The following is a 56,088-nucleotide window of genomic DNA, read 5'->3' on the forward strand; positions in this document are numbered from 1 at the left end:
CACGCCCCCTCGGCACGCTGGACATATGAGCGCGGCCGCGGAGGCCGGCCTGCGGCGCATTCTCGCCGTCGTGGACCTCCTGATCGATGCCGTCGACGAGGAAACCCTTGTTCCGGCACTGCTTCCGCTGCTGCTCGGCGCCGTTCCCGGCGACAGCATCATCTGGTCCCCCCGCGCCGGCACCGCCGACCGGCCGCTCACCCTGCCCGCCGGTCTGCTGACCCCGGACGTGCAGGCGGCGTTCGCCCGGGAGGCGGCGGCGGACTCCCTCGTCACCCACACCACCCTCGGCTCCGGCACCCCGATGCGGCGCTCGACGCTGCAGACCCGCGCCGAGTTCCATGCCCTCGCCGCCTACGCCGAGGTCTACCGGCCGTTCGGCGCCGAGCAGCAGCTGGCGATGTCGTTCCCCGCGGGCTACGCCGCCGGCCTGCCGCGGAAGGTTTGTGTGGCGATCAGCCGCAACGGCAGCGATTTCTCCGACGAGGATGTGGCGGCCGCCGCCCTGCTGCGCACCCGGCTCAGCCACGTACTCAACCGGCTCGCCCCGCCCACGCCCCCGCCCTCCCTCGTCACCCGGCGCGAGTCGGCCGTACTCGCCCTGCTCGCCCGGGGCCTGACGAACCAGCAGATCGCCCACCGGCTGGAGATCAGCCCGCGCACCGTCGACAAACACCTGGAGCACGCCTACGCGAAACTGCGGGTCAGCAGCCGGGTCGAGGCGGCCAATGCCTGGCTCACGCGCGGGCGGACGGCGGTGCCGCTCGGGCCGTAGGCGGCGGGCCCGCACCGTCCCGCCCGGCTCGCGCCACTCGCGCCGATGAGTTTCCGTACGCGCCGGGGTCTACCCGTCGGACAGAGATTCCGGGCGCCGCGGCGCCGTCCGACAGGAGGAGCCCTCATGACCACCGACATCGACCGTACGACGGACGAGGCACAGATCCGGGAGCTGCTGGCGGACCGGGCGGCCGCGACGAAGGAGCGGGACGCCCGGCGGTTCCTGGCGTCCAGCGCGCCGGACCTCGTGGATTTCAGTCTCGCTCCCCCGTTGCAGTACAAGGGGCCCGAGGCACGGGACCAGCGGGCCGTCGAGGCCTGGTACGCGACCTGGGACGGACCGATCGAGGTGACCGTGACCCAGCTGGAGATCACGGTCGGCGACGATGTGGCGTTCGGCCACAGCATCAACCGGATGCACGGGACGAAGACCGACGGCTTCGAGGTGGAGCTGTGGAGCCGGGCGACCGTCGGCCTGCGCAAGATCGACGGCACCTGGAAGATCACCCATACCCATGACTCGGTGCCGTTCCTGATGGACGGGTCGGGGCTGGCCGCCCTGGATCTCAAGCCGTAGGGGCCGGGGCCTCCCCCGTCAGCGGGGCAGGGTGTGGCGCCGGTAGGTGACCAGGTTGTGGCGGACGCCGGTGACCTCGACGGTCAGATGGCGGTCCGGGCCGATGGGGAAGTGTGCCGTACAGCGCACCTCGTCGTACCGCACCGGCCGCAGGTCGCCGGAGCAGTGCACCGCGTCGGGTCCGTTGCGGAAGGGCAGGGTGAGCTGGCCGCTGATCGTCCGGGCGATCTCGGTGCGCGGCACGGTGTGGGTGCCGCCGTCGACCTCACTGGTGGCGTCGCGGGTGCGGAACCGGGCGGCGGTCAGCGCGAGTACACCCGCGACGGCGAGGGCCGTGAGGAGACCGAGGAGGAGGACGCGCCGGGGCGGATGTGCGCTCACCGGCGTCAGCTCCGGTCGCCGCGGGCGCGCCGGCGGCGGACCAGGGCGCCCCCGCCGGCCGCGGCCAGCAGCACCACTCCGCTGAGCGCCGTGGCCGCCCGGCCGGATCCTGCCGTGCCGCCGAGGCCGGTGTCCGCGCCGCCCTGCGGGACGGCCTCCGTGGCGTCACCGGAGACGACCATGGTGCCGGTGAGAGTCCGGCGGCCGTCGCCGGATCCCTTTCCGCGCTCTCCGCCTTCGGTGTCGCCGTGCTCCGTGCCGTATGCCTCGCCGTACTTCCCGGTGCCGGCCCGGTCCGCTTCCGTGGCGCTCTGCCGGGCTCCGGACGCCCCGCCGCAGGTGATGGTGACCTGGTACGAGCCGGGCGCGGTGCCCTCCGGCATGATCGCGCTGCCGCCCATCCGGTCGTTCCGGGAGGTCAGCTGGATCGCGGGGATGTCCGCGCCGTCGAAGGTGGCCTCCGCGCTGTCGCCGGAGCAGGTGCCGCCGTCGTGGACGGAGAAGGCGCCGCCCGGTGCCACCGGGTCGGGCTCGACGACCACCGCCTGCGAGGTGTCCACGGCGGGGCCGGCCTCGCTGACGGTGTCGGTCACCGCCCCGGGGGCGGCCTCGGTGGCGGCGTCCGCACCGTCGCCGTCCCCGAAGAGCAGGACGGACGCCGCCAGCGCGCCGGCCGCCAAGGCATACAGAGGAATGTGGCGTATATGCATAGACCGAGCGAAGCGCCAGCCCCGGCGGAGCGCACCTCGATGGTGTCCGCCGCCCGGGGCCAACTGCCCCCGAAGTCGCCCGCCTTCCTGGTCTTTGCGCAGGTCAGACGGGTGTGTACGCCCCGGACGGCGGAACCCGGCGGCTGGGCTTTCCGGGTGGTGCGGCCCGGCGGCCCGGACACGCCCCGGGCGGACGGCGGCGGGTGACCGGGCGTCGGCTCACGCCTCCAGCAGGAGGTCCCACTTGCCGGACCGGCCGGTAAGGGTGGTCACCGAGAGCGGCTGGACGTCGATCCGCCAGTACGCATGCGGCGGCGCCTGGAGCACATAGACCAGGGCGGCGCGGACGACGGCGGGTTCGGCGACCGCGAGCAGCCCGGCGGCGTCCTCGGCCGGCCGGGTGTCCAGCCAGCCGCCGATCCGGGTGATGAACTCCAGCAGCGACTCCCCGCCGTGCGGTGCGGAGCGCGGATCGGCCAGCCAGGCCTCCACCCCACGAGGGTCGGCGGCGGTCACCTCGCCCAGTGTGCGGCCGCGCCAGCGCCCCATGTCACAGTCGCGCAGCGCCGGCTGGGCGAGCGGCCGGAGCCCGAGGGCCTCACCGGTCTGCCGGCAGCGGGCGGACGGCGAGCAGTAACGGAGTTCGGCGGCGGCGAGCCGGCACAGGACGGGGGCCGCCCGCTCCGCCTCGTGCCATCCCGCGGCGTCCAGCGGGCGGTCGTCGCCGAACCGTGTCTCCAGCAGGGTGGAGTTTCGGGCCGCGGCGAGCAGCTTGAGTCGAACGCTCATCCGCCGATGGTAAGAGCAGCACCGCCCGCGCGGCCCGGGTTGATCAGATATCGACAGGACCCGGGTCGATCAGCCCGAGGGTCATCCACTGCTCCGGGGACACCAGAGTGCGGAAGCCGACCTTCTCGTACACCCCGTGGGCGTCCTTGGTGGCGAGCGTCAGCCGGCTCAGCCCGCAGGGCGTCAGATGGTCGGCGATGGCCTCGATCAGCGCGGTGCCCAGGCCCTTGCCGCGGTCGTCGCGGCAGATGTAGACGTCGCAGAGCCAGGCGAAGGTGGCGTGGTCGGTGACCACCCGGGCATACCCGGCCTGGCGGCCGGAACCGGACGCGTACAGACCGAAGTTGAGCGAGCCCGCGACGGCACGGTCATGCAGCTCCCGGGGGCGGTCCACGGCCCAGTAGGCGTCGGTGGCGAGCCAGTAGTGGACCAGGTCGGCGTCCAGGCGGGCCGGGTCGGTGGAGATCTCGTAGCCGTCGAGGGCGTGATCATTCATGCCGGGAGGTTGGCAGAAGGGCGGGTCCGGCGTCGAACCGGTATGCGAAGGGCGAGGTCGGGGGCCGGCGACGGCCCCGCCGGCCCGCCCCGGCCGTCAGCGCACCGGCACTCCCAGCTCCTCGCACGCCGTCCGGAGCCGGCGCACGCCCTCGGTGATCTCGCCGGTGCCGGACGCCGACGCGAAGCTCAGCCGCAGATGCGCGGCGGGCGGCTCGGCGGCGAAGTACGGGCGGCCGGCCGCGACCGCGACGCCCGCCCGCAGTGCCGCGCCGGTCAGGGCCGCCTCGTCGGTACCGTCCGGCAGTCGCAGCCAGAGGTGGTAGCCGCCCGGCGGGACGTACAGACCGCCGGGCACCGGGTCGTGGCCGTACGCCGGCCCGGGCCCCGCTTCCGGCCCGGCGAGCGCGGGCAGCTCGTGGTGCAGCGCGGCGGTGAGGGCGTTCCGGCGGGCGGTCAACTCCCCCGCGATCAGCCGCAGATGGCGGCCCCAGGCGGGCGAGCCGACGAGCTCCAGGGCGGCTTCCTGAAGCGGCCGGGGCACGAAGAAGCTGTCCACGACCTGGATGGCGCGCAGCCGGTCGAGCACCGGTCCGCGGGCCGCCAGGGCGCCCACCCGCAGATTGGCCGAGGTGGCCTTGGTCAGCGAGCGGACATGGACGACCGTGCCGTCCCGGTCGTCCGCGATCAGGGTCGGCGGCGGCGTGGGCGAGTCACCGTGGACCAGCAGCCGCGCGAAGTCGTCCTCGATCACGAAGGCGCCCGCCGCGCGCGCCACCCGCAGCACCTCGCGCCGCCGCTCCGCGGCCAGCACCGCACCGGTCGGGTTCTGGAACAGCGGCTGGCAGACGAAGAGCCGTGCGCCGCTGGCGCGGAAGGCGTCGGCGAGCAGATCCGTACGGACCCCGTCCGCGTCGATCGGTACGGGCACCGGGCGCAGCCCCGAGGCGCGGGCCACGGCCAGCATGCCCGGGTAGGTCGGGGACTCGACCAGTACCGGGGCACCGGGTGCGGCGAGGGCCCGCAGCGCGGCGGTCAGCGCGCTCTGGCCGCCCGCGGTGACCAGGACATCGCTGGCGGCGAGCGGGCCGCCGGACCCGGCGATCTCCCGCGCGAACCAGGCCCGCAGCTCCGGCACCCCTTCGACCGGCGGCCGCCCCCAGGCGCCCGGCCGGCGTCCGGCCCGGGCCAGCGCGGCACCCAGGGCGCGTTCGGGCTGGAGATCGGCGTGCAGATAGCCGCCGTTGAGCTCGATGACGCCGGGGCCGGGGACACCGAGGGTGGCCACCACGCCCGAGGCGTCGACGCTGCGCGGCACCTGGTCGCCGGCCGGCTCCGCGCTCAGCGCGATCTCCTGCCAGGAGGTGTCCACCGGCCGGGGCGCCTCGCTGCGCGGCTCGGCACGGAAGGCGCCGGCGCCCGGCCGGGTGGTGACCAGTCCCTCCGCGGCCAGCTCGGCGAGCGCACGGGAGACGGTCACCGGGCTCACCCGGTGCCGCTCCACCAGCGCACGGCTGGAGGGCAGCTTCTCACCGGGAGAGTAGCGATTCAGCTCCGTACGCAGGATAGCGGCCAGTTCGGCACCACTGCTACGCTCTTGCATGAGAGACAACGATAGCGCTACCGCCACCGCCACGATAGCGGTCAGCACCCCGGACCCCGCCGGGCAGGGCACCCGGGCCACCGCCGGGCAGGAGCCCCCGACGACCACCGCCAGCCCCGCCCGTGGCGCCCTCGTCAGCCGTGGGGCCCTGCTGGCCGTCCTGGGCGTGGCCGCCTTCTCGCTCACCTTCCCCGGGACCGCCTGGGCGCTGGAGGGCATGGGCCCCTGGACGGTGGTGATGCTGCGCAGCGTGCTGGCCGCCGTAGTGGCCGGTGGCGCGCTCGCCGTCTTCCGGGTGCGCCTGCCGGAGCGCCGCCACTGGGCGGGTATCGCGGTGGTCGCGGGCGGTGTCGTCCTCGGCTTTCCGCTGCTGACCACCCTCGCCCTGGAGACCTCCACCACCTCGCACGCGGCCGTCGTGGTCGGCCTGCTGCCGCTGACCACGGCCGCCTGCTCGGCCGTACGGACCGGGGTCCGGCCCTCCCGTACCTTCTGGATCGCCTCGCTGGTCGGCGCCGCCGTCGTCATCGGCTTCGCGGTGCAGCAGAGCGGCGGGGCGCCGGGCCGCGGCGATCTGCTGCTGTTCGCGGCGCTGCTGGTGTGCGCGGCCGGCTACACCGAGGGCGGCCGGCTCGCCCGCCATATGCCGGGCTGGCAGGTGATCGGCTGGGCGCTGGTCCTGGTGCTGCCGGTGACCGTGGCGGGCGCGGCGGTGGCGCTGTCCACCGAGCCGTTGCGGCTCACCGTGCACTCGGTCGGCGGACTGCTGTGGCTGGCGTTCGGCTCGCAGTTCCTCGGGCTGGTCGTCTGGTACCGCGGAATGGCCGCGATCGGCATCCACAAGGCGAGCCAGCTCCAGCTCGCCCAGCCGCTGCTGACCCTGGTCTGGTCCGTACTTCTGCTGGGCGAGCGGCTGCCGCCGGCCGCTCCGGCGGCGGCGCTGGCGGTCCTGGCGTGCATCGCGGTCACCCAGCGGACCCGCGGCTGACCGGCACCGGACGCCGGGCGGAACGGGATGGCTCAGGACTTACCGGGTGCAGCCGTCCCCTACGGACGTAAACTTGCCGCGAAGGCAGATACCGCCGTCCGGGCTGCTCCAGGCCCGTAAACCGTTGAAACCGTTGGCCGTTCAACCGTTGGCCGGCACGCCGTCGGCCGAACCGGTCGCGCGGCCGCCCCGAAGCGGGGAGGACCCTCATGCACGCAAGCAGGGGCGACCGGCTGGTGGTGCACGGCAGGACCGTCGGGCATCACGACCGGGTTGTCGAGATCATCGAGGTACTGGGCACGAACGGCGACCCGCCCTACCGTGTCCGCGCCGAGGACGGGCATGAGGCGATCATGTCGCCCGGCCCCGACTCCGTCGTCCGGCACGGCAAGACCAACGACGTGGACACCGGCCGGTAGCCGGACCCCGTACACGCAAGGCCGCCGCGGCCGCGCGGACGGTGCCACCGCCCGCGCGGGCCGCCACCGGGGCCGGTCCGTCGCGCCCTGGGGTGCAGACACGGTCTAGGTCCGCGCCGCGCTGCCGTAGTGGTCGCGCACGACCCGTGCCATGGCACCGGCCCGGTCCCTGGCCACCTCCTTCGCCGAGAAGTAGACATGGCCGCCGACCTGCGGGTAGCGGCGGGCGAAGGTGAGGTGGCGGGAGAGTTCGGCCGGGTCCTTCCAGGCGGCGGGCTGGGTGTCACCGGCCTTGTAGAGGGCCTCGCCGATGTAGAGGTCCACATCGGTGCCGTCGACGGTCCGCGCCCACCAGGGCACGAGTTCGGCGTAGTCGGCGGGCGCGGAGCCGAGGGGCCAGTAGACCTGCGGCACGATGTAGTCCAGCCAGCCCTCGCGCACCCAGCGCCGGGTGTCGGCGTACAGATCGTCGTAGGTCTGCACCCCGGCCTTGGTACGGGACCCCTGCGGATCGGTGCCCTGATTGCGCCAGACCGCGAACGGGCTGACCCCGAACCGCACCGTGCGCCCGGACCGCTCGTTCCCGTCCCGCAGCTTCTGCGCCATCTCGTACACCAGCCGGTCGATGTTGTCCCGCCGCCAGGCTGCCCGGCTCGCGAAGCCGCTGCCGTACTCCTCGAACTCCGCATCGTCGTCGAAGCGCTGCCCGGCGACCGGATACGGATAGAAGTAGTCGTCGAAGTGCACCCCGTCGACGGGGTAGCGCCGCACCGCGTCGAGCATCGCGTCCTGGACGAAGCCGCGGACCTCCGGCAGGCCCGGGTTGTAGTAGAGCTTGCCGCCGTACGGGAGGACCCAGTCGGGGTGCCGGCGGGCGGGGTGGCCGGAGACGAGGCGGCCGGGGTCGGTGTGGTTGGCGACCCGGTACGGGTTGAACCAGGCGTGCAGCTCCAGATCCCGCCGGTGGGCCTCGCGGACCGCGAAGTCCAGCGGGTCCCAGCCGGGGTCGCGGCCCTGCTGCCCGGTCAGATACTGCGCCCAGGGCTCGTACGGCGACGGCCACAGGGCGTCCGCGGTGGGCCGCACCTGGAAGAACACCGTGTTGAGCCGGCGGGCGACGGCCGTGTCGAAGTGGGCGCGCAGTTCGCGCTGTTGCTCGGCGGGCCCGAGTTTCGCGCTGGAGGGCCAGTCGAGGTTGGCGACGGTCGCCAGCCACATGCCGCGCAGCTCGCGGCGCGGCGCCCGGCTCCCGGACGGCGCCGCCGCACCGGTGGCGAGCAGCGCGGAAGCCGCCCCCCACACGGCCGTGGCAAACGTTCTGCGTGTCATCCGTCTCATCAAAAGTCCCCAAGTTGTCCGGTTCATCCCGTCTGGGGGCTCAGAATGCCCGCCCCGGCACCCGTGGCCCAGCACCGCGCGGAGTAACGTCGGGGTCGAGGCGGGTGCCGGACCCTTACGGCGTACCGCCGGTCCTGAAGATCAGCGAAAGGCACGATGTGACCGACATCGAACGCGTCGGAGTGGTCGGCTGCGGCCAGATGGGCGCAGGCATCGCCGAGGTGTGCGCCCGCGCCGGACTGGACGTCATGGTCGCCGAGACCACCGGCGAAGCTCTGGAGCTGGGTCGTACCCGTTTGACCAACTCTCTCGGCAAGGCCGCCGAGCGCGGCAAGATCACCGCCGCGGAGCGCGACGCGACGCTCGGCCGGCTCAGCTTCACCACCGACCTCGGGGAGTTCGCCGACCGCGACCTCGTCATCGAGGCCGTGGTGGAGAACGAGCAGGTCAAGACCGAGATCTTCCAGGTCCTCGACCAGGTGATCACCCGGCCGGACGCCATCCTGGCCTCCAACACCTCGTCGATCCCGCTGGTGAAGCTGGCGGTCGCCACCTCCCGCCCCGACCAGGTCATCGGGATCCACTTCTTCAACCCGGCCCCGGTGCAGAAGCTCGTCGAGCTGATCCCCGCCCTGACCACCGGCGAGGAGACCATCAAGCGCTCCGAGGCGCTGGTGCAGGACGTGCTGGGCAAGCATGCGATCCGCGCCCAGGACCGCTCGGGCTTCGTCGTCAACGCGCTGCTCATCCCGTATCTGCTCTCCGCGATCCGGATGTTCGAGTCGGGCATCGCCAGCCGCGAGGACATCGACAACGGCATGGAGATGGGCTGCGCCCACCCGATGGGCCCGCTCAAGCTGACCGACCTGATCGGCCTGGACACCGTGGCCTCGGTCGCCGAATCGATGTACCACGAGTACAAGGAGCCGCTGTACGCCGCTCCCCCGCTGCTCGCGCGGATGGTGGATGCGGGGCGGCTGGGCCGGAAGTCCGGTTCGGGGTTCTACTCGTACTGAGCGGGCCCGGAGACACCGCCAAGTACCGCCGCTCACAGCCGAATTCCCGAGCGCAGCACCGACGACGGTGCTGCGCTCGGGCGGTTGTGGGCGGTGCGGCCGGGCCGTGGTCCGGCAGTGGTGACCCTGCGTGCTCCGCACGGGGACATGGCCCGGCAAGCGTCCTTGATCGCTGGCAGACTGGCCCCGACCTGGACATGGTTCACGAAGGGGAGTGAGCGCCACATGGATGCCGATCAGGCCCGTGCCCGAATTGCCGCCCTACAGGCGGCCGATGACGCGGTGTCGGACACCGGTGAGTGCGACCGTTTGTGGGCGGCGCTGGAGACCGTACGGCCCGAGGAGATCCTCGGCACCTGGAAGGGCACCGGGATCAGCACCGGCCACCAGGTGGAGGGCCTGCTGGCCCAGGCCCGCTGGTACGGCAAGACCTTCCACTCCGTCGACCGGGTCGAGCCCCTGATCTGCCGGGACGAGCACGGCGCGCTCTTCTCCCACACGGAGCTGGCCAAGGGCGAAGCGAGCCTGTGGATGGTGGAGTTCCGCGGGGAGACGACCGCCACGATGGTCTACGACGGCCAGCCCGTACTCGACCACTTCAAGCGGGCTGGCGACGACACCCTGCTGGGCGTCATGAACGGCAAGAACGTCCTCGATGACGGACGCCACTTCTACTTCCTCCTCGAACGCGCCTGAAGCCCCCACCCCTTGCCCTGCCGACGGCGCCCCGCGCGGGAGACGCCCCTCCCGGCCGGCGCGCACGGCAGCCACGAGCTCAAGGAAGACGTACGTGCGGATACAAGCAGCCCTGGTGGAGTCCCCCGGCGGCCCCTTCACCCTCCACTCTCTTCACCTCGACGCACCACGGCCGGACGAAATCCTGGTCCGTATCACCGCCACCGGCATCTGCCACACCGACCTGGCCATGCGGCAGGTCTGGCCCCGGGAACGGCTGCCCATGGTCTTCGGCCATGAGGGCGCCGGCGTCGTCGAGGCCGTGGGAGACGCGGTGACTACTGTCGCCCCCGGTGACACCGTCTGCCTCACCTACCGCAGCTGCGGAGCCTGCGACCCGTGCACGACCGGGGGCCCGGCCTACTGCGAGCAGTCCGGCGCCCTCAACGCCCTCGGCTCCCGGCCCGACGGCAGCGCGCCCCTCTCCCACACCGACGGCACCCCGGCCTACGGCAGCTTCTTCGGCCAGTCCGCCTTCGCGACACACTGCCTGACCACCGCGAGCAACACCGTCAAGGTCCCCGCTGATCTCCCCCCGACCCTGGTCGCGCCCTTGGGATGCAGCGTCCAGACCGGGGTGGGCACGGTCCAGAACGTCCTCCGGCCGTCCCCGGGCGCCACCCTGGCCGTCTTCGGAGCCGGCAGCGTCGGGCTGAGCGCCCTCATGGCCGCCGTCGCCGACGACCACACCGTCATCGTCGTCGAACCCCTCGCCACGCGCCGCGCGCTGGCGAAGGAACTCGGCGCCGCAGCCGTCATCGATCCCACCGCGGAGGAGGACGTGGCGACGGCCGTCCGCGACCTCACCCACGGTGGACCGCACTACGCCCTCGACACCACCGGCCAACCTGCCGTCGTGTCCCAGGCCATCGGCGCCCTGCGCCCACGGGGAACGCTCGCCCTGGTCGGCATCGGCTCCGCACAGTTCGACACCATGCCCGTGCTGACCAAGGGCCTCACCCTCCGGGGCGTCACCGAGGGGGACGCCCTCCCCGCCGTGACCATCCCCCATCTGATCAGCCTCCACCGGCAGGGAAAGCTCCCCCTCGAAAAGCTCATCACGGCCTTCCCCTTCACCGACATCGAGACCGCCGCCGAGGCCTCGCTGGCGGGCCATGTCGTCAAACCGGTCCTCACCCACGGCTAGGGCCTGATCCACACGACAGGCCCTAGCCGTACGGGCCGTTCCGGACCGCTCCTCCGCCCACCCCGCCTCGCGCCTTCCGGTGCGAGGCGTTGTGCTGTGCCCTCGCCTCCCACCGCATCCGGTTCCCGCCGTCCCCCAAATCACCCTGTAAACGATCTAGTTGACGATGTATCCATTTGCCGGTCTCATGCGTCTCACTTGTGAAAGGACCCTCACACTCCCCCCACAACTACATACGGAGGACCCATGCACAAGGCCCTGCCCGTGGCCGCGGCGCTCGCGGTGTGCGCGCTCGCCGCCTTACCCACACAAGCGGCGACGGTCACCACGAAGGGAAGGGGGTGGAAGCTCACGACCCAGCTCGGCGTCACCAGCCTCAGCCCCGGCCGCCAGTACACGATCACGTTCGCCACGTCCGCCATGAAGACCCGCTACACGCCCTACCTGACGGCCGCGGTGTCCCAGGCCAAGGCCGCCGGGCTGAAGCTCGCCATCGGCGGCGTCGAACCCGTCAACCCGGCGAAGTGCGGACCCGTGGGGCACATCCAGTTCACCGAGCTCTACCGGCCGCTGGGCCGCGCCGGCTACAGCCAGGGCATGCCCTGCCCGAACCCGTCCAAGGGCGTCGGCACCGGCGGCATCGTCGCCATCGACTCCGAGTACTGGGACGGCACCTGGCCGATACCCGCGTACAAGCTGCGGAACACGCTGGTGCACGAGCCGCTCCACGCGCTCGGCCTGGACCACCCCAACCTGGACCTCAACAAGGACGGGAAGACCGCCGACTACGAATGCGTGGCCGCCCCCTCCGGCGAGACCCCGATCATGTGCTCACCCAACGGCGGCTACCGGACCGCCCCCGGCACGGGACGCCTCACCGGCTTCGACCTCGACGGCCTGAAGGCGCTGCTGGCCAACGCCCGCGCCCAGGGCATCAAGTAGAGCGACCGGCCGCGCGGCCCGTAGGGTCCGTCCCGTGCGTACCATCACCGACGCCCTGGTGAGGGCACCGAGGAGCGGTTGATGCCTGACGGGGACCAGCCGGATACCGCGCGCCGGGCCGGTTACGGGACGGTGGCCACGGAGCTCTCCTTGCTGAGCGACCAGCGGCTCAAGGAAATGGTGGCATCCGCCGTGCCGCTCGGGTCCGGTATCGGCGGCAGGTCGGCGGAGCTGGAGATCGCGGGGACCCGCGTCTTCGTCAAGCGGGTGCCCCTGACGGAGGTCGAGTTGCGGCCGGAGCATGTGCGGTCGACGGCGAACGTCTTCGGGCTGCCGACGTTCTACCAGTACGGGGCGGGCTCGGCCGGGTTCGGTGCCTGGCGGGAGCTGGCGACGCACACCCTGACCACCCACTGGGTTCTCGGGGGCGCGTACGCGGGCTTCCCGCTGATGTATCACTGGCGGGTCCTGCCCGACTCCCCTCCCGAAGGGTTCACCGACGAGTTCGGGGGTGTGGACGGGGCCGTCACCCATTGGGAAGGATCACCGGCGGTGCGCGACCGGCTGGAGGCCATCGGCCGGTCCTCGTCCAGCCTGGTGCTCTTCCTGGAGCATGTGCCGCACACCCTCGCCGGATGGCTGGCCGAGCACCGCGACGCCGCCGTGACGGACGGCGGACAGGGCCCGCCCCACGCCTGGGTGGAAAAGGCTCTGGTGCGCGGGACCGCCTTCATGAGCGCGCGTGGACTCGTCCACTTCGACGCCCACTTCGCCAACATCCTGACCGATGGCCGCCGGCTCTACTTCGCCGACTTCGGACTCGCCCTGAGCTCCCGTTTCGACCTCGCGGCCGACGAGACCGAGTTCCTCGCGGACCATCTCGCGTACGACCGCTGCTACACCGTGACCCATCTGCTCCGTCAGCATCTGCTCGACGGCGGGCGCGGTGCCACGGAACGCGCGGCCTTTCTGCGCGACTGGGTCGCCGGCCGACGGCCCGGCGGCCTCCCGCCCGAGATCGCCGCCCTCCTGGACCGGCACGCCCGCCCCGCCGTCGTCCTGGACCGCTTCCACCGCCGGCTGCTCACCGAGAGCAAGCGGACGCCCTTCCCGGCGGCGGAGATCGAACGTGCCCTGGGTGCCGGGTCCACAGGCATGGGCTGAGGCCACGGTCCGGAGGCGGCCCACGGCCGTCCGCCCGCCGCTCGGGGGAGATACCGGCGGGCGGACCCCGGGCCGGCGGGCGCCCGTCCGCCGGCGTCGGCCCCCGTGGCATCTTCGAGTGAAGCGCGCGGCGGGCGCTTACGGGAGCGTGTGAACCGGGCCTCTCGGGGTGCGCGGTTCACACCCCGTGTGAAGGGCCGCCGCCGCGCCGTCACGCCGGGTCACTTCACACGGGGTGTGAAGCCCAGACCCGTATCTCCCCGCCGCACACGCTCCCGCCCTCCGCCGCAGCACAGTTGACTTAAGGCCCGTACGGACCCCGAAGCAGCCGACCGAAGGAATGAGGAGCGGACCGTGACCGCCCACCCCGAACCCGACCTGGTAACCGCCGACTTAGCCGAGCTGAGGCGTCAGCTCGATGTCCGCACCGCCCGGGTCGACGGCCACCTCGCACTGCTCGCCCAGCGCTCCACGCAGTACGAGCGGGACGCGGAGGACCTTCAGGCCCGCGTCACACGGCTGGAGAGCACCCGCTGGCCACTGCCGTCCCTCGCCGCACTCACGGGGCTCGCGGCGCTGGTGGTGGCGGTCTGGCAGGCCCTGGGCCGATGACCGCCGGCCACGGTCACCGGCCGGTGCCGGTCAGCCCGACCGGAGGTGATGCAGCATCAGCAACGCGGCGGCCATGTTGGCGGCCGGCACCTCCCCCCGCGCCACCATGTCGGGCACCAGCTTCAGCGCCACCCACTCCCGCCGCTCGGACTCGAAACCGTCCTGGGGCGGGCCGGTGTACTCGCCCTCCTCGGACCAGTAGATGTGGTGCCGCGCGTCGGTGAGGCCGTTGGACGGCTCCACGGACAGCAGATGGTGGAGGGGCCCGGGGCGCCACCCGGTCTCCTCCTCCATCTCGCGGGCGGCCGCCGCCGCGGGGTCCTCACCGTCCTCGACGACGCCCGCGGCCAGCTCCCAGCCCCAGGTGTCGGTGATGAACCGGTGCCGCCACAGCAGCAGCACCTCGTTGGCCTCATTGACCACGGTCGCCACGGCGACGGGCCGCATCCGGATCAGATAGTGGTCCAGCCGGCGGCCGTCGGGCAGTTCCACATCGGCCAGATTGACCCGGAACCAGGGATTCGCATAGACGGGCTTTTCGCTGAGATTGTTCCAACGCACGTAACTGCCACCTTCCGCTGTAGGGCCGGCAAGGTGACACGAGCCCGGTCAGGGGCGTGTCCTACGCCCTACAACGGAACGCGCAGCACCTCGTCGATGAGATCGGCAGCCTCGTCCGTCGCGGAGCTCCCGGTCTCCGCCAGATGTTCGCGCACCGCCCGCAGCCGGTCCCGCAGCCGTTGCGACTCCATGCCGCGAGCCTGCTCCGTCATCTCCGCGGCATTGGCCACGGCCCGGTCCGCATCGCCTTGACGCAGCTCGATATGGGTGAGCATGGCCAGCCGGTGGACCCGGCCGCGGTCGTGTGCGGGGGTGTCGACGGCGGCGTCCGCCTGTTCCCGGGCGGACCGTAAGTCACCCAGGCTGAGCAGCGCCTCCGCCACCTGTACGTTCACCAGGCCGGGCTGGACATAGCCCGTCTCCGCCGGTTCGAGACCGGGCCGGATACGCTCCGCGGCCGCCTCCGCGCGCCGGATGCACGCCAGCGCACCGGCGCCGTCGCCGAGCCGGGCGTAGGACTTGGCCTGCATCGCGTAGAGGTCCGCGGAGAGCGCCGGGGTGATCTGCGGACCCGCGGCCCGCAGCGCCGCCTCCGCGAAGGCGACCGCCTGGCGGTATTCCCGTACGAAGAGGGACTGATTGACCAGCAGCGCGATGACATACGCGCCGAGGCCGCGGTCCCCGCTGGCCTTGGCCAGCCGGAGCGCCTGATGGAAGTAGCGCTGGGCCAGCCCGAGAGCGTCCGAGTCGTACGCGCAGATGCCGGCGACCGCGACCAGTCCGCCGGTCGCCCGGTGGAGCTGACGCCCCGTCGCATCGCTGTAGCTGCCCCGCAGCAGCGGCGCCGCCTCGGCGTTGAGGAATCCCACGATGCGTGCTCTGGTAGCGATACCACCCGCCTTCCGGTACATCGCCTCGTAGTGCGTCCGCGCGGTGCGCAGCATCTCGATGTCGGCCATGCCGACCCGGGTCAGCCCGTCACGCGAGACATCGGAGTCCTCGGGCGGGTTCTCCCACTCCCATACGGGGATGACCGCCGAGGTGCCGGTGAGCGCCGGTGCGTCGAGGATGTGCGGGCGCTGCTGCTCATCGGACCGCCACAGCGCGGTGGCGCGCTCGACGAAGCCGGAGAGCGGGGTGTCGGCGGCCCGTCGCGACCCCGGACCGCTGAACCCGATGTCGGCGAGCCCGACCGGCCGGTGCAGCCGCTCCCCCAGGATCTCGCAGATCAGGTCGGGCACCTGCCCCCGCGGCCGCTGCCCCTTCAACCACCGGGCCACCGCGGTGTGTTCGTACCGCAGCGCCAGACCGCGGCGCCGGCCGAGCTGGTTGATCCGCGCGGCCAGTCCCGCATGCGAGATACCGGACTCGTCGAGCATCGCGTCCAGCAGGGTGTTGGGCTCCATACCGGCCTCCCGGTGAGCCGGGCCCGTCCCGCGGACCGCCGGCTCATGGCCTCGTCGACAGGACCACTCCGTCAGTTGAGCGTAGTGAACGCCCCTTCACACGGGGTGTGAAGAGCTGCGGCGCCCTCACGGGGCACAGCCCCGCAGCATGTACGCGATCACCGCATCGAGGCCGGAGGCGACCTCCTCCGGGGAGAGCACTCTGCTCATCGCGAAGCTGGCGAAGCCGTGCAAGGTGGTGAACACCGGAATGGCGATGCTGTCGACGGGGCCCTCCCGCACCTCCCCGGCGCGCTGCCCCTCCGCGACCACCTCCTCCGCCATCGCTCCCAGCCGTTGCGCGGCCTTGACCAGCGCCTCGGACGCCGCCGGGTCGTGCTTGATCGTGTACATGAGGTCGATCAGCTGCGCGTTGGCGACGGCGAAGTCCACGTAGGCGCGAACGAACCCGCCGAGCCGGTCGGCGAACGTCGCGCCCGGCTCCCGGGACGCGGCCAGGGTCTCGTCCAGACGGTCAAAACCGGCCAGCGCCAGCGCGTCGAGCAGCGCCTGCTTGTCCTTGAAGTGCCGGCTCGGGGCGGCATGACTGACGCCGAGGTCGCGGGCCAGCTCCCGCAGGGACAGGGCGCCCGGCCCCTTCTCGCGGAGCGTCTGCTCGGCGCGGGTGAGCAGCGCGGCGCGCAGGTCTCCGTGGTGGTAACGACGAGTCTGCATGGCCGCCATCCTATCCCCCATGTGTTCACTGGCTACATTGTTGCCAGTGCCATCATTGTTGGCGTTGACATCATTGTTGACGTTGCCTACATTGAAGCCATGACGCACACCCCGAAGTGGAACACCACCGACATTCCCGACCAGACCGGCCGCACCGCCATCGTGACCGGCGCCAACAGCGGACTCGGCATCGCCACCGTCGAAGCCCTCGCACGGGCGGGCGCTCATGTCGTCCTCGCCGTACGGGACCTCAAGCGCGGCGAGTCCGCCGCCGCCACCGTGCGGGGCGCCCGCGGCACCGTCGAAGTCCGCCGCCTCGACCTGGCCGACCTCGCCTCCGTCCGCGCGTTCGCCGCCGCCTGGCAGGACCCGGTCGACCTGCTGATCAACAACGCCGGAGTCATGAACATCCCGGAGTCCCGGACGAAGGACGGCTTCGAGATGCAGTTCGGCACCAACCACCTCGGCCACTTCGCGCTGACGAACCTGCTGCTGCCGCACCTCACCGACCGCGTGGTGACCGTGGCGTCCGGCGCCCACCGGCTGCCCGGCAACCACATCCACTTCGACGACCTGAACCTGACCGGCGCCTACCGCCCCGTCACCGCCTACAGCCAGTCCAAGCTGGCCAACCTGCTGTTCACCCTGGAACTGCAACGCCGTCTCGCCGCCACGGGATCGCCGGTGCGCGCCCTCGCCGCACACCCGGGCTGGGCCGCCACCAATCTCCAGGGCGCCGACGCCAGCGTGCTGCGACGCGCGGTGATGCTGGTGGGCAACCGGCTGATCGCACAGGACAACAAGGCCGGCGCGCTCCCCACGCTCTACGCCGCCACCCAGGACCTGCCGGGCGCCTCGTACGTCGGCCCGGACGGGCTCGGCGAGATGCGCGGCGCACCGACGCTGGTCGGCAGAACGGCCGCGGCCAGCGATCCGGCGAGCGCCCGGCGTCTGTGGCAGGCCTCCGAGGAGCTGACCGGCGTCACCTTCCCGTCGCCGAGCGGCCGGGAGGTCACGGAAGGCGCACGGTAGGCGGGGTGGTGCCGGCCGCCCGCGCCGGCACCCGCACCCGGTCGTTGCTCAGCATCAGCAGCGCCACATCGTCCGTCAGCCGTCCGCCCGCATGCCGCAGCAATGCCCGGCGCACATTCCCGACCACCCCCGCCGGCGAGGGCCCGCCCGGGGCGGCGGCCGCCGCGACGCTGCTGCGCAACTCCTGGGTCAGCGGAAAGAACTCCCCCGCCGCGTCCCGCGCATCGGCCGCCCCGTCGGTGTGCAGAAACAGCCCCTCCCCGGGCCGCAGCTGCCCACAGCGCACCGCCGACAGCTCGGCCGGCAACGGGAACAGTCCCAGCGGCGGCATCGGATCGGCCGGGGCGACCGGCGCGACCGCCTGGCGGGCGATGCGATAGGGCCACGGATGCCCGCAGTTGAGCGCCGTGACAGACCCGTCCGGGGCCACCTCCACCAGCAGCAGCGTCACGAACTCCTCGGCGAGCGGGCCGCCCGGCTCCCCACCGGCCGCGGGCCGTCCGGGGCGCGCCCGCTCCCACAGATGCCGCTGGTGCGAGCGCTCCAACCGGCGCAGCACATCCCCCAGTTCGGGCTCGTCGTGCACCACTTCACGGAAGCTGCCGAGCATCGCCGCGACCGTGCCCATGGCGTCCAGCCCGTGCCCGCGCACATCCCCGATCACCGCCCGGACCCCGTGCCGGGTCCCCACGACCTCGTACAGGTCCCCGCCGACCACGGCCCCCTCGCTCGCGGAGAGATGGTCGGCCGCCAGCAGCACCCCGTCGATCCGCCGCGGTAACGGCCGCAGCAGCACCCGCTGCGCGGTGGCGGCGACCTCCCGGGTCCGCTCCAGCTCCCGTACGAGCCGCAGCCGCCGCCCGGCGGTCAGATAGCTGGCACCGATCACCGCGAGGACCGCGCCACAGGTCATCAGGCGGGTGCCCCACCCGGCGCCGGGCTCCACCTCGCCGAACGGCACCAGCGCGAGCAGCGCGCACAGCCCGCCGAGCAGCACGCACTGGCGGCGGCCGGTGCCCGCGCAGGCGATGGCCGGTGCGGCGGCGAGGAGTTGCAGCATTCGGCCGCTGGTCGGGTGGCTCAGCTCCCAGGCCACCACGCAGAGGACCCAGAGGCCGGGCAGGACGAAGACGAAGGCGCGCCGGGCGCTTGCCGCCCCGGCGCGCGCGCCACGCCTCGCCCGGTGTCGGATCATGCCGATGGTCTCCCTAGCCGGTCGTCCCCCAGGTGCTGAGCGGATCGGTCCGGCCCGCTGCCGCGGTCACACGGGCCCTGCCGACCCGGTCGATTCTCGCGACGTTCCGTGTCCATCCGACGACGATACGTACATCATCACCCGATGGGGTGATGGTGTGCGGATCCGATCGTCTCCCTCACGGCACCGGCCGTCGCACCGCGGCCCCCGCGCCCCACCGCACCCGGGAACCTGTCCGCCGCACACCGAAAGGGGTGAGGGCGTGGACGGTCCGTACCGTCCACGCCCTCACCCCGTTGTGCACGCCGTCGCGGCGCCGCGGGCCACGCTCAGCCGCGCAGCACCGCTCCCGTCCGCTCCACGGCCACCGCGACCGCCGCGTCACGGGCCGCCGAGGCCTCCTCGGCGGTCAGCGTCCGGTCGGCGGCGCGGAAGCGCAGCGCGTACGCCAGCGACTTCTTGCCCGCGCCGATCTGCTCACCGGTGAAGACGTCGAACAGCCGCAGCGACTCCAGCAGTTGACCCGCACCGTCGCGCAGCGCGCCCTCGACCTCCGCCGTCGGGACACCGGCGTCGACCACGAGGGCGACGTCCTGGGTCGCGACCGGGAAGGCCGAGATCTTCGGGGCGCGCAGCGGGCCGGTACCGGCCCGCTCCAGGCGGTCCAGGTCGATCTCCATCGCGCAGGTGCGCTCCGGCAGGGCCAGCGTCTTGATGACTCGCGGGTGCAGCTCACCAGCGTTGCCGACGAGGATCTCCTCGCCGTCGGCGACGGCGAGCAGCGCCGCACAGCGGCCCGGGTGGAACGGCGCGTGCTGGTCCTGCCGGACGATCAGCTCCACACCCGCCTCCCGTGCGACCGTACGGCCCGCCTCGATGGCGTCCGCCCAAATCGCGGGGCGTGCGGAGCCCCACCAGCCGTCCTGCTCGCGGCCCCCGGCGAGCACCACGGCGGCGCGCCGCGGCTGCTGCGGGAGGGAGGCGTCCAGCGAGGCGATCTCGTCGTCGGTCGGCCGGCGGTCGACGACCAGCCGGCTGGCCGGCTTCTCGTCGCCGGTCGCCCGGAAGACCGGTCCGGTCTCGAAGAGCGCCAGATCATGGGTGCCGCGCCCGTAGTTGCGGCGCAGCGCGTTCAGCAGGCCCGGGATCAGCGTCGTACGGAGGTCGGGCTCCTCGTCGGAGAGCGGGTTGACGAGGGTGACCGCCGCGCGGCGCGGGTCGTCCGGCTCGATGCCGAGCTGGTCGAGCACGTGCGAGCCGGTGAACGGGTAGTTCAGCGCCTCGACATAGCCCGCACCGGCCAGCGCCCGGCCGACCCGGCGGTGCAGCCGCTGACGCTCGGTCAGCCCCCGGCCGGCGGGCGGCTTCGGGAGGGTGGAGGGCAGGTTCTCGTAGCCCTCCAGGCGGATGACCTCTTCGGCCAGGTCGTTGGGCTCGCTGAGGTCCGGCCGCCAGGACGGCACGGTCACGACCAGCTCGTCCTGCCCGTAGACGTCACAGCCGACCTGCTGGAGGCGGCGGACGACGGTCTCCCGGCCGTAAGCGACACCGGCGACCTTGTCCGGGTGGCCGGCGGAGAGGGTGATCGTGCGCGGCCCGCGGGGCGTGACGACCTCGGTGACGCCCTCCCCTGCGGTACCGCCCGCGAGCAGCACCAGCAGGTCGACGGTCCGCTGTGCCGCTGCGGACGCGGCCTCCGGGTCCACCCCGCGCTCGAAGCGCTTGGCGGCCTCCGAGGAGAGCTTGTGCCGGCGGGCCGTACGGGCGATGGACAGCGCGTCGAAGTGCGCGGCCTCGATCACGACGTCGGTGGTGCCGCGCACCTCGCCGGTCCCGGCGTCCGCGGCCGGGGCCGCGATCTCGGTGTGCGCGCCGCCCATGACGCCCGCGAGGCCGATCGGGCCGCGGTTGTCGGTGATGACCAGGTCAGCGGCGTCCAGCACCCGCTTGGTGCCGTCCAGGGTGGTCAGCTTCTCACCGGGGGCCGCCCGGCGGACGCCGATCGGGCCGTCCACGCTGGTGCGGTCGTAGGCGTGCAGCGGCTGGCCGAGCTCCAGCATCACGTAGTTGGTGATGTCGACGGCCAGCGAGACCGGACGCATTCCGGCCTTCTGAAGGCGGCGCTGCATCCACAGCGGGGTGCGCGCGCCGGGCTCCAGACCGGTGACCGTACGGGCGGTGAAGCGGTCGCAGCCGAGGGGGTCGGAGACCTGGACGGGGTAGCCGGTGGAGTTCGGCGGCGGCACGTCCAGCAGCGCCGGGTCGCGCAGCGGCAGGCCGTACGCGGTGGCGGTCTCACGGGCGACGCCACGCATCGACAGGCAGTAGCCGCGGTCCGGGGTGACGGCGATGTCCAGCACCTCGTCGACGAGCTCCAGCAGCTCGATGGCGTCGGTGCCGACCTCGTACTCGGGCGGCAGCACGATGATGCCGTGCGAGCCGTCGTCGCCCATGCCCAGCTCGTCGCCGGAGCAGATCATGCCGTGCGACTTCTTGCCGTACGTCTTGCGCGCGGCGATCTTGAAGTCGCCGGGCAGCACGGCGCCGGGAAGCACGACCACGACCTTGTCGCCGACGGAGAAGTTCCGCGCGCCACAGACGATTTCCTGCGGCTCGCCGGTGCCGTTGGCCTGGCCGACGTCGACCGTGCAGAAGCGGATCGGCTTCTTGAAGCCCTCCAGCTCCTCGATGGTCAGCACCTGGCCGACGACCAGCGGACCCTTGAGGCCCTCGCCGAGGCGCTCGACGGTCTCGACCTCCAGGCCGACGGCAATGAGCTTGGCCTGTACGTCACGGCCGGTCTCCGTCGCCGGCAGGTCGACGTACTCCCGCAGCCAAGAAAGCGGGACCCGCATCAGATCTCCATCCCGAACGGCCGGGTGAACCGGACGTCGCCTTCGAACATGTCACGCATGTCTTCCACGTTGTGCCGGAACATCAGCATCCGGTCGATGCCGAACCCGAAGGCGAAGCCGCTGTACTTCTCGGGGTCGACGCCGCAGGCGATGAGCACCTTGGGGTTGACCATTCCGCAGCCGCCGAGCTCGATCCAGCCCTCGCTGGAGCACGTACGGCAGGGCCGGTCGGGGTTGCCCACGGACTCGCCACGGCAGACGTAGCAGACCATGTCCATCTCGGCGGACGGCTCGGTGAACGGGAAGTAGTTCGGCCGCAGCCGGGTCTTCATGTCCGGACCGAACAGCGCCCGGACCATGTGGTCGAGGGTGCCCTTGAGGTCGGCCATGGTCAGGCCCTCGTCGACGGCGAGCAGCTCGATCTGGTGGAAGACCGGGGAGTGCGTGGCGTCCAGCTCGTCGGTGCGGTAGACCCGCCCCGGGCAGACGACGTAGACGGGCGGCTCGCGGTCGACGAGCGTACGGGCCTGCACCGGCGAGGTGTGGGTGCGCAGCACGACGCCGCTCTCGTCGCCCTCGGTGCCTCCCCCGGACTCCGTCTGGGAGGTGCGCCCGCCCTGGACGAAGAAGGTGTCCTGCATCTGGCGCGCCGGGTGGTCGGGCACGAAGTTGAGGGCGTCGAAGTTGAACCACTCCGCCTCGACCTCGGGGCCCTCGGCGACCTCGTAGCCCATGGCCACGAAGACGTCCGCGACCCGCTCCATGAAGGTGGTCAGCGGATGCCGGGCGCCGGCCGGGGTGCGGTCGTAGGGCAGCGTGACGTCCACTGCCTCCTCGACCAGCACGCGGGCGTCGCGCTCCGCCTCCAGCTCCTCCTGGCGGGCCTTGAGCGCCTGGTTCACCCGGCCACGGGCCTGGCCGACGCGCTTACCGGCGTCCGCCTTGGCGTGCGGGGGCAGGGCGCCGATCTCACGGTTGGCGAGCGCGAGCGGCGAGCGGTCGCCGGTGTGCGCGACCTTCACCTCACGCAGCTCCTCAAGATCGGCCGCGGCGGCGATGGCGGCCAGCGCCTCGTCCAGCCGTGCGGCGATCTCTTCCGGTTTCAGGGCTTCGACCTCGACAGGGTCGTACGACTTATTGGGTGCGGACATCTCTTCCCGTGCTTCCGGTGGACTGGCTTGGCTTGGCTCGCTTCGCCTCGGCTCCTCGATCACAAAGGTCGGATGCCGAGCCCGCGCTGTGCCCGCGATGCCTGTGCGCCAAAGGTGCCAAAGGTCAAGTCTAAGGGGGACGGCCGCGCGGCCGGTCCGAGGGCGTGTCTTTCGGATCGGCCCGGATCAGGCCGCAGCGTCTGGTGCGGTGCATCGCAAGGCGGAGCACCACCCTCGGACTGGGTGTCCGTGGGTGATGCGACAACGCCGCGAGGTGCCGTGCCAGACGTCGCGGGCCCGGGCTGATCCGAAAGACACGCCCGAGCCCCCGCGGGGCGCCCGCCGCTTCCGCTTCAGATCATGAAGGCCGGGGTCGCGACGGGCAGGCTAAATCGGAACTGCGCGCCGCCGGCCGGCGCCCGGCCGACCGTGATCGTCCCGCCGTGCGCCTCGACGATGCCCTTGACGATGTAGAGGCCCAGGCCGGTGCCGCCGCGCTTGCTGCCCCGCCAGAAGCGGGTGAACACGCGGCTCATCGATTCCTCCGGGATGCCGGGGCCCTCGTCGCTCACGGTGACGCTCGTCCCCTCCGTGCTGGTCGCGTCCGATACCGGTCCGACCTCGATGGTGACCGTTCCCTCGCCGTGGCGCACCGCATTTTCCAGCAGGTTGCCCAGCACCTGGTCCACCTTGTCCGGGTCCGCCCACAGATCGGGCAAAGGTTCCAGCATCCGGATCAGGAAGCGGTCCGGGCGCTGGCCGGCGGTGGTCTGCGCCTGGACGTGGCGGCGGACCGCGGCGCTCATGTCGACCCGCTGGCGGCGCACCTCCAGCCGCCCGGAGTCGATCCGGGAGATGTCCAGCAGCTCGGCGATCAGCCGGGTGACGCGGTTGGCGTCGGCGTCCACCGTCTCCAGCATCAGCCGCTTCTGGTCGTCGGTGAAGCGTTCCCACTTCTGGAGGAGGGTGGCGGTGAAGCCCTTGACGGAGGTCAGCGGCGAGCGCAGTTCATGGGCGACGGTGGCGATCAGCTCTGCATGGCTGAGCTCCGTACGCCGCCGGGCCTCGGTGCCGCGCAGCGCGATCACCAGCCGCTGGACGGGGCCGGTCGGGCGGCTGCGGACATAGCGGGCGGAGACCAGCACCTCACGGCCGCCGAGCAGCAGATTGCGCTCGGGCTGGCCGCGGCGGATGGCGAGCCCGCCGTAGGGGTCGGTGAGCCGCCACCAGCGGCGGCCCTCGATGTCCTGGAGCGGCAGGGCGTGTTCGAGGGGGCGGCCGACGGCGTCCTCGGGGGCGATGTCGGTGATCCTGGCCGCGGCGGCGTTGAAGCAGATCACCCGGCCGGTCTCGTCGGCGACGACCAGGCCGTCGGGCAGATCGTCGGGGTCCAGTCCGAGACCGGTCCCCAGGGCCGCCGGCTCTCCGGCCGGAGCGGGCGGCTGACCGCCCGCGAGCCCCTCGGACCGGCGGCCGTCAGCAGTGGTCGTGGTGCCGGAAGTCCTCACACTCATCCCCGTTACCCCCTTCCGGGCCCCCGAGCACGCAAGCCTACTAGCTCGCATGGGAAGTGCCCCGAAGATCGGGGGGACACCCCTCAGGCGGGTGACACCGCGCGGCAGCCGCCGGGGCTGCGCTGGGCGCGGGCGGAGGCGTAGAGGCAGACCGCGGCGGCCGTCGCGAGGTTGAGGCTCTCGGCCCTGCCGTGGATCGGGACCCGCACCACGGCATCCGCCAGCGCCCGGGTCTCCTCCGGCAGTCCCCATGCCTCGTTGCCGAAGACCCAGGCGGTGGGCCCGCCCATCGAGCCGGTGTCCAGCTCGGCGTCCAGGTCGCGGTCGCCCGCGCCGTCGGCGGCGAGGATCCGTACACCGGCCGACCGCAGTCCGCTCACCACCCGCTCGACCGGGACGCCCACCGCGACCGGCAGGTGGAAGAGCGAACCGACCGAGGCCCGTACGGACTTGGGGTTGTACAGGTCCACGGAGGCGTCGGTCAGCACCACCGCGTCGGCGCCCGCGGCGTCCGCGCAGCGCAGCACCGTGCCGGCGTTGCCGGGGTCACGGACGTTGGCGAGCACCGCGACCAGCTGCGGGCGGGCGGCGAGGATCTCCTCGAACGGCGAGTCGAGGAACTCGCAGACGCCGAGCAGCCCTTGAGGGGTGACGGTCTGGGAGATATCGGCGACGGTCCTGTCGTCGGCGTGGTGGATCCGCACCCCGGCCGCGCGGGCCGCCTCGATGATCTCGGTGTGCCGCTCGGCGGCCTCGACGGTGGCGAACAGCTCGATGAGCGTGGGCGTACCGCCGGTGCGGTGCGCGATGGCCTCCCGTACGGCCTGCGGGCCCTCGGCGATGAACCGGCGCTCCTTGCCGCGGAAGGCGCGGCGGGCCAGCCGCCGGGCGGCGGTGACGCGCGGGGAACGCGGGGAGATCAGCTCGGGGGTGCCCATGGGCGGCGGCTCGCTTCTGTTGTTCGGTGCGTGGGGGTCCCGGTCCGTGCGCACGGGCCGGGCCGGGTCCGGAAAAGCGGCGGACCCGCAGGCCGGGGCCTGCGGGTCCGTCATCACGTCGTCAGGCTGAAGTTCAGGCAGCCTTCGGGGCGTTGACGTCGCTCGGAAGCGCCTTCTGCGAGGCCTCGACGAGCGCGGCGAACGCGTTGGCGTCGTTGACCGCGAGGTCGGCCAGGATCTTGCGGTCCACCTCGATGTTGGCGGCCTTCAGACCCTGGATGAAGCGGTTGTAGGTCATGCCGTTGGCGCGGGCAGCGGCGTTGATGCGCTGGATCCACAGCTGACGGAAGTCGCCCTTGCGCTTCTTGCGGTCGTTGTAGTTGTAGACGAGGGAGTGGGTGACCTGCTCCTTCGCCTTGCGGTACAGGCGGGAGCGCTGGCCACGGTAGCCGCTGGCCTGCTCGAGGATCGCCCGGCGCTTCTTGTGGGCGTTGACTGCCCGCTTGACGCGTGCCACTTGTTAACTCCTTGTAGCGGGGCCGTGGTTGTCGTCACAACGGCCCGAATCGATTGGGTCCCGGTCCGAGTCGCGCGCCCCCGGCAGCGGGGCGCGTCGGCTCACTTGCCGAGAAGCTTCTTGATCTTCGCGGCGTCGCCCGGGGCCATCTCGGCGTTGCCGGTGAGGCGACGCGTCACGCGGGACGACTTGTGCTCGAGCAGGTGGCGCTTGCCGGCGCGCTCACGCAGCACCTTGCCGGAACCGGTGACCTTGAAGCGCTTGCTGGCACCGCTGTGCGTCTTGTTCTTCGGCATGCGCCGTTCTCTCCTCGTCATTGGCGCTCCCGCAGGCACGGACCGGCGAGCGGGAGCGTCATGTATATCGATTGATGTCCGGGGCGGGGCGCCCCGGCGCGAACCGGGGCCGACGCCTCGGGGTCACGCCCCGGTGGGCTCCTCGGCGGGCTCCTCCGCGGAAGCTCCACCGTGGCGCTCCGCCTTGCGGGCGGCCTGCGCCTCACGGGCCTCGGCCATCGCCTCGGTCTTCTTCTTGTGCGGACCGAGGACCATGATCATGTTTCGGCCGTCCTGCTTCGGATTCGACTCGATGAAGCCGAGGTCCTCCACGTCGGACGCGAGCCGCTGCAGCAGCCGGAAGCCCAGCTCGGGGCGGGACTGCTCGCGACCACGGAACATGATCGTGATCTTGACCTTGTCACCCTGCTTGAGGAACCGGACGACGTGACCCTTCTTGGTGTCATAGTCGTGCGGGTCGATCTTCGGCCGGAGCTTCATCTCCTTGATGACCGTGTGCGCCTGGTTCTTGCGCGCCTCACGGGCCTTCATGGCCGACTCGTACTTGAACTTTCCGTAGTCCATGAGCTTGCAGACCGGCGGACGGGCGTTCGCCGCCACCTCGACCAGGTCGAGGTCGTACTCCTGCGCAAGCTCCAGGGCTTTGGCAAGCGGCACAATGCCGACCTGCTCGCCACTGGGACCGACGAGTCGCACCTCGGGGACGCGAATCCGGTCGTTGATGCGGGGCTCGGCGCTGATGGATCCTCCTCGGTAGCACCACGCGACGGCCTGGCGGACTGCCGCGTAACGTCTTTTCGGTGTGACCAACCGCGCCGGGTACATGAAAAACGCCCCGGACGGGACACAGGCGGGGCTCCACGTGGATCTGGAGCACCGCCGCGAAGTCTCCGCGGGGCGCAGCCGGACCGTTGACCCGCCAACCGTGAGGTCGGTCGGGTGGGAGATCGGAGCCTCCACTTGTGGGCCGGTCACATGCGTGTCCGGCCGGTCGGAACACCAGAATACACGAGTCAAGGGGTGACACCCACTTCTGTGCCGGCGCCGACCCGGCCGGGACCGGGATGGCGCTCCCGGACGCGGGCTCCTGGCGCGCTGCCCATAGGCTGGAGGCGTCCCCTCAGCAGGAAGAAGCCCGAAGACATGAGTGACCAGACCCCGCAGCAGCCCGACGCAGCGCACGCGGCGAATCCCGACTTCGACGCCATGACCCGTGACATCGCGGAGGTGCCGGCGGTCGAGGTGATCACCACGGTCGCGGTGCATCTGATGAGTTCGGCGGCGGTCAACCTCGGGCTCGCCGAGGAGGGCGCGGCGCACAAGGACCTCGACGAGGCGCGCAAGCTCATCCAGGCGCTGGCCGGGCTGGTCACCGCCAGCGCCACCGAGATCGGCTCGTACCACGCGGCCCCGCTGCGCGACGGTCTGAAGTCGCTCCAGCTGGCCTTCCGCGAGGCGTCGGTGGTGCCGGACGAGCCGGGCCAGGGCCCCGGGGAGAAGTACACCGGCCCCGTTTTCGGCTGAGCCGGGCGGCGGAGCGCCGCACACACGCGATGACGAGCCCCGGCCGGGATGCGGCCGGGGCTCGTCGTGTGTGCGGTGTGGGCGCTTCGCCTCAGGGCCCGTCGTCGGCGGGCTCGTAGGGCATCGGCTCGTCGGCGACGAGGACCGGCTCGTGCGGCGGATGGGTGACCTGGTGGACCACTGCCGCGATGGCGGCGCCGATCAGGGGGGCGACGATGAACAGCCACAGCTGGGTGATGGCCGCGCCGCCCGCGAAGAGCGCCGGGCCGATGGAGCGCGCCGGGTTCACGCCGGTGCCGTCGAGCGGGACCCCGATGAGGTGGACGGCGGCCAGGGCCAGACCGATGGCCATGCCGTTGAAGCCGATCACGGCCACCTTGTGGGTGACCGACAGCCAGACGTAGACCAGCAGGAAGGTCATCAGTATCTCGGCGACGAAGGCACCGCCGAGGTTGAGATGGACCGCCGAGCGGTCGCCCCAGCCGTTCGTGCCGAAGGAGGCATGGGTCTGGAGGCCCGGGATCTGCTTGGCGACCAGGAAGAGCAGGGCCGCGCCGGCGATGGCGCCGACCACCTGGGCGATCCAGTACTCGGCGGCCGTCCGCAGGGTGATCCGGCGGGCCAGCAGCATGCCCAGGGTCACCGCGGGGTTGAAGTGGCTTCCCGAGATCGGGCCGAGGGCGTAGGCCAGCGCCACCATGGTGAAGCCGAAGGCCAGGGCGATGCCGAAGGTGCCGATGTACTCGCCCGCCAGCACTGCCGAGCCGACGGCGAAGAACACCAGGAGCAGGGTGCCGAGGAACTCGGATACGACCGTGCGGGTCAGTACCGACGAGATCTCCGTTTTCTCCATGGGGGCTCTCCTCGCGTGGATCTTGAGCTCTCCTCGCATTGTGCGGCCCTGGAGACGAACCCGCCCGTTGACGGCCGGGGGCCCGGCCGTCGGCGCCGGGCCCCGGCCGTGGGGTGTCAGCGCCGGTAGAACGGCTCCCCGGCCGTCGCGCCACCGGGCGGCAGAAGGGCCAGGTCCAGGCCCCGGACGAGCCGGGCGCGCAGCACGTCGTCGGTGGCCAGGGCCTGCGCCAGCCGCTGGGCGACGTCCGCGGTCGGGGCGTCGGGCGCCAGTCCGAGGGCGAGGGTGGCGTCGGTTTCGGCGGACGGTGCGAGGTGGGCGACGAGCACGCCGGGCTCGGCGTCGAGGAGGGTGCGCAGGGCGTCGGTGACGGCCGGGTCAGCGAGCGGGTCGGCGCTGGTGCGGCCCTCGGCGAGCGCGCGCAGTGCGGAGCCGGTGAGCTGGTAGGTGACCGGGCCCGCCAGGTCGACGACCACGGTGTCGGCCTGCTCGTGGGAGGCGGCGAGCAGGGCCTGCGGCAGCGGGACCGCGACCGGGCGGGCGTCCGCACGCCAGCGCTGGAGGGTCTCCATGGAGGTGAAGGCGGGGAGGGCGCGGCGGCCGTCCGGGGCCTGGAGGGTGGGGACGGCCATATCGCTGGTCTTCTCCCGGCGCAGGCCGTCGGGTCCGGTCTCGACCTCACCGAGGACGGCCACCACGGGCACCAGGACGCGTGCGCCGGCCAGCGCCGACAGCAGCTCGGGCTCGGCGCTCCGGTCCCGGTCGTAGGCCGCCAGGGCCGCGGCCAGGGCCGGGTCGGCGGAGCCGTCGTCGTCGCCGAAACCGGGGTCGGGAATGTTCTTCTGCACGGGCCCGAGCGTATCGGGTGGGGTGACGGCGTCACCGGGTGCGGGGGCACCCGGTGGACGGCGACGGCTCAGTGGTCGCGGAACCGGTTGCGCCAGAGGACGGCGGCGGCCGTGAGGAGGGCCACGCCCACGGCGCCGGCGGTCCAGGGGAGCCAGGAGGTGCCGGTGTCCGCGGCGTCGTCCGCGGTGGGGCCGGGGCCGAAGTAGCGGTCGGCGTAGGCGGCGGGGGACGGCTTCTGCCCGGTGGGCCGGAGATCCGTCGCCGCTTGCAGGGCGGCGGCGGGGTCGATCAGACCCGCGCCGTAGTCGTCGTCGCGGCCGCCCTCGGGGCTGTCCTGCGCGGTGGAGGTGAGCAGCCGGCGGATCTGGGCCGGGCTCAGGTCGGGGTGCGCGGAACGGATCAGGGCGATGGCGCCGGAGACGAAGGCGGCGGCGGGGCTGGTGCCCCAGCCCGAGAGATAGTCGTCCTCGGGGTCGGCCATGACGATGTCGTAGCCGGGGGCGCTGACCGTGGCGTACCAGTGGCGGGTGGAGAACCGGGCGCGGCCGCCCAGGTGGGTGACGGCGGTGGCCGTGATGACGCCCGGGTAGGCGGCGGGGTAGGAGACGCGGTTGCCCTTCTCGCCGCCGTTGCCCGCGGAGGCGACGACCGGGATGCCCTTGCCGAGGGCGTACTGGATGGCGGCGTCCTCGCGGGGCTCGGGGTGCGCGGATTCGCTGTCGTCGCCCAGCGACATATTGATCACGTCGGCGCCGTGGTCGGCGGCCCAGCGGATGCCGTCGGCGAGCGCGCCCGCCTTCTCCGTGCGGGCCCGCCCGCGCTGCGGGTCGTCGTCCTCCAGGATCACCCGGACCGGCAGGATCCGGGCGGCCGGGGCGAGGCCCAGCACACCGTCCTCGCGGCCCGCACCATGGCCGTGACCTGCGATGATGCTGGCCATTCCGGTGCCGTGCCGGGCCCAGGCGGCGTCCCCGGGGCCGGCCCCGAAGCCCACCAGGTCCCGTTCGGACTCCACCTGGCCTTCCAGGTCGGGGTGGTTGGCGTCCACACCGGTGTCCAGGACCGCGACGGTGACGCCCTCACCCTTGGTGGTGCGCCAGGCCTGCTGGGCGTGGACGGCCTGGAGGGCCCATTCCTGGGCGCGCAGGGCATCGGCCCGGGCGGGGACGGCGGGCAGTACGGCGAGCGCCGCTGAGGCCAGCGCGAGGGCGGTGCCGCGCAGCACGGTGTTCGTCATGACGAGGCCTCCGTCGTCTGCGTGGGACTGCCGGCCGCCTTGCGGAAGTCCGTCCCGATGCGGTCCGCCAGGCCCTTCGCGTCGTGGCCCAGGCCGGACTCGGCCGGCGCGGTGGTGACGCCGGGCCGGACCGCGGCCTCGGCGGGCTGCGGGTCGGTGACGGTGCGGCCGTCGGCGAAGCCGGAGACGGCATAGACCACGACCGGGATGTCGGTGAGGATCCGGACGGTCCAGCTGGCCCGCTGGGCGCGCCCGAAGGCCTCGGCCGGAGTGCCCTTGGCGGCGTACGGCAGCGGCAGCAGGTCGGTGCGGGTGCCCAGACTCTTGGTGCTGAAGCGGGTGTTGAGGGCCATCATCCCGGGCTGGTCGGCCTTGGTGATCTGCGCTCCGACCGTGATGACGCTGCTGCGGGTGGCATCGGCGTAGGTGGCGCGCAGCAGCCGGGCGCAGCCGGCGCGGGCGAGCGCGGCGGCGAGCTTCGGGTCGTAGGCGTGGCCGCAGCCGCCGTCCGGGGCGACGGCGATCCGGGTCCAGGTCCGGTCGGCGCCGCCGGGTCCGACACCCAGGCCGTTGACGGTGCGCGGGAAGAGCCGGTCGACCGGGGTGTTGTGCCAGACGTCGCGGCCCTTGGCGAAGACCGCCTCGGCGGTGGGCGGGGCGGCGTCGGCCTCGGCGGTGAGCCAACTCCCGGCCGCGGCACCGCCGATGAGGCCGATACCGAGGACGAGGCAGGCCGCGGCGCCGAGCAGCCGGGGGCCGGGGCGGCGGACGGACCCGGGCCGTCCCGGCGCGCCGGGGGCGGGCACAACTCCCGGGTGCGGAGCGGCGGTTGGCGGCCAGGGCAGGTGGGGCGGGCGCTGTGCCGCGGGCCGGGGCGGTTCGCTGCCGGGGGCCGCCGAGGGGCCGGCGGCCGGGCGGCGGGGGGCCGGCGGGGCTCCCGGCCCGCTGCCGGCGGCGGGTTCACGGGAGTCGCTCCACAGCTTCTGACTGTTGGCCAGATGGAAGGCGGCGGTGTCGCGGAACGCGGCGGGGCGGCCGGCGGGCGGCGGCGGGGTGGGGGCGGCCGGCGCGGCGGGGGCCGGGGCGCCGGGCGCACGGTCCGGGTGGGGTGGCGGCTGCGCACCGGCGGGCGGCGGGACGGTGGGGCGCGGCGGGACGGGGTGCGCCCCGGGAGCCGGCGGCGACGGCTCGGCCGGCACCCGGCGCAGCACGGTCGTCCGCGGGTCCCCCTCGGCCTCCGGCATCCCGGCCGGGGCAGGCTGCCCGGGCGGCCGCGGGGGTATCGGTGGAATGTTCCGGGCATCGGCGAATTCGGCGTCGGTGCTCACCCGCGCTCCCCCTTGCACCGCTGACCCCCGGGCCCGATCCGCAATCGGGGCACGGTGGTTCCTATCCGGACAACACGCCGCTGACCTGCTGGTTGCGGTGTCGAGCCACTGTAAGGGCTGGCGCCGTCGGTGCTCCAACCCCTGTCCGCTCTGTCGCAATCTCTCCCCTACCCAGTGGTAGCGGGGTCTGGCAGGCTGCGGCCATGCCCCAGTACACATCCGGCGCGGATGCCGACAAAGCCGTCTACGACCGGGCCACCGCCTCCCTCGACGCACCGCTCGCCGTCGTCGACCTGCGGGCCTTCGACGCCAACGCGGCCGATCTGGTGCGCCGCTCGAAGGGCAAGCCGATCCGGGTGGCGAGCAAGTCCGTGCGCTGCCGGGCGCTGCTGGAACGGGTGCTGGCGCGGGACGGCTTCGCGGGGATCATGAGCTTCACGCTCGCCGAGTCGCTGTGGCTGGCGCGCTCGGGCTTCCCGGACGTCCTGCTGGCGTATCCGTCGGCGGACCGGGCGGGCTTCGCCGAGCTGACCGCCGCTCCCGAGCTCGCGGCCGCGGTGACGGTGATGGTCGACGACCCGGTGCAGCTGGATCTGATCGACGCCGCCCGGCCGTCCGGCGGGGCGGGCGAGGAGGTGCGGGTGTGCCTGGAACTGGACACCTCCTACCGGCTGCTGGGCGGGAAGGTGCGGGTCGGTGCCCGCCGCTCTCCCCTGCGGACGCCCGCCCAACTGGCGGCGCTGGCCCGGTCGGTGGTGCGCCGCCCCGGGTTCCGGCTGGTGGGGCTGATGGCGTACGAGGGGCATGTGGCGGGGGTCGGTGACGAGGTCGCCGGCAAGCCGGTGTTCTCGCGGACGATCCGGGTGATGCAGGCGGCGGCACGCAAGGAGCTGGCGCAGCGGCGCTGGGCGGCCGTCCGGGCGGTGCGGGAGGTGGCGCCGCGGCTGGAGTTCGTCAACGGCGGCGGGACGGGCAGTGTGCAGCACACCGCGGCGGAGGCGGCGGTCACCGAGATCGCGGCCGGGTCGGGGCTGTATGTGCCGCGGCTGTTCGACAACTTCCGTTCGTTCAGCGGGCGTCCGGCGGCACTGTTCGCCCAGCCGGTGGTGCGCCGGCCGGGGCCCGGGGTGGTGACGGTGCTGGGCGGCGGCTATCCGGCCTCGGGGGTGGCGGGCCCGGACCGGCTGCCGGTGCCGTATCTGCCCGCCGGGCTGCGCTACGACCCGCAGGAGGGCCCCGGCGAGGTGCAGACCCCGCTGCTGGGACCGGCCGCGGACCGGCTGCGGATCGGCGACAAGGTGTGGTTCCGGCATGCGAAGGCCGGTGAGCTGTGTGAGCGGTTCTCCGAGCTGCATCTGATCGACGGGGACCGGGTGGTGGACACGGTGCCGACGTACCGGGGGGAGGGGCACGCCTTCCTGTGAAGGCGCGCCCCTCGTCCCGCAGTTGCCGTCAGCCGTGGATGCGGTCCTGCTGGTCGGGCACGATGCTGCCGTCCGCGCGGCGGACCGGTCCCAGGGTGCCGTCCGGCCGGGTGTAGCCGGTGGTCGCGCACGGGTACGGGTCGGCCTGGCGCTTCTTCGGCTCGATGAACATCGGGTTGACCAGCCAGCGATGGTCGGCGTTGTCGTACGCCCGGCACATCAGCTCGGGCTTGTTGCGGTTGATGGCCAGGTGCCCCGCGGTGGCGTCACCGACGAAGGTCACGTCCGTCTCGGCGTCGCCCGCGGCGAAGGCGGGGCGGTGTGCCCGGTCCTGCTGCTGCCAGGCCTTGGCGCCCTTGACGTGGAAGATCTCCTGGTTGATCCAGCAGCGCTTGCCGTCCATGTACGTCAGGACCTCGCCCTGGGTGTCCTTGACGTCGCCGCAGCCCTGGACGCCCGTGGTGAGCTTGCCGTCGCGGACCAGGTTGCGGATGCCGATGGTGTGGTGGCGGTCGATGCCCACCCCGGGCGCCCAGGCCCGTACCAGCGGCTCGGCCGACGCGGAGACGATGTAGACGTCGAAGCCGGCCTTCTGGAGGGTGCCGATGAGGTCGCGCTGCTGGTCGTAGTAGCGGACGTACCCCTCCATCGTGTGCGTGCCGACCTTCTGCTCCGCACCGATCGGCGCGGCGAGGTTCTCGGCGCGCGCGGCACGGGCGTAGCCGGTCAGCCGCGCCGGGCTGTGACCGGCGAACAGCTGGGTGATCCAGACGTATTCGGGGACGGTGCGGCGGTGGTTCCAGGTGCCGGTGAACGCGGTCTTGCCGGTGGAGGTCTTGGCGTCCTGGTAGATGTCGAGGATCTCGTCGGTGCAGCCGGTGTCCGTCGACGTCGGCAGCGGGCGGCCGACGGGTACGGACGTGCCGCAGGCCTCGGTCAGCGCGCGGGCGGCGTCCTCCGTCATCCACTTGTTGGTGGCCTTCCAGCTCGCGGGGCGCAGCACCTTGTCGTGGCGCAGCATCCAGGCCAGCGTGGCGTCGGAGATGTCGTTCTTGACGACGGTGTTGTCCCAGTCGAAGGTCGCGACCGGACGCGCGCCCCCGGTTCCCGAGCAGCTGCCGCTCTCGTCGATCATCTTCTGGAGCTTGGCACGGTTGTCGCCGTACCAGCCCTTGGTCACATGGAGGGTGGGGCAGTGGCGCGGGTTCGGACCCGCCGTGGCCGTCTGAGCGACCGCCACCCCGCCACCCAGGACCGCGAGGGCGGCACCCGCCGCCAGCCAGCGACGCTTGTTGCGCATGGATCACACTCCTGTCGAACGAATAACCGAAGCCGGACGGTAGCGCATGGTGGCCGGGCGTCGTGTGACGTCCGGCCACCGGGGCGCTGATGTGGAGGTGAACGGCGGGTGGTTAGAGCGGGGTGACGTACGCGCCCGCGATGCCTCCGTCGACCAGGAACTCGGCGGCGTTGACGAACGAGGAGTCGTCGCTGGCGAGGAAGGCGACCGCGGAGGCGATCTCCTCGGGCTCGGCGAACCGGCCGACGGGGACGTGCACCAGACGGCGCGCGGCGCGCTCGGGGTCCTTGGCGAACAGCTCCTTCAGCAGCGGGGTGTTCACCGGCCCCGGGCACAGGGCGTTGACCCGGATGCCCTCGCGGGCGAACTGCACGCCCAGTTCGCGGGACATGGACAGCACGCCGCCCTTGGAGGCGGTGTAGCTGATCTGGGAGGTGGCGGCGCCCATGACGGCCACGAAGGACGCGGTGTTGATGATGGAGCCGCGGCCCTGGCGCTGCATGTACGGCAGTGCGTGCTTGCAGCAGAGGTAGACCGAGGTGAGGTTGACCTCCTGGACGCGCTTCCAGGCGTCCAGGCCGGTGGTGAGGATCGAGTCGTCGTCGGGCGGGGAGATCCCGGCGTTGTTGAAGGCGATGTCGACCGAGCCGTAGGTGTCGAAGGCGGTCTTGTAGAGCGCCTCGACCTGCTCGGAGTCGGTCACATCGACCTGGACGTAGGTGCCGCCGACCTCTTCGGCGGCGGCCTTGCCCGCCACTTCGTCGATGTCGGCGCAGACGACGTTGGCGCCTTCGGAGGACAGTCGGCGGGCGGTGGCCAGTCCGATGCCGCTGCCGGCTCCGGTGATCACGGCGGTACGGCCGACGAGGCGGCGGCAGACTGCGGTCTGGTCGGTCACTTGGCGGGCCTTTCTTCGGTACGGGCGGTACGGGCGGTGCGGGTGGTACGAGCTGTCCGGGCGCACCCGGAAGCGGCTGGCGTTCCGGGAATCACTCCCCGGGGGTGGCAGCCTCGGTGTTGATGAAGACGTTCTTGGTCTCGGTGAAGGCGGCCAGGGCGTCCGGGCCCAGCTCACGGCCGAGTCCGGACTGCTTGAACCCGCCGAAGGGGGTCCAATAGCGCACGCTGCTGTGGGAGTTGACGGAGAGGTTGCCGGCCGCGACGGCACGCGAGACCCGCAGCGCCCGGCTCACGTCACGGGTCCACAGCGAGCCGGACAGGCCGTAGTCGGTGTCATTGGCGATCCGGACCGCCTCGGCCTCGTCGTCGAAGGGGAGGACGACCGCGACCGGGCCGAAGATCTCCTCGACGGCCGTACGGTCGCCGGGGCGCCCCTCCAGGACGGTGGCCGGGTACCAGAAGCCCTTGCCGGCGGGTGCCTCCCCGCGGATGGCGGCCGGGGCGTCCTCGGGGACGTAGGACCGTACCCGCTCGCGCTGGGCGGCGGAGATCAGCGGGCCCATCTGGGTGGCGGGGTCGGCCGGGTCGCCGACGGTGAACGCCTTGACCGCCGGCTCCAGCAGCTCCATGAAGCGGTCGTACACGGAGCGCTGGACGAGGATGCGGCTGCGGGCGCAGCAGTCCTGTCCGGTGTTGTCGAGGAAGGAGCCGGGGGCCGCGGCCGCGGCGGCCTCGATGTCGGCGTCGGCGAAGACGATGTTGGGGCTCTTGCCGCCGAGTTCGAGGGTGAGCCGCTTGGTCTGGGCCGCGCAGCGGGCGGCGATCTGCCGGCCGGTGGCGGTGGAGCCGGTGAAGACGACCTTGGCGACGCCGGGGTGGTCGACCAGGGCGGTGCCGGTGACCGGCCCCTCGCCGGGCAGGACCTGGAAGAGGCCCTCGGGGAGCCCGGCCTCCAGGGCCAGCTCGGCGAGCCGCAGCGCGGTGAGCGGGGTGGTCTCGGCGGGCTTGAGGAGGACCGCGTTGCCGGCCGCGAGCGCGGGGGCCATGCCCCAGGCGGCGATCGGCATCGGGAAGTTCCAGGGGGCGATGACGGCGACGACGCCGAGTGGCTCCTGGATGGTGATGTTCAGTCCGCCCGCCACCGGGATCTGGGTGCCGGTCAGCCGCTCCACTCCCCCGGCGGCGTAGTGCAGCAGATCGCGGACGTTGCCCGCTTCCCACCGGGCGTTGCCCAGCGGGTGGCCGGCCTCCTTCAGTTCGAGTTCGGCGAGCGGATCGAGGTGGGCGTCGACGACCTCGGCGAACCGGCGCAGGATCCGGGCGCGGTCGCCGGGTGCCACGGCGGCCCAGGCCTCCTGGGCTCCGGCTGCCCGCCGGACCGCGGCGTCGACCTCTTCGGGGGAGGTGGTGGGAACGGTGGCCACCACTTCCTCGGTGGCCGGATTGATGATCTTCAGCTCGTGCAGCACGGGTGGTTCCTTACATGCGCTCGAAGGAGCGGAAACGCTCCCAGTCCGTGACGGCGGCGTCGTAGGCGTCCTGCTCGACGCGGGCCATGTGGCGGTAGTGGTCGACGACCTCGTCGCCGAACGCCTCCCGGGCGATGGCGCTGTTCTCCCACAGCTCGGCGGCGTCGCGCAGAGTGGTCGGGACATGGGCGGCGTCGCCGGTGTAGGCGTTGCCGGTGGTCGCCTCGGGGAGCTCCAGCTCGTGCTCTATGCCGTACAGACCCGCCGCGACCATGCCGGCGACCGCGAGGTAGGGGTTCACATCGCCGCCGGGCAGCCGGTTCTCCAGGCGGTGGGCGCGGCCGTGGCCGACCACCCGCAGGGCGCAGGTGCGGTTGTCGGGGCCCCAGGCGACGGCGGTGGGTGCGAAGGAGCCGGGGCGGAAGCGCTTGTAGGAGTTGATGTTGGGCGCGTAGAGGAGGGTGAAGTCACGCATCGCGGCGACCTGGCCGGCCAGGAAGTGCTGCATGGTCTTCGACATGCCGTACGGGCCGTCGTCGTCGGCCAGCACCGGCCGCCCGTCCGCGTCCTGGAGCGAGAGGTGGATATGACAGGAGTTGCCCTCGCGCTCGTCGTACTTCGCCATGAAGGTGAGCGACATGCCCTCCTGGGCGGCGATCTCCTTGGCGCCGGTCTTGTAGATGCTGTGCTGGTCGCAGGTGGTGAGGGCCTCGTCGTAGACGAACACGATCTCGTGCTGGCCGAGGTTGCACTCGCCCTTGGCCGACTCGACGGTCATGCCGGCCGCGCCCATCTCGTTGCGGATCCGGCGCAGCACGGGTTCGACCCGGCCGGTGCCGAGGACGGAGTAGTCGCCGTTCCACTGGTTCGCGGGGTTCATCTCGCGGTAGCCGCGGGACCAGGCGTCCTCGTAGGAGTCCTTGAAGAGCATGAACTCCAGCTCGGTGCCGGCGTAGGCACTCCAGCCCCGCTCGGCGAGCCGGTCGAGCTGGCGGCGCAGGATCTGCCGGGGCGAGGCGACGACCGGCGAGCCGTCGTGCCAGGCGAGGTCGGCGGTGATCAGCGCGGTGCCGGCGTTCCAGGGGGTGCGGCGCAGGGTGCCGGGGTCGCCGTGCATGGCGAAGTCGCCGTAGCCACGTTCCCAGGAGGACATGGCGTAGCCCTCGACGGTGTTGAGGTCGACATCGACGGCGAGGAGGTAGTTGCAGCCCTCCGTACCGTGGTCGAGGACGGTGTCGAGGAAATATCGGGCCGCGAACCGCTTGCCCTGGAGCCTGCCTTGCATATCGGTGAAGGCGAGGACGACAGTGTCGATCTCCCCGGCGTCGACGAGGACTCTGAGCTCCTCGACGGAGAGTGGGGGCGTGCGGTCTGCCACGGTATTGCCTCCTGTCACTGCATCCGGAGGTCATAAGGTAGGCACACGAACCATTGATTGGGAAGGGGTATCGATGGAGAGTGCGGCTGATCGGCTGGCACCGGTGCTGCGGCCGGTGCGCGCGGGCAACGGTTTCGAGGAAGCCCTGGAGCAGATACTCCAGATCGTCCGGCTCGGCCTGGTGCCCCAGGGTGAACGGCTGCCCGCGGAACGGGAGTTGGCCGAGCGGCTGCAGATCAGCCGGGTCACCCTGCGCGATGTGCTGAAGGTACTCCAGGACGAGGGTCTGGTGGAGAGCCGGCGCGGTCGCTACGGCGGCACATTCGTCCGGGTGCGCACGGAGAACCACGGCGAGGCCGAGCTGCGGCGCCGGATCGAGAAGGTCGACGTCGAGGACACCCTGCGCTTCCGGGAAGTGCTGGAGGTGGGCGCGGCCGGGCTGTGCGCCGCCCACGGGCTGTCCGACGCGCAGAGCGACCGGCTGCGCGCGGCGCTCGCGGCGACCCAGGACGCCCCGCTCGCCGACTACCGCAGGCGGGACACCCTGCTGCATCTGACGCTCGCGGAGCTGTCCGGCTCACCGTCGCTGGCGGCGCAGTACGCGGCGGTCCGGGCACGCGTGAACGATCTCCTGGACTGCATTCCGCTGCTGGTCCGGAATCTGGAGCATTCCCAGACCCAGCACACCGCGCTGGTCGAGGCGGTGCTGGAGGGCGATGCGGACGGGGCGCGCGAGGTGATGCGGGAGCACTGCTGCGGAACCGCGGCGCTGCTGCGGGGCTTCCTGACCGCCCCGTCACCCTGAGCACCGGCACGGGGACGGTGCGCGCGCGTTCACCATTCTTTTACGTACAGGTCTTGCGCTGCGCCGACCCGGCAGCAAAGGTATGCGGCTAAACCTTTGCTCGTTATCCCCTCGGCGAGGCAGGAGCGGCTCATGGCCGACAACACGGAAACGCAGACCGCACCGCCCACCGGGTCCGCGGGCGGCACATCCCCCGACGAGACCTATCTGGAGCGGCGGACGCTGCGCCGCGGCAGCGCGGGACCCCTGCTGCTGACCGGCCTGGGCGTCGCCTATGTCGTCTCCGGCGATTTCTCCGGATGGAACAACGGTCTGGCGCAGGGCGGCTTCGGCGGCCTGGCGATCGCCGCCGTCCTGATGGGCCTGATGTACACCTGTCTGGTCTTCGCGCTGGCGGAGCTGGCCTCGATCCTGCCGACCGCGGGCGGCGGCTACGGCTTCGCCCGGCGCGCCCTGGGCACCTGGGGCGGCTTTCTGACCGGCACCGCGATCCTGATCGAATATGTGCTGGCGCCCGCCGCGATCTCCATCTTCATCGGTGACTACGTCGAATCGCTCGGCCTGTTCGGTCTGCACTCCAGCTGGCCGGTGTATCTCGCCTGCTTCGCGATCTTCATCGGGATCCATCTGTGGGGCGTGGGCGAGGCACTGCGCTTCAGCCTGATCGTCACCGCCATCGCGGTCGCCGCGGTCGTCGTCTTCGCGATCGCCGCGCTGACCGACTTCCATGTCGACTCGCTCAACGACATCCCCGTCAAGGCCGGCGCCTTCGGGGCCAACTCCTGGCTGCCGTTCGGCATCCTGGGGATCTGGGCGGCCTTCCCGTTCGGTATGTGGTTCTTCCTGGGCGTCGAGGGCGTCCCGCTGGCGGCCGAGGAGACCAAGGACCCGGCCCGTTCGCTGCCCAAGGCGATGGCCGCCGCGATGGGCATCCTGCTGGTGCTCGCCCTGATCACCTTTGTCGCGGCGACCGGTGCGCGCGGCTCGGCGGCGATCCAGTCGGTGGGCGATCCGCTGGTCCAGGCGCTCCAGCCGCACGGCGAGCCGACCACCGTCAGCCGGATCGTCAACTACGCGGGGCTCGCGGGCCTGGTGGCCTCCTTCTTCTCCCTGATCTTCGCCGGTTCCCGCCAGCTCTTCGCGCTCTCCCGGGCCGGCTACCTGCCCCGCTTCCTCTCCCTGACCAGCCGCCGCAAGGCCCCCTACCTGGGCCTGCTGGTGCCCGGCGCACTGGGCTTCGCGCTGGCCGCGGCCACCGGCGACGGCGCCCGGATGCTCAATGTCGCCGTCTTCGGCGCCACCATCTCCTATGCGCTGATGGCGCTCTCCCACATCGTGCTGCGCCGCCGCGAGCCCGGACTGCCCCGCCCCTACCGCACCCCCGGCGGCATGCTGACCTCGTCGGTCGCCTTCGTGCTGGCCTGCTCGGCGCTGGTGGCGACGTTCCTGGTGGACAAGGAAGCCGCCTTCATCGCCCTCGGTGTCTACGTCGTGGCGCTCGCCTACTTCGCCTTCTACTCCCGGCACCGGCTGGTGGCCTCGGCCCCCGAGGAGGAGTTCGCGGCGCTGGCGGCGGCGGAGGCGGAGCTCGAACGCACCTGACCGGCACCCTCGGGACACGCCCCACGGCCGGCCGGGACCTCCCGGCCGGCCCCGGCCGTCCCCGCACCGCACCCACCCACGTACGCACGGAGGACCACACCCCATGTCCCAGCCCCTCATCGGCATCAGCACCTACCAGGAAGAGGCCCGGTGGGGGGTGTGGTCGCTGCCCGCCGCGCTGGTGCCCGCCGGGTACCCCAAGCTGGTGCAGCGCTCGGGCGGGCTGGCCGCGCTGCTGCCGCCGGGCGATCCGGCCACCGCCGCCGCGGCCGTCGCCCGCCTGGACGGCCTGGTGATCGCCGGCGGCGCGGATGTCCAGCCGGCGCGCTACGGCGCCGAGCCACACCCCAGGACCGGCCCGCCCGCCCTGGACCGGGACGCCTGGGAACTGGCCCTGATCGAGGCCGCGTTGGCGGGCGGCGTCCCACTGCTGGGCATCTGCCGCGGGCTCCAGCTGCTGAACGTGGCGCTGGGCGGCTCCCTCATCCAGCACCTCGACGGGCACGCCGGGGCGCCCGGGGTCTTCGAGCAGCACGAGATCAAGCCGGTCCCCGGGACGCTGCTGGGCCGTACGCTCCCCGAGCCGGTCGCCGTGCCGACCTACCACCACCAGGCCGTGGACCGGATCGGCCGCGGGCTGCTGGCCTCGGCGTACGCGGAGGACGGCACCATCGAGGCGCTGGAACTCCCGGGCGCCTACGGCTTCGCACTGGCGGTGCAGTGGCACCCGGAGGCCGGGGACGACACCCGGGTGATGGACGCGCTGGTCGCGGCGGCACGCGGGGCGTCCCCGGCGGAGTGAGACCGGCCGGGCCGGCCCCGGCCTCAGGGCGTGCCGCGCGTCAGCCCGAGCAGGTCGCGGGCCGGGCCCGCGGGCCGCTGACCGGTGGGCCACACGGCGCGCAACTCCCGGCCCAGACGCAGTCCGCGCACCGGAATCTCCACCAGCCGGCGCGCGGTCAGCTCCTCACCGACGGCGAGTTCGCTGAGCACGGACGGCGCCGCCTCGCTCACCACCGCCGCCTTCACGGCGGTGGTGGAGGCGAGTTCCAGGAGCGGTTCGGCCAGGCCGCCGTGCCGGGCGAGCGCCGCGTCCAGCACCTGGCGGGTCCCCGAACCGCGCTCGCGCAGGATCAGCGGGGTGGCGGCCAGTTCGGCGGCGGTCAGCTCCGTACGGCGCCGGGACCAGGGGTGGGACGGCGCGGCGACCACGATCAGCCGGTCCTGCCCGATGACCGTCCCGTCCAGCCCCGCCGGCACCTCAAGCCCCTCGACGAATCCGAGATCCGCCGCGCCGCCCAGCAACCGCTCGGCCACCACACTGGAGTTGCCCGCCAGCAGCGAGACGGCGGTGCCGGGCCGCTGGGCGCGCAGGGCGATCAGCCAGCCCGGCAGCAGATACTCGGCGATCGTCATGCTGGCCGCGACCCGCAACCGGGAATCGCGCCGCCCGCGCAGCGCCTGCGCCCCCGCGTCGAAGGCCTCGGCCGCCTCCACCACCCGCCGCGCCCAGTCCGTCACCAGCGCTCCGGCATCCGTCAGCCGGGAGCCGCGCGGCGAGCGCTCCACCAGCGCCACCCCCAACTGCCGCTCCATCGACCGGATACGGCTGCTGGCGGCGGGCTGGGTGATGCCCCGCGCCCGGGCGGCCCGCCCCAGACTCCCGAGCCGGGCGACGGCGAGCAGCAGCTCCAACGCGCCGAGATCCGGGACCCGGTGCGCCAGCGAGACGGCGACGGACTCGTCCTCAGCACTCATAAATCCCCCTGCACATAACCCCAGCTTATGCCCTCATAGACAGAGGGTCCCTGGTGGCGGCCGTCCGGGGCGGCAAGGCTGTTCCCATGGCAACCCTCGCGCAAGCACCTTCCCGCACCGGCACCTCGGCCCCCGGCGCCCCGCGCACCCCGGCCCCGGCCTCCGTTCGTCATCTCGGGCCGAACTGGTACGCCGCCGTCATGGGCACCGCGATCGTCGCCAACGCCGGTGCGGTCCTGCCGTTCACCGGGCCCGGTGCGCGCACCGGGTACCAGGCGGTCTGGGCGCTGTCCGTGCTGATGCTGCTGACGCTGCTGGCCGCCAGAACCGTGCACTGGGTCCGCCACGGCGACCAGGCACGCCGCCAGCTGCTGGACCCGGCCGTCGCCCCGTTCTACGGCTGTCTCGCCATGGCCCTGCTGGCGGTCGGCGGCGGCACGCTCGCGGTGGGCCGGGACGTGATCGGCACACCGGCCGCGGTGGCCGCCGACGCCGTCCTGTGGACCGTGGGCACCCTGACCGGCCTGGTGGGCGCCGCGGCCATCCCGTATCTGATGGTGACCCGGCACCGGATCGAGCCCGGCAGCGCCTCCCCCGTCTGGCTGCTGCCGCTGGTCGCCCCGATGGTCTCGGCGGCGCTCGGCCCGGCGCTGGTGCCACAGCTGCCGGCCGGCCAGTGGCAGCGGGCCCTGCTGTTCGGCTGCTACGCCCTGTTCGGCATGTCCCTGCTGGCCACGCTGCTCGTGCTGCCGCTGGTGCTGTCCCGGCTGATCCACCACGGCCCGCTCCCCCTGGCGCTCACCCCCACGCTGTTCCTCGTCCTCGGCCCGCTCGGTCAGTCCACCACCGCGGTGAACAACCTCGCCGACGCCGCACCGGGCGTCGTGGCCCCCACCACCGCACACGCCATGGACGCCTTCGCGGTGCTCTACGGCGTCCCGGTGATGGGCTTCGCGCTGCTCTGGCTGGCGCTCGCCACCGCGATGGTGATCCGCGCCGTCCGCCGGGGCATGGGCTTCTCGATGACCTGGTGGGGCTTCACCTTCCCCCTGGGGACCTGCGTCACGGGCGCGGCCGGCCTGGCCCGGCACACCGGTCTGAACGCCTTCGGCTGGCTCGCCGCGGCACTGTTCGCGGCCCTCGTGACGGCGGTGGCGGTGGCCGGCACCCGCACCGCCGTCGGCCTGGCCCGCGGCCACCTGCCGGCCCCGCCCCGGCCGGTCACGTCGTAGCCGTCCCCCGCGCCCTCACCGGGCTCCGGCCAGCGCCTGTGCCAGCACGGCCGGAGCCGTCACCAGCGACGGCCCGTACCAGGTCAGACTGCGGCCGCTGACCAGCGCGGCGGGCAGGCCGGGGAACGCCTCGGGGCCGTCCTCGGCGCTGAAGCGATAGGGCTCGTCGGGCAGCACCACGAGATCGGCGGCCCCGGCGTTGAGCTCGTCGAGCGGGATACGGGGGTAGCGCTCGGTGTGGTCCGCGTACCGGTTCCGTACGCCCAGACGGGACAGGACATCGCCGGCGAAGGTGTCCCGGCCCAGCACCATCCACGGCCGGCGCCAGACCGGCACCACCGCCGTCCGCTCCGTCGCCGGGACCGGCAGTTCGCGCCAGGCGGCCTCGGCGGCGTCCAGCCACTCGGGCCGGGGCAGTCCGCAGCCGGTCACCAGCACCCGCGCCAGTTCGCGCCACGCCTGGTCCAGCGTCCGCACCTCGGTGACCAGGACGCTGAGCCCGGCGGCCCGCAGCGCGTCCAGATCCTGCGGACGGTTCTCCTCCTCGTTCGCGATCACCAGCTCCGGTGCCAGTGCCGCGATCCGGCCGACGTCCGGATTCTTGGTGCCGCCGATACGGGGGACGTCGAGCCCGGCGGGGTGGCTGCACCAGTCGGTGACTCCGGCCAGCAGCTCGGGCGCGCTCGCCGCCACCGCCTCGGTGAGGGAGGGCACCAGGGACACCACGCGCCGGGGGGAACGCTGACCGGTCATCCGCTCACGGTACGCGCCCGGCACCACGCGGGCAGCAGGCCGGTGTCACCCGCTGCCCGGCCCTCAGGACCGTCCGCCGACCGTACGCCGCAGCCAGAACGCCGCACCCGCGGCGAGCGCCAGCAGCGCCAGACCGCCCGCCGCCTGGGCGGCGTTCAGCCCCTCGACCCGGCCGTCGCGCACCGTGACGGTCTCGGTGAAGCTCGCCCCGCCCGACGCACAGTGGATGGTGACCGGGTAGCGGCCCGGCGCGGCCCCCTCGGCGACCCGGGCCCGGGCACCCATCCCGCCCTCCCCCGGCCGCAGCACCACCGGGCCGAACAGCCGCGACGACACCCGCGCCGCACCGTCCCGGGCACACTGCCCGCCGTCGCTGATACTCACCCGTTGTCCGGCCACCACCGGATCGGGCTCGACCCGGGCGGCGGCGGTGGGCGCGGCGAGCCCCAGGACGGTGAGGCCGAGCAGGGCGACGACGGCGGAATGTGCGGGCTTCACGATCATCTCCTTCGCCGGCCGCGACCACGGCGGCCCCTCAGGAAAAACGGGCACACAGCAGAGCGAATCACCTGTCCCGGCCCGCCGCGCAGCAAACGCCGCCGGTCGGGTGATCCACCGCTGCCGTGCCGCACCGACCTCGCGCAGCAACGAGCCCCGCCACCCGGCAACTGCCGGGGGCGGGGCTCACCGCGCCACAGGGCTCAGCGGCCGCACGGCGCGGAGCCGCGCGAACTACGCGCCCGGTCCGCCTACTTCACCGGCGCCATCTTGTCGACGATGCCCGGATGGTCGGCGATCCACTTCTCGACGCCCTTGTTCTCGTTGCCCTTGCCGGCGTCCTGGATGTCCTGCTCCAGGCTGCCGAGCTCGTCGGCGCTCATCTTCCAGTTCTTCAGCCAGCCGTGGAACTCCGGGAACTTCTCCGGGAAGCTCTTGTTGCCGAGCGTCTTGATCTGGTTGTTGGCGCCCCAGGTGCCCTTGGGGTCCTTGAGCTTGGTGAGCTTGTACTTGCTGTAGGCCCAGTGCGGCGACCACAGCACCACCGCGACCGGCTCCTTCTTGTGGTACGCCCGGTCCAGCTCCGTCAGCATCGCGCTGGTACCGGCCGAGGTGACCTCGAAGTCCTGAAGGCCGTACGCGGGAGCGACGGTGTCCTTGAGGCGCTTCATCTCGCCGGTACCCGGCTCGATCCCGATGATCTTGCCCTTGAACTCGTCCTTGTGCTCCCGCAGATCGTCCAGGGTCTTCACACCCTTGACGTAGGACGGCACCGCGATCTCCAGCGAGGTCTTGTCGTACCAGGCCCCGACGTCGACCAGATCCTTCTTGTACTTGTCCCAGTACTGCTTCTGCGCGACCGGCAGCCAGCCGTCCGTCTCCACGTCGATCTGGCCGGTGGACAGTCCGGTCCACATCGGTCCGACATCGAGGTTGCGGATGTCCGGCCGGTAACCGCGCTTCTCCAGGACGTTCTTCCACAGGTACGTGGTGGCGATGCCCTCGTCCCACGCGGGGTAGCCGATGTTCGGTGCCTTGCCGGCGTCCTTGCCCTTGGCGTAGGAGGCGTCGGCGGACGGGGCGACCTTGTCGACCAGACCGGGGTGCTTCTTCAGCCAGGTGCGCACACCGTCCTGCTCATGGCCCTCACCGGCGCTCTTGATGTCGTTCTCAAGGCTGGTGAGCTGCTTCTCGTCCAGGTGGAAGTTCTTCATCCACCGGGCGACCTCGGGCTCGTCCTTGGCGAAGCCCTTGCGGCCCAGCAGGTGCAGGCCGTCACCGGAACCGAAGGAGCCCTTGGGGTCCTTGAGCTTGGTGAGCGGGTACTTGTCGTACGCCCAGTGCGGCGACCACAGCGTGACCGCGATCGGCTTCTTGGCGTGCACGGAGCGGTCCAGCTCGCTGAGCATGGACGCGGTGCTGGACTCCTGGACCTTGTACTCGCCGCCCAGGCCGTAGTCCTTGAGGACCTTGTCCTTGAGGATCTTCATCTCGCCGGCGCCCGGCTCGATACCGGTGATCTTGCCGCTGAACTCGCCGCCCTTGCCCTTGAGGTCGTCGAGGGTCTTGACGCCCTTCATGTAGGACGGGACCGCGATCTCCAGGGAGGTCTTGTCGTACCAGGCGCCGAGGTCTTCCAGCTTGTTCTTGTACTTCTTCCAGTACGAGGCGTGGGTGGTCGGCAGCCAGGCGTTGGTCTGTACGTCGACGTCACCACGGGCCTGGCCGGCGAACAGCGGACCGGCCTCCAGGGCCTGGACCTTGGGCTTGTAGCCGCGCTCCTCCAGGATTTCCTTCCAGAGGTACGTGGTGGCCTTGCCCTCGTCCCAGTTGACGTAGCCCAGGCTGATCGGACGGCCGTTGCCGCCGCCGGCCTGGCCGCCGCCCTTGCCCGTCATGCCCATCCCGCCGGCGAGCAGCGCCAGCACCACGACGCCGGCCATGGCCACGGAGGTGGCGGGCCGCCAGTGCAGGAACTTCAGGCCGCCGAGCGCCGCCTGCGCCTTGGCCAGCGCCCGCCGGCCGAGCGGGGAGACCCGCTGGTTGAGCGCGCCGGTCATCCGGTCCAGGTACATGGCGAGGATGACGACCGCGATGCCGCCCTCGGCGCCCAGCGCCACATCGACCGAGCTGATCGCGTTGTAGACGGACCCGCCGAGACCGCCGCCGCCGACCATACCGGCGATGACGACCATGGACAGCGCCAGCATGATGACCTGGTTGATACCGGCCATGATCGTGGGCAGTGCCAGCGGCAGCTGGACGCGGAAGAGCGTGCGCCGCGGGTGGGTGCCGAACGCCTCGGCCGCCTCGACCAGTTCCGCGTCGACCTGCCGGATGCCGAGTTCGGTCATCCGGACCGCGGGCGGCATGGCGAAGACGATGGTGGCGACGATGCCGGGGACGACACCGAGGCCGAAGAAGAGGATGCCGGGGATGAGGTAGACCATCGCCGGCATGGTCTGCATCAGGTCCAGGACCGGACGCAGCACACCGCCGACGAGCCGGCTGCGGGCCGCCCAGATACCGAGCGGCACCGCGACCACCACGGTGATCAGGCAGGCCACCAGCACCAGGGACAGCGACTCGATGGTCGGGCCCCACTGCTCGACCGAGTCGATCAGGGCGAAGCCGAGGAAGGTGAGTGCGGCGGCCGGCAGACCGCGCAGCCACCAGGCGAGCACCGCGAGGATGCCGGCCAGCAGCAGCGGTTCGGGCCCGGAGAGCACGGTGTGAATCGCGTCGTAGAGACCGTTCAGCACCTTCGTGATGAGGGTGAAGAGCCAGTCGAGGTTGTCGCGCAGCCAGTTGACGGCGCCCTCGGCCCAGCTGCCTATCTGGATCCTAGGCACCGGCGATCACCTTGTCCTCGGGCTCGTTGTCCCCGTGGGCCTCGGCGGAGGTCTTCACCAGGGGCTGTGCGGGGAGGGCGGGGGTCGCGTCCTGCTCCGCGGGCTCGCCGAGCACCGCGAGCAGCCGCTCGGCCGATACGGCACCGACCAGCGCACCCTTCGCGTCCGTCACCGCGACCGGCACGCTGCTGGCCGAGCACGGCGCGAACAGCTCCACCAGCGGGGTGTCGACATCGACGGTCGCCGGTGCCGCGGCGCGGAACTCCGCTGCCGTGCCGAGCTTTCCGCCGTCCGGCGTGGTGCTGCCGAGCACCGTGCCGACCTCGGCCATGACCGCACCGGCGGTCAGCACCCGGCTGCGGTCCACGTCCTGGATGAAGGACGCGACGTAGTCGTTGGCGGGCCGGACGAGGATGTCCTCGGCGCTGCCGATCTGCACGATCTGCCCGTCCCGCATCACCGCGATCTTGTCGCCGAGGCGCATCGCCTCGTTGAGGTCGTGGGTGATGAAGACGATGGTCTTCTTCAGGGTCTTCTGGAGTTCGAGCAGCTGGTCCTGCATATCGCGGCGGATCAGCGGGTCGAGCGCGCTGAAGGACTCGTCCATCAGCAGCAGATCGGCATCGGTGGCCAGCGCCCTGGCCAGGCCCACCCGCTGCTGCATACCGCCGGACAGCTCGTCGGGCCAGGACTTCTCCCAGCCCTTGAGCCCGGTGAGTTCCAGTGCCTCGGTGGCGCGCCTGGTGCGCTCGGCGCGGGGGACGCCCTGCACCTCCAGGCCGTAGGCGGCGTTCTCCAGCACACTGCGGTGCGGGAAGAGCGCGAAGTGCTGGAAGACCATGGAGATCTTCTCGGAGCGGACCTTGCGCAGCTCCTTGTCGCTGAGCGAGGTGAGGTCCTGGCCGTCGATCCGGACGGTTCCGGCGGTCGGCTCCAGCAGCCCGTTGAGCATGCGCAACAGGGTGGACTTACCGGACCCGGACAGACCCATGACGACGAAGATCTGGCCCTCGTCGACCTCGATCGACGCGTCGATCACCGCCGCGGTGGTGCCGTCGGCCCGCAGCTCGTCCCGGCTCGCGCCGGCTTCGAGCTTGCGGACCGCGTCCTCGGGTCGTCTGCCGAACACCTTGTACAGATGCTCGGCTTGCAGCCTGGACACATATGCCTCTCTTGTTGTGCGGAGAACGTCCTGCCACCCCCGTAGCCAGGTCGTGGAGCGGCACGGGGTCGGCCCGCGTTTACCGGTCGAATAGTTGAATCCCGACCTGGTCCACTCCGGGTCCGCGTCTGCCCCTCTTTATCTGGCTCAAACACAACGGTGAGCCAGCTCACACCTGTGTGACGTATGGGGCATACGGCAAGATGCGGGATGTGACTCGACGCCTGATGCTCCTCGACACCGCCTCGCTCTACTTCCGCGCCTATTTCGGGGTACCGGAATCAGTCAAAGCTCCGGACGGCACCCCGGTGAACGCGGTGCGCGGACTGCTGGACTTCATCGCCCGGCTCGTCCAGGACCACCACCCCGATGACCTGGTGGCCTGCATGGACTTCGACTGGCGCCCCCAGTGGCGGGTCGATCTGATCCCCTCCTACAAGGCACACCGGGTCGCCGAGGAGGCCCCGGCCGGGTCCGCGGAGCCCGACGAGGAAGAGATCCCCGACACCCTCTCGCCGCAGGTCCCGGTCATCGAGGAGGTCCTGGACGCCCTGGGCATCGCCCGTATCGGAGCGGACGGCTACGAGGCCGACGACGTCATCGGCACCCTGACCGACCGGGCAACGGGCCCGGTGGACATCGTCACCGGCGACCGCGACCTCTTCCAGCTCGTCGACGACCGGCGCGGCATCCGCATCCTGTATCCGCTCAAGGGCGTCGGCACCCTCCAGGTCACCGACGAGGCCCTGCTGCGGGAGAAGTACGGGGTGGACGGCCCCGGCTACGCCGATCTGGCACTGCTGCGCGGCGACCCCAGCGACGGCCTGCCCGGCGTCCCGGGGATCGGCGAGAAGACCGCCGCCAAACTGCTGGCCACCTACGGCGATCTGGCGGGCATCATGGCCGCCGCCGACGACCCCGCCTCGAAGGTGACCCCCGCACAGCGCAAGCGGCTGCTGGAGTCGCGCCCGTACGTGGCAGTCGCCCCGAAGGTCGTGAAGGTGGCCACCGATGTGCCGGTGCCCGCCGTCGACCACACCCTGCCCGTCGAACCGGCCGACCCGGAGCGCCTGGAAGCACTCGCCGCCCAGTGGGGCCTCGGCGGCGCCCTCCAGCGGCTGCTCCTCACACTTCGCCGGTGAACTGTTAGGTTAGGTAAACCTAACAACACTGGCGTCAGGGGAGATTGCCGTGGCAGCAGAGCGTCCGTCCCGCAAGAAGCCCGCCGTGCACCGCGCCCGGGTGCGGCGCACCGAGCAGCTCACCCCGCACATGGTCCGGGTGGTGCTGGGCGGTGAAGGGCTGGCGGAGTTCACCGCGGGCGAGTACTCCGACCATTACGTCAAGCTGGTCTTCCCGCGGCCCGGCGTCGCCTACCCCGAGCCGTTCGACATCGCGCGGATCCGCGAGGAGTTCCCGCGCGACCAGTGGCCCAGCACCCGTACGTACACCGTCCGCGCCTGGGACTCCGTGACCCGCGAGCTGACCGTGGACTTCGTGGTGCACGGCGACGAGGGTCTGGCCGGGCCCTGGGCGGCCGCGGCACAGCCGGGCGACGAGATCTTCCTGCTCGGCCCCGGCGGCGCCTACGTCCCGGAGGCCGCCGCCGACTGGCATCTGCTGGCGGGCGACGAGAGCGCCCTGCCGGCCATCGCGGCCTCGCTCGCCCGGATACCCGCGGGGGTGCCGGTGCGCGCCTTCATCGAGGTGGCGGGACCGGAGGAGCGCCAGGAGCTGGACGCACCGGCCGACGCCGAGATCAGCTGGCTGTACCGCGGCGGCGCCCCGGTCGGCCGCGAACTGGTCGCCGCCGTCCGGGCGTTGGACTTCCCGTCCGGCCGGGTCCAGGCGTTCGTGCACGGCGAGGCCGGCTTCGTGAAGGAACTGCGACGGCTGCTCCGCGTCGAGCGCGAGATCCCCCGCGAGGCCCTGTCCATCTCCGGCTACTGGCGCACCGGCCACGACGAGGACGGCTGGCAGGCCGCCAAGCGCGACTGGAACCAGCAGGTCGAGGCCGAACAGGAGCCCGCCGCGGCGGCTTCCTGACGCGGCGGAGCCAATCGGGCCCTTCCCGGCGAGTGCCGCGGGGAAGGGCCCGCTGTCGTACGGGGGCCGGGAGAGGCAGGTCCGGCCTGGATGTGGCTGCGGCCGACTCCGTGCTCCCACGCACCCCGGTCGCGCCGCGCGCCCTATCGACCCGCCGTCCCCTCGGCCCCCGCCCCCTCCGCGAGACTCTCGAACCTGCGGGCCGACGCCTCCACATGCGCGAGCCGGCGCATCGCCGAGAGGACCGCGTCCCCCAGGACGGTCCCCACCACGACGCTCTCCACCAGCCCGTCGACCTCGGCATTGCGTCCGGCCCACGCCAGATCGGCGGCGGCGACCTGCTCACAGGCCTCGGCGTAGTCGTCCACGACCTCCTCGAAATCGCCGTGCGCGATACCCCGGAGGGTGGCCAGTGCGACGGCCAGCTTCTCGAAGGACGGGTTCTCCGGCCCGACCCGCCAGCCGCGGCGCCGGATCACCTCCGCGACCGTCCGCCGCGCCTCCTCCATCCCCTCCGGCGCGGCGGCCGTCCGCGGGGTGATCGCCTCCTGCGCCGCGCCGAGGACCTTGTGCACCGACTCCTCCGGTGAGTCGACGGCGGCGAGCACATCCCGCACGGCCGAGACCGAGAGTCCCCCGACGTCGATCATCCCCCGGATCAGCCGCAGCCTGCGCACATGCCCGGCGTCGTAACTGGCCTGGTTCGGGCTGGTCAGCCGGCCCGCGGGCAACAGCCCCTCGCGGACGTAGTACTTGATCGTCGGGATCGCGACACCCGTCTCGCGACTCAACTCCCCGATGCGCATCTGCCGCCCTTCCCCTCGCCGGGGCCATATCCCCGGCGCTCCAAATGGCCGGGCGCCCGCACCCGGCCTTGCCATTCCGCCCCCCATCATAGATAGTCCAGCTATCAGATAGCAGAAAGCGCCACTATCTACTCACGGGGGATCCGTATGTCCAGATACCGCTCACTGCTCGCCTTCTCCTGGGCGATGGCCGGGCTCGCCGTCGTCGCGGCGGCCGGCCTGCTCGTCGACGACCGGGTCCTGGTCGGCGCGCCCATCTGGCTCAAGCCCTTCAAGTTCGCGGTCTCCTTCGCCGTCTACGGGCTGACGCTGGCCTGGATGCTGTCCCGCCACGCACCACCGAGCCGGACCGGGCGGTGGGCCGCACACACCGTCGTGGTGACCGGAACCATCGAGATGGCGATCATCACCGGCCAGACCATCCGCGGCCGGCGCAGCCACTTCAACATCGAAACCCCGCTGGACCAGGGCCTGTTCATCACCATGGGCCTCACCATCGCGGTCCTGTGGGTGGCCACCCTCGTCATCGCGGTCCTGCTCTTCCGCGCCCGCCTGGGTGACCGCGCCGCGACCTGGGCGATCCGGCTCGGACTGCTGCTCGCCCTGGCCGGATTGCTGCTCGGCGGCCTGATGGCAATGCCCACACCGGAGCAGCAGGCCGCGGGCGCGCTGCGCACCCTCGTCGGCGCGCACGGCGTCGGCGTCCCCGACGGCGGCCCGGCCATGCCGCTGACCGGCTGGAATACCACCGGCGGCGATCTGCGTATCCCGCACTTCCTCGGCATGCACGCCCTCCAGGGGCTGCCCCTCTTCCTCTACGCGATCGAGGCCCTGACCGGCCGCTGCCCCCGGCTGCGGGACGAGCGGATACGCCTCCGCCTGGTGCTGGTCGCGGCCGGCTGGACCACCGCGCTGCTGGCACTGGTGACCTGGCAGGCCCTGCGCGGCCAGGCCCTGATCCACCCGGACGGCGCGACACTCGGCGCCCTCGCGGCCCTCACGGCGGCCACGGCGGCCGGCACCTTCGCCGCGCTACGACGCCCCGGCAGCGGGACCGGCCCCGGAACCCCGTCCTCGCCCGCAGCCACGCCAGGTGGCGTCCCCCAACCACACACGCCCGGACAGGAGTTGCCGGCATGACCACCCCCACCCTCTTCGACCTGGCCTTCACCCTCGCGGCGCCGTTCTGGGCACTGCTGATCCTGGCCCCCGGGTGGCGCTGGACCGACCGGATCGCCGCCTCCCCGCTGCCGATGGTGCCGGTCCTCGCGGTCTATCTCGCCCTGGCCGTCCCGGTGTTCCCGCAGTTGTGGGCCGCCATCAGCCGCCCCGATCTGGCGGGGTTCCAGGAGCTGCTGCGCCTCGGCGGCGGAGCGGGCGCGATCTGGGCGCAGGTGATCGCCTGGGACCTCTTCCTGGGGCAGTGGATGTACCGCGAGGCCCGGGAGCTCAGCATCCATCCACTGGTGATGGGGCCACTGCTCCTGCTCACCGTGCTGCTCTCCCCCCTCGGCGTCCTCCTCTTCCTCCCCCTCCGCGCGGCCGCCCGCCGCCGCCTCCGCCGCCCCGACCCCACACCGCCGTGGCACCCGGCCCCGACCGCTGCGGGACAGCGCCCCTAGGGCGTATGACAGACCGCTTCGACGTTGTTGCCGTCGAGGTCACGGACGAAGGCCCCGTAGTACGACTCGTGGTACTGAGGCCACAGCCGTGGTGTGTGCAGGGACTCGGCACCGGCCTCGACGGCAGCGGCATGGAAGGCGTCGACGGCCGCCCGGTCGGGCGCCGCAAAGGCGAGGTGCACCTCACGGGCGGGCCTGTCGTCGGTCGCTGGGACGAGCCAGAGCGTGTGCCCGCTGGTGCCGAAGCTGATGAACTCGCCGAACTCCTTGGTCCGTTGGGCCCCGAGCGGGGCGAGGGCACGGTCATAAAAAGCCGCGCTGGCAGGAACGTCCGCCACCTGAATCGCAATGTGATCAATCATGCCCCCAGCGTTCCACCGGAGCGGGAAATCGGCGCGGGATTTTCCGGCACCCACAGCGGTCGGCGCCGCGCCCCCTCCGAACGGGGCGCGGCGCCGCCGCAACTGCCAGGCCCGTCGTGCTCAGCCCACCGACGAGTACGCCACCACGCCGCGCAGGACTCCGTCCATGGCCTTACGGGCCGTGCGGGCGACCGTGCCGCCGGGCGGGGCCGCGGCCGCGATCTGGCCGAGGACGTCGATCAGCTGCTTGCACCAGCGGACGAAGTCACCGGCGGGCATCTCGGCCTCGCGGAGCACGTCGTCGAGGCCGAAGCCGGAGGCCCAGCGGTAGGCGGCCCAGGCGAAGCCGAGGTCCGGCTCCCGCTGGCCGACGCCTTCCGCCTGGTTGATCTTGTGATCCTCCTCCAGGGCGTCCAGCCGGCCCCAGATGCGGACCATCTCGCCCAGGGCGTCCCTGGCCTTGCCGGCCGGCAGCTTGGGCGCCACCGCGTCATCCGCCTGCCGCGCCTCATACACGAGCGCCGAGGCGCAGGCCGCCAGCTCCGCGGGGCCCAGCCCCTCCCAGACGCCCTCACGCAGACACTCGCTCGCCAGCAGATCCAGCTCACCGTAGAGCCGGGCGAGCCGGCGGCCCTCGTCGGTGACGGTGTCGCCTTCGAGGTAGTCCATCTCGGTCAGCAGGGCGCAGATCCGGTCGAAGGTACGGGCGATGGTGTTCGTCCGGCCCTCGATCCGGCGCTCCAACTGGCGGGTGTCGCGCAGCAGTCGGTGATAGCGCTCCGCCCAGCGCGCGTGGTCCTCCCGCTCGGCGCAGCCGTGGCAGGGGTGCGCCCGGATCTCCGTACGCAGCCGGGCGATCTCACGGTCATCGGCCGCCTCCGCACGGGGCTTACGGTGCCGCGACGGCGCGACATGGCCGGCCTTCGTCCGCAGTGCGGAGGCCAGATCGCGGCGCGACTGCGGACTGCGGGCGTTGAACGACCTGGGGATCCGCATCCGGTCCAGCGCCTTGACCGGCACCGGAAAGTCGATCGAGGCCAGCCGCTTGACCTGCCGCTCGGCGGTCAGCACCAGCGGCCGCGGGCCGTCCTGCGCGTCGAAACCGCGGTGGCCGTTCGTCCGCCCCGAGGGCATCCCGGGGTCGAGGACCAGCGCGAGGCCCGCGTACTTGCCGGTCGGCACATGGATGACATCGCCGGGCTTCAGCTTCTCCAGGGCCGCCGCGGCCGCCACCCGCCGCTGCGCCGCGCCCTGCTTGGCCAGCTCCGTCTCCCGGTCCTTCAACTGCCGCCGCAGCCGGGAGTATTCCTCGAAGTCACCGAGGTGGCAGGTCATCGAGCCGCGGTAACCCTCCAGCCCCTCCTCGTTCTTCTGCACCTGCCGCGAGATCCCGACCACCGACTTGTCGGCCTGGAACTGCGCGAAGGACATCTCCAGCAGCTCCCGCGAACGGTGCCTGCCGAACTGCGAGACGAGGTTGACCGCCATGTTGTACGACGGCTTGAACGAGGACCGCAGCGGATAGGTACGCGTCCCGGCGAGCCCGGCCAGCGCACCCGGGTCCATCCCCCGCTGCCACAGCACCACCGCGTGGCCCTCGATGTCGATACCGCGGCGCCCGGCCCGCCCGGTCAGCTGGGTGTACTCGCCGGGGGTGATGTCGGCGTGCTGCTCACCGTTCCACTTCACCAGCTTTTCCAACACCACGGAGCGCGCGGGCATGTTGATGCCCAGCGCCAGCGTCTCGGTGGCGAAGACGGCCTTGACCAGGCCCTTCACGAACAGCTCCTCGACGACCTCCTTGAAGGTCGGCAGCATGCCGGCATGGTGCGCGGCGATGCCCCGCTCCAGGCCCTCCAACCACTCGAAGTAGCCCAGCACATGAAGGTCGTCATCCGGAATACCGGCCGTCCGCGCCTCCACTATGCGACGGACCTGCTCGCGGCCCTCCTGGTCATTGAGCCGCAGGCCCGAAGCCAGGCACTGCTGGACGGCCGCCTCGCAGCCGGCCCGGCTGAAGATGAAGGTGATCGCGGGCAGCAGGCCCTCGTTGTCGAGACGGTCGATGACCTCGGGCCGGCTCGGCGTCCAGATACGGGCGCGCTGCCGCCGCTCACGCTCCCGGTCCGCCTCCCGCATATTGCGGCCCCGGCGCTTGTCCCGTCCGAACGTCGGCCGGCTGTTCTCCATCCGGGCCAGCCGCTCCAGATCGGGATTGACCTCGCGGCGGCCGCCGCTCTGCCCGTCCCGCTCCTCGAACAGGTCGTATATCCGGCGCCCCGCGAGGACGTGCTGCCACAGCGGCACCGGCCGGTGCTCAGAGACGATCACGGCGGTGTCGCCACGCACCGTGTCCAGCCAGTCGCCGAACTCCTCGGCGTTGGAGACCGTCGCCGACAGTGACACCAGCGTCACCGACTCGGGAAGATGGATGATCACCTCTTCCCAGACGGCGC

54 protein-coding genes (1 of these 54 only partly in view) are annotated in these 56,088 nt (G+C 72.3%); 21 read left to right on the forward strand and 33 right to left on the reverse strand.

Annotated features, from left to right (window positions below):
- Positions 1-25: 25 nt before the first annotated feature.
- Positions 26-775: a helix-turn-helix transcriptional regulator gene (locus TU31_RS21170; RefSeq protein WP_042157031.1), complete on the forward strand. Its 750-nt coding sequence runs from the start codon at positions 26-28 to the stop codon at positions 773-775.
- Positions 776-901: 126 nt separating this feature from the next.
- On the forward strand, positions 902-1,354 hold the full coding sequence (locus TU31_RS21175) for a YybH family protein (protein WP_042157033.1): 453 nt from the start codon (positions 902-904) through the stop codon (positions 1,352-1,354).
- An 18-nt stretch (positions 1,355-1,372) separates the two neighbouring features.
- Here the strand turns inward: TU31_RS21175 and TU31_RS21180 are convergent, their stop codons facing one another.
- The 5 genes from TU31_RS21180 to TU31_RS21200 all read right to left on the reverse strand — a co-directional run bounded on the left by TU31_RS21180 (position 1,373) and on the right by TU31_RS21200 (position 5,332).
- A complete protein-coding gene (locus tag TU31_RS21180) occupies positions 1,373-1,735 on the reverse strand; it encodes a DUF4333 domain-containing protein (protein ID WP_042157035.1) in 363 nt (120 codons plus the stop codon).
- Positions 1,736-1,740: 5 nt separating this feature from the next.
- Positions 1,741-2,445 (reverse strand): GVDTG sorting domain-containing protein, encoded by a 705-nt coding sequence (locus tag TU31_RS21185; RefSeq protein WP_042157037.1) that lies wholly within the window; start codon positions 2,443-2,445, stop codon positions 1,741-1,743.
- Between the two features lie 219 nt (positions 2,446-2,664).
- Positions 2,665-3,234, reverse strand: a complete 570-nt coding sequence (locus tag TU31_RS21190) for a histidine phosphatase family protein (protein WP_042157039.1) — start codon at positions 3,232-3,234, stop codon at positions 2,665-2,667.
- A gap of 43 nt (positions 3,235-3,277) precedes the next feature.
- Positions 3,278-3,730, reverse strand: a complete 453-nt coding sequence (locus tag TU31_RS21195) for a GNAT family N-acetyltransferase (protein WP_042157040.1) — start codon at positions 3,728-3,730, stop codon at positions 3,278-3,280.
- Positions 3,731-3,826: 96 nt separating this feature from the next.
- A complete protein-coding gene (locus TU31_RS21200) occupies positions 3,827-5,332 on the reverse strand; it encodes an aminotransferase-like domain-containing protein (protein WP_042157042.1) in 1,506 nt (501 codons plus the stop codon).
- Here TU31_RS21200 and TU31_RS21205 point away from each other — a divergent pair.
- Together TU31_RS21205 and TU31_RS21210 are read left to right on the forward strand one after the other, a co-directional pair.
- Positions 5,331-6,320: a DMT family transporter gene (locus tag TU31_RS21205; RefSeq protein ID WP_042157044.1), complete on the forward strand. Its 990-nt coding sequence runs from the start codon at positions 5,331-5,333 to the stop codon at positions 6,318-6,320. The two genes, TU31_RS21200 and TU31_RS21205, sit on opposite strands and share 2 nt — an antisense overlap.
- Positions 6,321-6,529: 209 nt before the next feature.
- Positions 6,530-6,739, forward strand: a complete 210-nt coding sequence (locus TU31_RS21210) for a DUF1918 domain-containing protein (RefSeq protein ID WP_042157046.1) — start codon at positions 6,530-6,532, stop codon at positions 6,737-6,739.
- Positions 6,740-6,844: 105 nt separating this feature from the next.
- On the opposite strand, the gene TU31_RS21215 is transcribed toward TU31_RS21210, so the two are convergent.
- Positions 6,845-8,077, reverse strand: coding sequence for a glycoside hydrolase family 10-like protein (locus TU31_RS21215; protein ID WP_042157048.1), 1,233 nt, complete (start codon positions 8,075-8,077; stop codon positions 6,845-6,847).
- 158 nt (positions 8,078-8,235) lie between these two features.
- Between TU31_RS21215 and TU31_RS21220 the strand changes: the two genes are divergently transcribed.
- From TU31_RS21220 to TU31_RS21245, 6 genes are all read left to right on the forward strand, one after another.
- Positions 8,236-9,093 (forward strand): 3-hydroxybutyryl-CoA dehydrogenase, encoded by an 858-nt coding sequence (locus TU31_RS21220; protein WP_042157560.1) that lies wholly within the window; start codon positions 8,236-8,238, stop codon positions 9,091-9,093.
- A gap of 225 nt (positions 9,094-9,318) precedes the next feature.
- Entirely contained in the window at positions 9,319-9,789 is a 471-nt protein-coding gene (locus TU31_RS21225) for a DUF4334 domain-containing protein (protein WP_042157050.1), read from the forward strand.
- Positions 9,790-9,883: 94 nt separating this feature from the next.
- Positions 9,884-10,975: an NAD(P)-dependent alcohol dehydrogenase gene (locus TU31_RS21230; RefSeq protein WP_042157051.1), complete on the forward strand. Its 1,092-nt coding sequence runs from the start codon at positions 9,884-9,886 to the stop codon at positions 10,973-10,975.
- A 246-nt stretch (positions 10,976-11,221) separates the two neighbouring features.
- Entirely contained in the window at positions 11,222-11,917 is a 696-nt protein-coding gene (locus TU31_RS21235) for a zinc metalloprotease (protein ID WP_042157054.1), read from the forward strand.
- Between the two features lie 81 nt (positions 11,918-11,998).
- The gene (locus TU31_RS21240) at positions 11,999-13,081 is read left to right on the forward strand and encodes a protein kinase family protein (protein ID WP_042157056.1); all 1,083 of its coding nucleotides are present in this window, start codon (positions 11,999-12,001) and stop codon (positions 13,079-13,081) included.
- Between the two features lie 354 nt (positions 13,082-13,435).
- Positions 13,436-13,693, forward strand: coding sequence for a hypothetical protein (locus TU31_RS21245; protein WP_042157058.1), 258 nt, complete (start codon positions 13,436-13,438; stop codon positions 13,691-13,693).
- Positions 13,694-13,723: 30 nt separating this feature from the next.
- On the opposite strand, the gene TU31_RS21250 is transcribed toward TU31_RS21245, so the two are convergent.
- The 3 genes from TU31_RS21250 to TU31_RS21260 all read right to left on the reverse strand — a co-directional run bounded on the left by TU31_RS21250 (position 13,724) and on the right by TU31_RS21260 (position 16,374).
- Positions 13,724-14,254: an NUDIX domain-containing protein gene (locus TU31_RS21250; protein ID WP_042157060.1), complete on the reverse strand. Its 531-nt coding sequence runs from the start codon at positions 14,252-14,254 to the stop codon at positions 13,724-13,726.
- Positions 14,255-14,322: 68 nt separating this feature from the next.
- On the reverse strand, positions 14,323-15,660 hold the full coding sequence (locus TU31_RS21255; RefSeq protein WP_042157062.1) for an NsdA family TPR-like regulatory protein: 1,338 nt from the start codon (positions 15,658-15,660) through the stop codon (positions 14,323-14,325).
- A 126-nt stretch (positions 15,661-15,786) separates the two neighbouring features.
- Positions 15,787-16,374, reverse strand: a complete 588-nt coding sequence (locus TU31_RS21260; protein ID WP_042157562.1) for a TetR/AcrR family transcriptional regulator — start codon at positions 16,372-16,374, stop codon at positions 15,787-15,789.
- Positions 16,375-16,473: 99 nt separating this feature from the next.
- Between TU31_RS21260 and TU31_RS21265 the strand changes: the two genes are divergently transcribed.
- Positions 16,474-17,406: an oxidoreductase gene (locus tag TU31_RS21265; RefSeq protein WP_042157064.1), complete on the forward strand. Its 933-nt coding sequence runs from the start codon at positions 16,474-16,476 to the stop codon at positions 17,404-17,406.
- Here the strand turns inward: TU31_RS21265 and TU31_RS21270 are convergent.
- The 8 genes from TU31_RS21270 to infC all read right to left on the reverse strand — a co-directional run bounded on the left by TU31_RS21270 (position 17,387) and on the right by infC (position 26,697).
- Positions 17,387-18,601, reverse strand: coding sequence for a PP2C family protein-serine/threonine phosphatase (locus TU31_RS21270; protein ID WP_042157066.1), 1,215 nt, complete (start codon positions 18,599-18,601; stop codon positions 17,387-17,389). The two genes, TU31_RS21265 and TU31_RS21270, sit on opposite strands and share 20 nt — an antisense overlap.
- 329 nt (positions 18,602-18,930) lie before the next feature.
- On the reverse strand, positions 18,931-21,456 hold the full coding sequence (gene pheT, locus TU31_RS21275; RefSeq protein ID WP_042157069.1) for a phenylalanine--tRNA ligase subunit beta: 2,526 nt from the start codon (positions 21,454-21,456) through the stop codon (positions 18,931-18,933).
- Positions 21,456-22,607, reverse strand: coding sequence for a phenylalanine--tRNA ligase subunit alpha (gene pheS / locus TU31_RS21280; RefSeq protein ID WP_042157071.1), 1,152 nt, complete (start codon positions 22,605-22,607; stop codon positions 21,456-21,458). Before pheS ends, pheT begins: the two co-directional genes overlap by 1 nt.
- Before the next feature lie 353 nt (positions 22,608-22,960).
- A complete protein-coding gene (locus TU31_RS21285; RefSeq protein ID WP_042157072.1) occupies positions 22,961-24,121 on the reverse strand; it encodes a sensor histidine kinase in 1,161 nt (386 codons plus the stop codon).
- A gap of 83 nt (positions 24,122-24,204) precedes the next feature.
- The gene (locus tag TU31_RS21290; RefSeq protein WP_042157564.1) at positions 24,205-25,059 is read right to left on the reverse strand and encodes a TrmH family RNA methyltransferase; all 855 of its coding nucleotides are present in this window, start codon (positions 25,057-25,059) and stop codon (positions 24,205-24,207) included.
- Between the two features lie 133 nt (positions 25,060-25,192).
- A complete protein-coding gene (gene rplT, locus TU31_RS21295) occupies positions 25,193-25,576 on the reverse strand; it encodes a 50S ribosomal protein L20 (protein WP_018087732.1) in 384 nt (127 codons plus the stop codon).
- Between the two features lie 101 nt (positions 25,577-25,677).
- A complete protein-coding gene (gene rpmI, locus TU31_RS21300) occupies positions 25,678-25,872 on the reverse strand; it encodes a 50S ribosomal protein L35 (protein WP_016576627.1) in 195 nt (64 codons plus the stop codon).
- A 123-nt stretch (positions 25,873-25,995) separates the two neighbouring features.
- Positions 25,996-26,697, reverse strand: coding sequence for a translation initiation factor IF-3 (gene infC / locus TU31_RS21305; protein ID WP_078885884.1), 702 nt, complete (start codon positions 26,695-26,697; stop codon positions 25,996-25,998).
- Positions 26,698-27,015: 318 nt separating this feature from the next.
- Between infC and TU31_RS21310 the strand changes: the two genes are divergently transcribed.
- Complete coding sequence (locus TU31_RS21310) at positions 27,016-27,396, forward strand: DUF1844 domain-containing protein (protein WP_042157078.1); 381 nt, start codon at positions 27,016-27,018, stop codon at positions 27,394-27,396.
- A gap of 91 nt (positions 27,397-27,487) precedes the next feature.
- Here TU31_RS21310 and TU31_RS21315 read toward each other — a convergent pair whose 3' ends face one another.
- The 4 genes from TU31_RS21315 to TU31_RS39850 all read right to left on the reverse strand — a co-directional run bounded on the left by TU31_RS21315 (position 27,488) and on the right by TU31_RS39850 (position 31,663).
- A complete protein-coding gene (locus TU31_RS21315; protein WP_042157080.1) occupies positions 27,488-28,249 on the reverse strand; it encodes an MIP family channel protein in 762 nt (253 codons plus the stop codon).
- Positions 28,250-28,365: 116 nt separating this feature from the next.
- Positions 28,366-29,097, reverse strand: a complete 732-nt coding sequence (locus TU31_RS21320; protein WP_042157083.1) for an SseB family protein — start codon at positions 29,095-29,097, stop codon at positions 28,366-28,368.
- A 68-nt stretch (positions 29,098-29,165) separates the two neighbouring features.
- On the reverse strand, positions 29,166-30,335 hold the full coding sequence (mycP, locus tag TU31_RS21325) for a type VII secretion-associated serine protease mycosin (protein ID WP_042157085.1): 1,170 nt from the start codon (positions 30,333-30,335) through the stop codon (positions 29,166-29,168).
- The gene (locus TU31_RS39850; protein ID WP_063770814.1) at positions 30,332-31,663 is read right to left on the reverse strand and encodes a hypothetical protein; all 1,332 of its coding nucleotides are present in this window, start codon (positions 31,661-31,663) and stop codon (positions 30,332-30,334) included. Before TU31_RS39850 ends, mycP begins: the two co-directional genes overlap by 4 nt.
- Before the next feature lie 203 nt (positions 31,664-31,866).
- Between TU31_RS39850 and TU31_RS21335 the strand changes: the two genes are divergently transcribed.
- Positions 31,867-33,087 (forward strand): amino acid deaminase/aldolase, encoded by a 1,221-nt coding sequence (locus TU31_RS21335; RefSeq protein WP_042157087.1) that lies wholly within the window; start codon positions 31,867-31,869, stop codon positions 33,085-33,087.
- 28 nt (positions 33,088-33,115) lie between these two features.
- Here the strand turns inward: TU31_RS21335 and TU31_RS21340 are convergent, their stop codons facing one another.
- From TU31_RS21340 to TU31_RS21355, 4 genes are all read right to left on the reverse strand, one after another.
- A complete protein-coding gene (locus TU31_RS21340; RefSeq protein WP_042157090.1) occupies positions 33,116-34,387 on the reverse strand; it encodes an HAD family hydrolase in 1,272 nt (423 codons plus the stop codon).
- A 112-nt stretch (positions 34,388-34,499) separates the two neighbouring features.
- Positions 34,500-35,285: a 3-oxoacyl-ACP reductase gene (locus TU31_RS21345; protein WP_018087741.1), complete on the reverse strand. Its 786-nt coding sequence runs from the start codon at positions 35,283-35,285 to the stop codon at positions 34,500-34,502.
- Between the two features lie 91 nt (positions 35,286-35,376).
- The gene (locus TU31_RS21350; RefSeq protein ID WP_042157092.1) at positions 35,377-36,756 is read right to left on the reverse strand and encodes an aldehyde dehydrogenase family protein; all 1,380 of its coding nucleotides are present in this window, start codon (positions 36,754-36,756) and stop codon (positions 35,377-35,379) included.
- A gap of 10 nt (positions 36,757-36,766) precedes the next feature.
- The gene (locus TU31_RS21355; RefSeq protein WP_042157094.1) at positions 36,767-38,134 is read right to left on the reverse strand and encodes a glutamine synthetase family protein; all 1,368 of its coding nucleotides are present in this window, start codon (positions 38,132-38,134) and stop codon (positions 36,767-36,769) included.
- A 73-nt stretch (positions 38,135-38,207) separates the two neighbouring features.
- On the opposite strand from TU31_RS21355, the gene TU31_RS21360 reads away from it, so the two are divergent.
- From TU31_RS21360 to TU31_RS21370, 3 genes are all read left to right on the forward strand, one after another.
- On the forward strand, positions 38,208-38,939 hold the full coding sequence (locus TU31_RS21360) for a FadR/GntR family transcriptional regulator (RefSeq protein WP_042157097.1): 732 nt from the start codon (positions 38,208-38,210) through the stop codon (positions 38,937-38,939).
- A 132-nt stretch (positions 38,940-39,071) separates the two neighbouring features.
- Positions 39,072-40,541, forward strand: coding sequence for an ethanolamine permease (gene eat, locus TU31_RS21365; protein WP_042157099.1), 1,470 nt, complete (start codon positions 39,072-39,074; stop codon positions 40,539-40,541).
- A gap of 103 nt (positions 40,542-40,644) precedes the next feature.
- On the forward strand, positions 40,645-41,343 hold the full coding sequence (locus tag TU31_RS21370; RefSeq protein WP_042157101.1) for a gamma-glutamyl-gamma-aminobutyrate hydrolase family protein: 699 nt from the start codon (positions 40,645-40,647) through the stop codon (positions 41,341-41,343).
- Positions 41,344-41,366: 23 nt separating this feature from the next.
- Here TU31_RS21370 and TU31_RS21375 read toward each other — a convergent pair whose 3' ends face one another.
- Positions 41,367-42,299, reverse strand: coding sequence for a LysR family transcriptional regulator (locus TU31_RS21375; RefSeq protein WP_042157102.1), 933 nt, complete (start codon positions 42,297-42,299; stop codon positions 41,367-41,369).
- A gap of 86 nt (positions 42,300-42,385) precedes the next feature.
- Between TU31_RS21375 and TU31_RS21380 the strand changes: the two genes are divergently transcribed.
- Complete coding sequence (locus tag TU31_RS21380) at positions 42,386-43,531, forward strand: TDT family transporter (RefSeq protein ID WP_042157568.1); 1,146 nt, start codon at positions 42,386-42,388, stop codon at positions 43,529-43,531.
- Between the two features lie 15 nt (positions 43,532-43,546).
- Here TU31_RS21380 and TU31_RS21385 read toward each other — a convergent pair whose 3' ends face one another.
- The 4 genes from TU31_RS21385 to TU31_RS21400 form a co-directional block, all read right to left on the reverse strand.
- A complete protein-coding gene (locus tag TU31_RS21385; RefSeq protein WP_042157104.1) occupies positions 43,547-44,284 on the reverse strand; it encodes a helical backbone metal receptor in 738 nt (245 codons plus the stop codon).
- Positions 44,285-44,347: 63 nt separating this feature from the next.
- Complete coding sequence (locus tag TU31_RS21390) at positions 44,348-44,788, reverse strand: hypothetical protein (protein ID WP_042157106.1); 441 nt, start codon at positions 44,786-44,788, stop codon at positions 44,348-44,350.
- Positions 44,789-45,033: 245 nt separating this feature from the next.
- Positions 45,034-47,634, reverse strand: a complete 2,601-nt coding sequence (locus tag TU31_RS21395; RefSeq protein WP_042157108.1) for an ABC transporter permease/substrate binding protein — start codon at positions 47,632-47,634, stop codon at positions 45,034-45,036.
- Positions 47,627-48,796, reverse strand: coding sequence for a quaternary amine ABC transporter ATP-binding protein (locus TU31_RS21400; RefSeq protein ID WP_042157110.1), 1,170 nt, complete (start codon positions 48,794-48,796; stop codon positions 47,627-47,629). Before TU31_RS21400 ends, TU31_RS21395 begins: the two co-directional genes overlap by 8 nt.
- 227 nt (positions 48,797-49,023) lie before the next feature.
- On the opposite strand from TU31_RS21400, the gene TU31_RS21405 reads away from it, so the two are divergent.
- Complete coding sequence (locus tag TU31_RS21405) at positions 49,024-49,938, forward strand: 5'-3' exonuclease (RefSeq protein WP_042157112.1); 915 nt, start codon at positions 49,024-49,026, stop codon at positions 49,936-49,938.
- 49 nt (positions 49,939-49,987) lie between these two features.
- Entirely contained in the window at positions 49,988-50,842 is an 855-nt protein-coding gene (locus TU31_RS21410) for a siderophore-interacting protein (RefSeq protein ID WP_042157113.1), read from the forward strand.
- Positions 50,843-50,985: 143 nt separating this feature from the next.
- On the opposite strand, the gene TU31_RS21415 is transcribed toward TU31_RS21410, so the two are convergent.
- Positions 50,986-51,648 carry a MerR family transcriptional regulator gene (locus tag TU31_RS21415; protein ID WP_042157115.1) on the reverse strand — a complete coding sequence of 221 codons (663 nt, stop codon included), beginning with the start codon at positions 51,646-51,648 and terminating at the stop codon, positions 50,986-50,988.
- 186 nt (positions 51,649-51,834) lie between these two features.
- Here TU31_RS21415 and TU31_RS21420 point away from each other — a divergent pair, with 186 nt between their 5' ends.
- Both TU31_RS21420 and TU31_RS21425 read left to right on the forward strand, forming a co-directional pair.
- Positions 51,835-52,788 carry a hypothetical protein gene (locus tag TU31_RS21420; protein ID WP_052719009.1) on the forward strand — a complete coding sequence of 318 codons (954 nt, stop codon included), beginning with the start codon at positions 51,835-51,837 and terminating at the stop codon, positions 52,786-52,788.
- Entirely contained in the window at positions 52,785-53,270 is a 486-nt protein-coding gene (locus TU31_RS21425) for an ABA4-like family protein (protein ID WP_042157117.1), read from the forward strand. The genes TU31_RS21420 and TU31_RS21425 overlap by 4 nt, the downstream gene beginning before the upstream one ends.
- On the opposite strand, the gene TU31_RS21430 is transcribed toward TU31_RS21425, so the two are convergent.
- Positions 53,267-53,632, reverse strand: a complete 366-nt coding sequence (locus TU31_RS21430) for a VOC family protein (protein ID WP_042157119.1) — start codon at positions 53,630-53,632, stop codon at positions 53,267-53,269. The two genes, TU31_RS21425 and TU31_RS21430, sit on opposite strands and share 4 nt — an antisense overlap.
- Positions 53,633-53,752: 120 nt before the next feature.
- Positions 53,753-56,088 carry the 3' portion of a DEAD/DEAH box helicase gene (locus tag TU31_RS21435; RefSeq protein ID WP_042157121.1) on the reverse strand. It continues 481 nt past the right edge of the window, so 2,336 of the gene's 2,817 nt are visible here — the last part of the coding sequence; its start codon lies off the right edge, out of view; the stop codon is at positions 53,753-53,755.

Origin of the sequence: Streptomyces lydicamycinicus (genome assembly GCF_000829715.2) — a bacterium.
GTDB lineage: Bacteria > Actinomycetota > Actinomycetes > Streptomycetales > Streptomycetaceae > Streptomyces > Streptomyces lydicamycinicus.

Excerpts from the sequence above, each read along its gene's own strand:
- TU31_RS21215 (WP_042157048.1), bottom strand. The coding sequence starts at position 8,077 with ATGAGACGGATGACACGCAGAACGTTTGCCACGGCCGTGTGGGGGGCG.
- TU31_RS21255 (WP_042157062.1), bottom strand. The coding sequence starts at position 15,660 with ATGGAGCCCAACACCCTGCTGGACGCGATGCTCGACGAGTCCGGTATC.
- TU31_RS21390 (WP_042157106.1), bottom strand. The coding sequence starts at position 44,788 with ATGATCGTGAAGCCCGCACATTCCGCCGTCGTCGCCCTGCTCGGCCTC.
- TU31_RS21210 (WP_042157046.1), top strand. The coding sequence starts at position 6,530 with ATGCACGCAAGCAGGGGCGACCGGCTGGTGGTGCACGGCAGGACCGTC.
- TU31_RS21425 (WP_042157117.1), top strand. The coding sequence starts at position 52,785 with ATGACCACCCCCACCCTCTTCGACCTGGCCTTCACCCTCGCGGCGCCG.
- rpmI (WP_016576627.1), bottom strand. The coding sequence starts at position 25,872 with ATGCCGAAGAACAAGACGCACAGCGGTGCCAGCAAGCGCTTCAAGGTC.
- TU31_RS21310 (WP_042157078.1), top strand. The coding sequence starts at position 27,016 with ATGAGTGACCAGACCCCGCAGCAGCCCGACGCAGCGCACGCGGCGAAT.
- TU31_RS21335 (WP_042157087.1), top strand. The coding sequence starts at position 31,867 with ATGCCCCAGTACACATCCGGCGCGGATGCCGACAAAGCCGTCTACGAC.
- TU31_RS21185 (WP_042157037.1), bottom strand. The coding sequence starts at position 2,445 with ATGCATATACGCCACATTCCTCTGTATGCCTTGGCGGCCGGCGCGCTG.
- TU31_RS21405 (WP_042157112.1), top strand. The coding sequence starts at position 49,024 with ATGCTCCTCGACACCGCCTCGCTCTACTTCCGCGCCTATTTCGGGGTA.
- eat (WP_042157099.1), top strand. The coding sequence starts at position 39,072 with ATGGCCGACAACACGGAAACGCAGACCGCACCGCCCACCGGGTCCGCG.
- TU31_RS21360 (WP_042157097.1), top strand. The coding sequence starts at position 38,208 with ATGGAGAGTGCGGCTGATCGGCTGGCACCGGTGCTGCGGCCGGTGCGC.
- TU31_RS21175 (WP_042157033.1), top strand. The coding sequence starts at position 902 with ATGACCACCGACATCGACCGTACGACGGACGAGGCACAGATCCGGGAG.
- TU31_RS21385 (WP_042157104.1), bottom strand. The coding sequence starts at position 44,284 with ATGACCGGTCAGCGTTCCCCCCGGCGCGTGGTGTCCCTGGTGCCCTCC.
- TU31_RS21380 (WP_042157568.1), top strand. The coding sequence starts at position 42,386 with ATGGCAACCCTCGCGCAAGCACCTTCCCGCACCGGCACCTCGGCCCCC.
- TU31_RS21235 (WP_042157054.1), top strand. The coding sequence starts at position 11,222 with ATGCACAAGGCCCTGCCCGTGGCCGCGGCGCTCGCGGTGTGCGCGCTC.
- TU31_RS21285 (WP_042157072.1), bottom strand. The coding sequence starts at position 24,121 with ATGAGTGTGAGGACTTCCGGCACCACGACCACTGCTGACGGCCGCCGG.
- TU31_RS21340 (WP_042157090.1), bottom strand. The coding sequence starts at position 34,387 with ATGCGCAACAAGCGTCGCTGGCTGGCGGCGGGTGCCGCCCTCGCGGTC.
- TU31_RS21205 (WP_042157044.1), top strand. The coding sequence starts at position 5,331 with ATGAGAGACAACGATAGCGCTACCGCCACCGCCACGATAGCGGTCAGC.
- mycP (WP_042157085.1), bottom strand. The coding sequence starts at position 30,335 with ATGACGAACACCGTGCTGCGCGGCACCGCCCTCGCGCTGGCCTCAGCG.
- TU31_RS21170 (WP_042157031.1), top strand. The coding sequence starts at position 26 with ATGAGCGCGGCCGCGGAGGCCGGCCTGCGGCGCATTCTCGCCGTCGTG.
- infC (WP_078885884.1), bottom strand. The coding sequence starts at position 26,697 with ATGTACCCGGCGCGGTTGGTCACACCGAAAAGACGTTACGCGGCAGTC.
- TU31_RS21225 (WP_042157050.1), top strand. The coding sequence starts at position 9,319 with ATGGATGCCGATCAGGCCCGTGCCCGAATTGCCGCCCTACAGGCGGCC.
- TU31_RS21260 (WP_042157562.1), bottom strand. The coding sequence starts at position 16,374 with ATGCAGACTCGTCGTTACCACCACGGAGACCTGCGCGCCGCGCTGCTC.
- TU31_RS21420 (WP_052719009.1), top strand. The coding sequence starts at position 51,835 with ATGGCCGGGCTCGCCGTCGTCGCGGCGGCCGGCCTGCTCGTCGACGAC.
- TU31_RS21290 (WP_042157564.1), bottom strand. The coding sequence starts at position 25,059 with ATGGGCACCCCCGAGCTGATCTCCCCGCGTTCCCCGCGCGTCACCGCC.
- TU31_RS21270 (WP_042157066.1), bottom strand. The coding sequence starts at position 18,601 with ATGATCCGACACCGGGCGAGGCGTGGCGCGCGCGCCGGGGCGGCAAGC.
- TU31_RS21370 (WP_042157101.1), top strand. The coding sequence starts at position 40,645 with ATGTCCCAGCCCCTCATCGGCATCAGCACCTACCAGGAAGAGGCCCGG.
- TU31_RS21190 (WP_042157039.1), bottom strand. The coding sequence starts at position 3,234 with ATGAGCGTTCGACTCAAGCTGCTCGCCGCGGCCCGAAACTCCACCCTG.
- pheT (WP_042157069.1), bottom strand. The coding sequence starts at position 21,456 with ATGCGGGTCCCGCTTTCTTGGCTGCGGGAGTACGTCGACCTGCCGGCG.
- TU31_RS21195 (WP_042157040.1), bottom strand. The coding sequence starts at position 3,730 with ATGAATGATCACGCCCTCGACGGCTACGAGATCTCCACCGACCCGGCC.
- TU31_RS21240 (WP_042157056.1), top strand. The coding sequence starts at position 11,999 with ATGCCTGACGGGGACCAGCCGGATACCGCGCGCCGGGCCGGTTACGGG.
- TU31_RS21265 (WP_042157064.1), top strand. The coding sequence starts at position 16,474 with ATGACGCACACCCCGAAGTGGAACACCACCGACATTCCCGACCAGACC.
- TU31_RS21315 (WP_042157080.1), bottom strand. The coding sequence starts at position 28,249 with ATGGAGAAAACGGAGATCTCGTCGGTACTGACCCGCACGGTCGTATCC.
- TU31_RS21200 (WP_042157042.1), bottom strand. The coding sequence starts at position 5,332 with ATGCAAGAGCGTAGCAGTGGTGCCGAACTGGCCGCTATCCTGCGTACG.
- TU31_RS21430 (WP_042157119.1), bottom strand. The coding sequence starts at position 53,632 with ATGATTGATCACATTGCGATTCAGGTGGCGGACGTTCCTGCCAGCGCG.
- pheS (WP_042157071.1), bottom strand. The coding sequence starts at position 22,607 with ATGTCCGCACCCAATAAGTCGTACGACCCTGTCGAGGTCGAAGCCCTG.
- TU31_RS21415 (WP_042157115.1), bottom strand. The coding sequence starts at position 51,648 with ATGCGCATCGGGGAGTTGAGTCGCGAGACGGGTGTCGCGATCCCGACG.
- TU31_RS21375 (WP_042157102.1), bottom strand. The coding sequence starts at position 42,299 with ATGAGTGCTGAGGACGAGTCCGTCGCCGTCTCGCTGGCGCACCGGGTC.